Consider the following 56,400-nt stretch of genomic DNA (forward strand, 5'->3'; position numbering starts at 1 on the left):
CGACACGAGCAGCGGTCGACTGCCCCTCGGAGATGAGCGCGTCGCGCTTCTCCGCGCCCTCGCGGACGTGCTCCTCGTGGAGACGACGTGCCAGCTGGAGCAGGCTGTTGGTGCTCTCGGTCTCGTCGGCCGACGGGCCGGCGAAGGCCGGGACGGGCGTGACGGCGGCCGGGGCGGCGGAGACCGGAGCGACGGGCTCCGGGGCTGCCACGGGCTCGGCCTTCTCGAGGACGGGCTCGGGAGCGGACTCCGGCTCGGGCACCGACGCCGGGGCCGGGGCGCTGGCGACCGGGGCCGCGACGGCTGCGTCGCGCTGAACGTCGCCGGCGGCGGACTCCGCCGAGGCGAGGCGCTGGCGCAGCTCGTCGTTCTCCGCGCCCAGGCGCCGGAGCTCGGCGACGACCTCGTCCAGGAAGTCGTCGACCTCGTCCTGGTCGTAGCCCTCGCGGAACTTGGTCGGCTGGAACCGCTTGTTGACTACGTCTTCCGGCGTCAAAGCCATTGCCGTCACCTCGTGAATCTGTTGGATCGTGTGATCGTGGTCTGGGTCGTGCACTACACCGTAGCGAACGATCGCCCGTCGGGACGGGGAGGGGCACCGAGGCCCCGCAGAGAGCCTACCCTCTCGGGCGGTGCCGACGGGCGTCGCACGCGGCGCCGTGTCAGATGCGGGCGAAGACGCCCATCAGGACGACGACCGCGAGCATGATGAGGCTCCAGCCGAAGTCGAGCGCCACCGAGCCGAGCCGGACCGGCGGGAGGACCTTGCGGACGGCCTTGATCGGCGGATCGGTGACCGTGTAGGTCACCTCGGCCAGCACGAGCACTGCGCCCCGGGGCCGCCAACCCCGGCTGAACGACTGGGCGAGGTCGAAGACGAACCTCGACCACATGAGCAGGAAGAAGACCAGGAGCGCGTAGTACACGATCGAGGAGATCAGGGAGACGATCATGGGGGTGTCATCAGCTCGCACGAGTCGGCGCGGCGGAGGGCCGCGGGAGGGGGGCGGACGGCGGCTCGGCCGAGCCCGGTCAGGACTGCGAGAAGAACGACGCCTCGATGTCGGACTCTACCTCAGCCTGCTCACCGCTCACGGCGATGTGGGCGGGCGACAGCAGGAAGACCTTGTTGGTGACGCGCTCGATCTTGCCGAAGAGCCCCTGCGACAGGCCGCTGGCGAAGTCGACGAGGCGACGAGCGTCGGCCTCCGTCATCTGGGAGAGGTTGATGATCACGGGGATGCCGTCGCGGAAGCTCTCGGCGATCGCCTGGGCGTCCTTGTACTCGCGGGGGTGGACGGTGAGGATCTCGTTCATGTCGTGGGGCACCGTGTTCTTCGTGGTCGGGGTCGTGGCGCGGCGGAGCGGCGTCACGGGGGCGCGAGTGGGGGTCGGGGCGGAGGCGGCCGCCGGCACGGCGACGGGGGCGACGGGCGACGGCGCGGCGGCGGGCGCGGCCGAGCGTGCGGCAGGCTGGGCAGCGGCCTGCTGGGCGGGCTGCTCGTCGTACTCGAGCTCTTCGTCGGCGAGGCCCAGGTAGACCATCGTCTTGCGCAGGGGGTTGGCCATGGGGGTGTCCTCCGGATCGTGGATCGTCTAGACCGACATTAACCAGCGTCGGGCCGAGAACCCGTGATTGCCGTGCCGATGCGCAGGTGTGTCGCGCCCTCGGCGATCGCGTCGGCGAAGTCCTGCGACATGCCCGCCGAGATCTGGTCGGCGTCGGGGGCGACGGACCGGACCCGCTCGGAGACGAGCCGGAGGCGCTCGAAGGCCGGGCGCGCCGGCTCGTCGAGGGGCGCGACCGCCATCACGCCGCGGAGGCGGAGGCCGGGGGTGCTGAGGACCCGCTCGACGAGCGCGTCGACGTCCGCCTCGGCCACGCCGCCGCGGCCGGGGTCGTCCGTCAGGTTCACCTGCACGAAGCCGTCGACCGACGTGCCGTCGTCCGCCCCGAGCGCGTCGACGACGCTGGCACGGTCGAGGGAGTGGACGGCCGCGGCGTAGCGCCGAGCCTGCCGGGCCTTCTTCGACTGCAGCTGGCCGACGAAGTGCCAGCGGAGGCCCTCGAGGTCGGCCGTCTCCGCGGACTTGACCTGCGCCTCCTGGTGTCGGTTCTCTCCGACGTCACGGACGCCGAGGGCGTGCAGCTCACGCACGAGCGACGCGGGGTGGAACTTCGTCACGACGATCGTCGTGACCGACGCCGGGTCGCGCCCGGCCGCCCGAGCCGCGTCGGAGACGCCGGAGGCGACGCGGGCGAGTCGTTCGCCCGTGTCGCCTCCCTCGAGGGGGGAGCGCGTCACTACTTCAGGAAGTCGGGGACGTCGAGGTCGTCGTCGCCGTCGTCGAAGGCCGGGTCGGAGGCGCGGGTCGCCGCGGGCTCCTCCGGTCGACGCCACGAGTGCGAGTCGGAGCCGGCGCCGCTGTCGGCGATGGCGGACACGCCGGGCACCGCGGCCGACGAGGAGCCCTCGGACTCGACGAAGCTCGAGCGACGCTCCTTCGACTTGGCCTGCGGCTCACCGCCGTCGAAGCCCGCCGCGATGACCGTCACGCGGACCTCGTCGCCGAGGGTGTCGTCGATGACGGCGCCGAAGATGATGTTGGCCTCGGAGTGCACGGCCTCCTGGACCAGGCGGGCCGCGTCGTTGATCTCGAAGATGCCGAGGTTCGAGCCGCCCTGGATCGAGAGCAGCACGCCGTGCGCGCCGTCGATGCTGGCCTCGAGCAGCGGCGAGGCGACGGCCAGCTCGGCCGCCTTGATCGCGCGGTCGGCACCGCGCGACGAGCCGATGCCCATGAGGGCCGAGCCCGCGCCCTGCATGACCGACTTGACGTCGGCGAAGTCGAGGTTGATCAGGCCGGGGGTGGTGATCAGGTCGGTGATGCCCTGGACGCCGGCGAGGAGGACCTGGTCGGCGGTGCCGAAGGCCTCCACCATCGAGATGCCGCGCTCGGAGATCTCGAGGAGGCGGTCGTTCGGGACGACGATGAGGGTGTCGACCTCGTCCTTCAGCGCGGCGACGCCGGCCTCGGCCTGCGCCTGACGGCGCTTGCCCTCGAAGCCGAAGGGCTTCGTGACGACGCCGATGGTGAGCGCGCCGATCGACTTGGCGATCCGGGCGACGACGGGTGCGCCGCCGGTGCCCGTGCCGCCGCCCTCGCCGGCCGTGACGAAGACCATGTCGGCCCCGGCCAGGGCCTCCTCGATCTCCTCCGCGTGGTCCTCCGCCGCGCGGCGGCCGACCTCGGGGTCGGCGCCGGCGCCGAGGCCGCGGGTCAGCTCGCGTCCGACGTCGAGCTTGACGTCGGCGTCGCTGAGCAGGAGCGCCTGGGCGTCGGTGTTGATGGCGATGAACTCGACTCCGCGGAGCCCGAGCTCGATCATGCGGTTGACGGCGTTGACGCCACCGCCGCCGACACCGACGACCTTGATCACGGCTAGGTAGTTGTGGTTCGTTGTCACGTCCGGGCCTCCGCTGGAACCTTAACTCTGTGATTGAAGGTCAAGGTTGTACATTGTATTCGAGTGGGTCAGTCACAAGGTATGGGTCGCGCCTCACCGCCGACCACTCCGAGACGGGCGTGTCGCGAAGGCCGGTCTCAGCGAGTGCGGATGATGCCGTTGTCGGGCGCCGAGACGTCGTACTCGACCGAGGCCGACGGGTCGCGCTTCGCCTGGTCGGCGACGAGGCCGGCGAGCACCTGGGCCTTCTTCTCCGAGTGCTCGGCGCTGCCCCAGACGACCTGCTCCCCCGAGGTGAGGGCGAGCGTGACGTCGTCGGCCGTCGACGCCGTCACCGTGTCGACGGTCGTCCGGAGCGTCAGCGGCAGCGCGAGGAGGACCTCGGCGGCCGACCGGAACGCCGTGCCGTCGAGCGGCGCCCCGCCGACGTCGACCTGGGGCACGCCGTCCTGGCGACCGTCGAGCCGCTGCACGACGATCCCGGCGGGGTCGACCAGGTCGACGCCGTCGGCCGTCGCGACCGTGGCGATCGGCTGGCGCTCCGTCACGCGGATGACGAGGGTGTGCGGCGGCGCGGTCTCCGTCACGTAGCTGGCGATGAGCGGGAACTGCTCCAGCTCACCGGTGATGCGGTCGAAGTCGACGAGGGCCAGCGGCGTGCCGAGCTGATCGTCCACGGCGGCCGTCACGGCGCTCGCGTCGACGCGGCTCGTGCCCTCGACGCGGATCTCCTGCAGGGAGAGCAACGGCGAGAAGACCGCCACGGTCACCGACGCCACGAGGACGACCACCACCGCCCCGACCGCGGTCCAGGTGGCACGGCGGTGGCGCGACCGGCGCGTGAACCGACGCACCTCGGACTTCTCGACGCGGCGACGCTGACGCGACGCTCGCCGGGCCGCACGGCGCGCCTCCACGGCTCTCTCCCGCGCGGCGGCCGCCGTCGTGTCGGCCGGGCCGATGCGCGGGGGGTCGGCGGGCCTGGCGGCCTCGGGCCGAGGGGCCTCGGGGCGCGCCGGTGCCGCACCGGAGGCCGCGCGGGTGCCGGTGCTCGCCGAGCGGGAGCCACGCGGCGGTCCGGCGACGACGGGCACGGGGCCCGTGTCGACGTCGTCCGACGACCCGGGGGCCGCAGCGGGCACCTCCGCCCCGCGACGGCGCCGGGCCAGCCGGTCGGCGATCGACGGGCGACCGGGGCCGCTCGCGGGCGGCTCGGACGCGGGCTCCGGGGGCGGCTCGAAGCCCTCGGGGCGCTTCACGCTCCGGTCTCCTCCGCGGTCGACGGGTCGGGCGTCGTGGCGGCGTCGAGCGCGCCGAGCAGCTGGGGCACGATGCGGTAGACGTCGCCGCAGCCGAGGGTGATGACGAAGTCGCCCTCCCGCGCGACCTCCGCGGTGCGGACGGCGGCCGACTGCCAGTCCGGCACGAAGTCGACCCGCTCGGGGTCGCGGAAGGCCCCCGAGACGAGCGCGCCGGTGACGCCGGGCTCCGGGTCCTCGCGGGCGCCGTAGACGTCGAGGACGATCGTGTGGTCGGCGAGGCGCTCGTAGGTCTCGGCGAACTCGCCCGCCATCATCCGCGTGCGGCTGTACAGGTGGGGCTGGTGCACGGCGATCAGTCGCCCCTCCCCCACGACCGAGCGGGCGGCCTGGAGCGCCGCCGCGACCTCGGTCGGGTGGTGGGCGTAGTCGTCGTAGACGCTGACGCCCCGCACGGTGCCGTGCAGCTCGAAGCGCCGCTCGGTGCCGCCGAAGGCCTCGAGGCCGCGCACGGCCGCCTCGGCGTCGACCCCCAGGCCCACGAGCACCGCGAAGGCGCCGGCGGCGTTGACCGCGTTGTGGTGGCCCGGCACGCGCAGCTGGACGGGCAGGGTGCGGCCGTCGTGGTGGAGCGTGAACGACACCGGTCCGCTCGACGCGACGTCGGTGATCCGGACGTCGGCCGACGCGTCGAGCCCGAAGGTCACGACGCGCGGGTGGTCGAGCGCCTCCGCGACCCGCCGCGCGCCGGCGTCGTCGCTCGAGATGACGACGAGCTCGGAGGCGGCGCCCGCGAACTCGACGAAGGCCCGGTCGAACGCCTCGTGCGACCCGTAGTGGTCAAGGTGGTCGGCGTCGACGTTGGTGACCAGCGCGATCGCCGTGTCGTAGAGCAGGAACGAGCCGTCGGACTCGTCGGCCTCGACGACGACGAGTTCGTCCGAGCCGCCGGCGGCGCTGACGCCGAGCGACTGGATCACGCCGCCGTTGACGAAGCTCGGGTCGCGCCCGGCGGAGAGGAGCGCCGTGACGATCATCCCGGTCGAGGTCGTCTTGCCGTGCGCGCCCGCGACCGAGACGAGCCGCTGGCCGCCGATCAGGGAGGCGAGGGCCTGCGACCGGTGGAGCACGGGGACGCCGTCGGCGAGGGCCCGCTGGTACTCCGGGTTGTCCTGCCAGAGGGCGCCGGTGACGACGAGGGTGTCGGCGTCGCCGACGTTGACGGCGTCGTGGCCGATCGCGATCTCGGCACCGAGCTCGCGCAGGGCCGAGACCGCGGCCGACTCACGGATGTCGGAGCCGGTGACGCGGTGGCCCGCGGCGAGGAAGACGCGGGCGATGCCGCTCATGCCCGACCCGCCGATGCCGACGAAGTGGACGGCCCCGAGGTCGGAGGGGATCTGCTGCTGGAGGTCTGGCTTAATCATGCGTTCTCGGCGTCCGTCTCGGAGGGGCTGGTCGGGGTCGCCGTCGAGCGGCCGCGCGCGTGGGCGGCGGGACGGGACGACGAGGAGGCGCGGTCGACGGCGTCGAGGACGAGGTCGACCGTGCGGTCCGTCCCGTCCAGCACCCCGACCGTGGCCGCGCGGACGGCCATGTCGGCGATCGCGGCGCGGTCGAGCAGCAGGCGCACGAGCTCCCGGTCGACCCACTCGGGAGTGAAGTCGGCGTCGGCGACCAGCAATGCACCGCCGGCCTCGACGACGTCGGTGGCGTTGAAGCGCTGCTCGCCGTTGCCGACCGGGTAGGGCACCAGGACGGAGGGCAGGCCGAGCGCGGTCAGCTCGCTGACGGTCGCCGACCCCGACCGGGACACCACGAAGTCCGCGGCCGAGAGGGCGAGGTCCATGCGGTCGCAGTAGCGGAGGAGGTGGTGCCCGGCGAGCCCGGTCGACCGCAGGTCGGACTTCTCGCCGGTGATGTGGAGGACCTGCCAGCCGGCGCCGACGATGCTGGCGGCGGACCGCGCGACCGTCTCGTTCAGGCGACGGGCCCCGGTGGAGCCGCCGGTGACCAGCACCGTGGGCAGCGCGGGGTCGAGGCCGAACTCGGCCAGCGCCTCCTGACGTCGTGCCCGGCGGTCGAGGGTCTCGATCTCGTCGCGGAGCGGCATGCCGACGCGACGTGCCCCGCGGAGCTTCGTCGACCGGAAGACGACGCCGACGTGGGGGGTGAGGAAGGAGCCCAGCACGTTCGCCATGCCGGGCTTCGCGTTCGCCTCGTGGACGACGAGCGGGACGTGCTCCCGACGAGCGGCGACGTAGGCGGGCGCCGAGGCGTAGCCGCCGAAGCCGACCACGACGTCGACCGCGTGCTCGCGGAGCAGGCGACGGACGCCGTCGATCGCCCCCTTCAGCGCCCCGGGGAAGCCGAGCGCCGCCCGGGAGGGGCGACGGGGGAAGGGGAGCCTCGGCACGGTCAGCAGTTTGTAGCCCCGCTGCGGGACGAGCCGGGCCTCGAGCCCCTCGGCGGTGCCGAGGACGAGGATCGTCGCGGTGGGCTCGCGTCGCCGCAGACGGTCGGCCACGGCCAGGAGCGGGTTGACGTGCCCGGCGGTGCCGCCGCCGGCGAGGAGGTACGTGGTCATCGGAGAGACCCTACCCGCTGCCCGACGGGCGGCATGGGCACGGTCGGGTCCTCCGGGCGACGCGCGAACGACAGCACGACGCCGATGGCGGCGAGGGTGACGATGAGCGCCGAGCCCCCGGCGGAGATCAGCGGCAGGGGGACGCCGAGCACGGGCAGCAGCCCGAGGACGACGGCGATGTTGATGAGGGCCTGGCCGATGATCCACGCCGTGACGGCACCGGTCACGACCCGCACGAACGGGTCGTTCGTGCGGCGGATGATCTTGACGAAGCCCACGGCCAGCACGACGAAGAGCGCGAGGACGACGATCGCCCCGATGAGACCGAGCTCCTCGCCGACGATCGCGAAGATGAAGTCGTTGTCGGCCTCCGGCAGCCACGACCACTTCGACTTCGAGTTGCCGAGGCCGACGCCGAACAGGCCGCCCGAGGCGAGGGCCCAGGTGCCGTGCAGCGACTGCCAGCACGCGGCCTGGTAGTCGCTCGAGTCGGTGCAGCCCGACATCCACGCGGCGATCCGTTCGTTGCGGGAGTCGGAGCCCGAGGCGATGATCGGCACCACGGCGAGGAGGAAGAGCACGGGCACCGCGAGGAAGCGGAGGCGCACCCCGGCGAACCACACGGCCGCGAAGACCAGGAGGAGCATGACCATCGTCGTGCCGAGGTCGCCGCCGAGGATGACGAGGCCCACCGACACCCCGACGACGGGCACGAGCGGGATCGCCAGGTGCTTCCAGTCGTCGAGGAGGTCGCGCTTGACGCTGAGGATCATGCCGAGCCAGACGGCCAGGGCGAGCTTCACCGCCTCGGAGGGCTGCGCGCTGAAGGAGGTGCCGAGCTGGATCCAGTTGCGGTTGCCGCCGACCTCGTAGCCGAGGGGGGTGAAGACGAGGAGCTGCAGGACGACGGCCGCGAGCAGGATGTGCCAGGCCCAGCGCTTCCAGAACCAGATCGGCACGCGGGAGGCGATCAGCATGAGCGGCACGCCGATCGCGGCGTACATGCCCTGGCGGATGAAGGCGCCGAAGAAGGAGGTGTGCTTCGACGAGATGTACTGCTCGACGCTCGACGAGGAGAGGACCATGACGAGGCCCAGCACGACCATGAAGAGGGTCGTGCCGAGGATGAGGAAGAACGAGCCGGTCTCGGCGGCGAAGAGCTTCTTCACCGCGACGACGGCGGCGGCCTGCCGCACGTCGTGCGGGTGCGCGCCGTGCTCGCCCTCGCCGTGCCCCCGGCCCTCGCGCCCACCCGTGGGGCGGGCGGCAGGCGGGGCCGCTGCGGGGGCCGACGGGGCGGCGGTCCGGGTGCGCGGCGCCGCCGCGCGGGGACGCGACGCGTCAGTCGGTCGCCGGCGCGGGAGGCTGGACGGCAGGTCGGCCATCGGCGTCACCCCTCAGGTGCTCGTGGACGGCGGCGGCCCAGGCTCGGCCGCGTGCCGTGTAGTCGGTGAACTGGTCGAAGGACGCCGCGGCCGGTGCCAGCAGCACCGTGTCGCCCGGGAGCGAGGCCTCCGCCGCGAGGCGGACCGCCGTCGGCATCACCCGCTCAGTGTCGGCCTCGTCGACCTCGAACACGGGGACGTCCGGCGCGTGTCGCCGGAGAGCCTCGAGCACGACCTCGCGCTCGACGCCGATCACGACGACGGCGCGGAGGCGGTCGGCGACGTCGTCGACGAGCGGGGCCGGGTCGACGCCCTTGAAGGTGCCGCCGACGACCCACACGACCGAGGCCGCGGACGTCAGCGACGCCCGGGCCGCGTGCGGGTTGGTGGCCTTGGAGTCGTCGACGAAGCGGACTCCCCCGGCCTCGGCGACGAGCTCCGTGCGGTGGTGGTCGACGCGGAAGCCGAGCACGGCCTCGCGGACGGCCGCGGGGTCGACGTCGACGGCCCGCACGAGGGCGGCGGCGGCCAGGACGTCGGCGACGAGGTGGTCGGCGCCGAGGCCGGCCGCGTCGAGCTCGGTCGTGGTCGCGAGCTCCAGGGCCCGATGACGCCGGTCGTCGAGGAACGCCCGGTCGACGAGCACTCCGGCGTCGTCGTCGCCCGCGACGACCCCGAAGTCGCTCGGGCCCGGGGCGGAGAGGCCGAAGCCCACCGCGCGGCAGCCCTCCTCGACGTCGGCCTCCTCGACCATGCGGAGCGTCGCGTCGTCGGCCTTGTTGTAGACGCAGGCCACGACCGTGTTCTCGTAGACCTTGGCCTTGGCGTCGCGGTAGGCGCGGGCGCTGCCGTGCCACTCGAGGTGGTCGTCCTCGAGGTTGAGGCAGACGGAGGCGCGGGGCCGGAGGGCGCCCGGGCCGGCGGTCGGCAGCTGGTGCAGCTGGTGGCTCGACAGCTCGACGACGAGCACGTCGAAGCCGTCGGGGTCGCGGACGGCGTCGAGCACGGGCACGCCGATGTTGCCGCAGGCGGCGGCCCGGCGGCCGCCCTGGGTCGCCATCGCGGTGGCGAGCTGCGTCGTCGTCGTCTTGCCGTTCGTGCCGGTGACGAGCAGCCAGTCGGCCACGCGCTCCGTCTTGTCGCGCAGGCGCCAGGCGAGCTCGACGTCGCCCCAGACGGCCGCGCCGCTGGAGGCCGCCCAGCGGGCCAGGGGGTGGTGCGGGGCGAAGCCGGGCGAGATGACCACGAGCTCCGGGGCGAGCTCGACGACGGCGGCCGGCGGCTCCTCCATCGCGGGGTCGAGCACCAGCTCGGCGCCGATGAGCGACAGCAGCTCGGCCCGGTCGTCGTCGACGGTCGGGGCCAGGACGACGACGCGCGCGCCGAGCTCGGCGAGCGTGTCGGCCACGGAGAAGCCGGTCACGCCGAGGCCGAGGACGAGCACGCGGAGGCCCCGCCAGTCGGCGTGCCAGCTGCTCAGGCCGTCGAGGCGCGCGGCCAGGGCGGGGTCGAGGGTCGCGTCGCTCACGAGGTGCGCGAGATCCACTCGAGGTAGAACACGCCGACGCCGGCCGCGACGAACAGGCCCGCGATGATCCAGAACCGCACGACCACCGTGACCTCCGCCCACCCCTTGAGCTCGAAGTGGTGGTGCAAGGGGCTCATCAGGAAGATCCGTTTGCCCTTGGTGATCTTGAAGTAGGCGCGTTGCAGGATCACCGATCCCGTGACGACCAGGAAGAGGCCGCCGATCAGCACGAGGAGCAGCTCGGTGCGGCTGAGGATGGCGAGGGCGGCCAGCGCGCCGCCGAGGCCGAGCGAGCCGGTGTCGCCGAGGAAGATCTGCGCCGGCGAGGTGTTCCACCACAGGAACCCGATGAGACCGCCGCAGATCGCGGCCGCGACGACCGCGAGGTCGAGCGGGTTCGCCACCGTGTAGCAGGCAGAGCGGGTGGTCTCGTCGAGGCGCGTGCTGAAGCACGACTGGTTGAACTGCCAGAAGCCGATGAAGATGTACGACGCGATGGCGAGGATGGACGACCCCGTCGCGAGGCCGTCGAGGCCGTCGGCCACGTTGACGCCGTTCGAGGTGCTCACGGTGATGAGCACGACCCAGATGAGGAAGAGCCCTCCCCCGATCACGCTGCCGAACACCATGAAGTCGAGCCACGAGATGTCGCGGATGCCCGAGATCGCGGTGGAGGCGGGGGTCAGGCCGTTCGCGTTGGGGAACGACAGCGCGAGGACGGCGAAGACGGCCCCGACCACGACCTGGCCGGCGATCTTCGCCCAGCCGCCGAGCCCCAGGCTCCGCTGGTTGCGCACCTTGAGGAAGTCGTCGAGGAACCCGACCGTGCCGAGCCCCACCATCATGAAGAGCACCAGCAGCCCGCTGAGCGTGAGCTCGTCGCGCGCCACCAGGTGGCCCAGGAAGTAGCCGATGACGGTGCCGAGGATGAGGACGATGCCGCCCATGGTCGCCGTGCCGCGCTTGGTGTGGTGCGACTGCGGGCCGTCGTCGCGGATGAACTGGCCCCAGCCGAGGCGGTGGAAGAGCCGGATGAACAGCGGCGTCATGAGCAGCGTGAAGACCAGCGAGAACCCGCCGGCGATGAGCAGCGCGATCACTCGGTCACCCCCGCGAGGCGGTCGCCGAGGAAGCGGAGGCCCGCCGACTTCGACGACTTGACGAGCACGACGTCGCCGGGTCGCAGCTGCTCTCGGAGCAGCTCGTAGGCCGCGTCGACGTCGTCGACCAGGACGGACTCGCCGTCCCACGAGCCCTCGAGCCCGGCCGCGGTCGAGATGTGGCGCGCGGCGTGGCCGACCACCACGAGCTGGGAGACGTTGAGCCGCACGACGAGGCGACCGACACGGTCGTGCTCCTCGCGGGCGGCGTCGCCGAGCTCGGCCATCTCGCCGAGGACTGCGATCGAGCGGCCGCCCTCCGGCACGATCTGGACGAGTGTCTTGAGCGCTGCGGCCACGGAGTCGGGGCTCGCGTTGTAGGCGTCGTTGACGACGGTGACGCCGTCGCCGCCGTCGAGCACCTCCATGCGCCAGCGCTCGGCGCGGGCGACGCCCTCGAGCACCGTCGCGGCGCGGTCGAGGTCGAGGCCCCACTCCCCCGCGACCGCGAGGGCGGCGAGGGCGTTCATCACGTGGTGCTCGCCGAGGAGGCGCAGCGAGACCCGGCGGGTCAGGTCGCCGTGGGCGAAGGTGAAGGAGGTGCCCTCGGCCGTGACGTCCACGTCGGAGGCGCGGTAGTCGGCCGACGACGCGAGCCCGAAGGTGACCACGCGCGCGGCCGTGACCGCCGCCATGCCGGCGACGCGGTCGTCGTCGGCGTTGAGGATCGCCGTCCCGGTCTCGGGGAGGTCGGTCACCATCTCGGACTTCGCGGCCCGGGTGCCCTCGATGCCGCCGAAGCCGCCCGCGTGGGCGAGGCCGACCTTGAGCACGACGCCGGTGTCGGGGCGTGCGATCTCGACCAGACGGGCGATCTCGCCCGGCCCGGACGCGCCCATCTCGACGACGAGGTACTCGGTGTCGTCGTCGATGCGGAGCATCGAGATCGGGGCGCCGACGTGGTTGTTGAACGAGCCCTGCGGAGCGACCGTCGCGGCGACGTCGCCGAGGACGGCCCGGAGCATGTTCTTCGTGCTGGTCTTGCCGTTCGAGCCCGTGACGCCGACGACGCGCAGGGCGCCGCGGCGACGGACGCGCTCGACGACCGCGGCGGCCAGGCGGGAGAGGGCCGTGACGCCGTCGTCGACCACGACGACGGGCACGTCCACGTCGACGGCTGCCTCGGCCACGACCAGGGCGGCGCCGCGCTCGACGGCGGACTCGACGAACAGACGGCCGTCGGTGACCTCGCCGCGCAGCGCGACGAAGACGGAGCCGGGCTGGACCAGACGGGAGTCGGTCTCGACCGAGCCGGACACGACCTGCTCGACCCGCGACTCCTGCCCGGGGGCGAGGGAGCCGCCCGTGATCTCGACGATCTCGGCGACGGTGAGGGCGATCACTCGGCCCACCCGGCCTCTCGGAGCGCCGCTCGCGCCTCGTCGCGCGCCGAGTACGGCGTGCGCTCGCCGCGGATGTCGCGGTAGTCCTGGTGACCGGGCCCGGCCCAGAGGATCGAGTCGCCCTCGTCGGCCAGGCCGACGGCGGTGCGGATCGCGGCCTCGGGCGGGCTGACCTCGTGGATCTCGTGCTCGGGGAAGGCGGCCCGGGCGGCCTCGACGAGCGTCGTGCGGATCACTTGCGGATCCTCGAAGCGGGGGTGGTGGTCGGTGACGACGAGGACGTCGGAGCCGGCCGCGGCCACGCGGGCCATCTCGGCCCGCTTCGTCTTGTCGCGGTCGCCGTCGGCGCCGAAGAGCATGATCACCTTGCCGGGGGTGAACCGGCGCACCGCGGCCAGGGTGGTGAGGAAGGCGTCGGGGCTGTGCCCGAAGTCGACGTAGACGCTCGGGCCCCGGTCGCCGGAGACCCGCTCGGTGCGGCCGGGCAGGTAGGCCACGATGCCGCCGTCGGCCGCGAGTGCCTGCTCGATGGCGCCCAGCTCGAAGCCGGCCTCGACCAGCATGACGAGGGCGAGGGCCGCGTTCGCGACCATGTGCCAGCCGATCAGCGGCACCCGGGTCACGAGCTCGCGGGACTCGGGGCCGGTGAGGCGGAACTCCGTCCACGCGGCCTGCTCGTCGAGGATCTCGACGCGCCAGTCGGCCTCGACCTCGGGGAGGATCGTGATCGTCGTCAGCGGCACGCGGGCGCTGTCGACGACGCGCTGGCCCCACGGGGAGTCGAGCGAGATGACCGCGCGGCGCGAGCGGTCGGGCTGGAAGAGCGGCAGCTTCGCCTGGAAGTACTCCTCCATGTCGGCGTAGTCGTCGAGGTGGTCGTGGCTGAGGTTCGTAAACGCGGCCACGTCGAAGACGAGACCGTCGACCCGGTTGCGGCTGAGCGCCTGGGCGCTCACCTCGACGGCGACGGCGCGGACCTCGCTCTCGCGCATGCGGGCGAGCAGGGCGTGCATCTCGCTCGCCTCGGGCGTCGTGAGCCGGCTGACGACGGTGAGGTCGCCGATGTGGCGCTCGGCGGTGCTGCTCAGCCCCGTCACGAGGCCGAGCTGACGCAGCACGCCCTCGAGGAGGTAGGAGGTGCTGGTCTTGCCGTTGGTGCCGGTGACGGCGAACAGCAGGGGCGAGTCGGTGCCCTCGCCGGTGCGGTAGATCCAGGCGGACACGTCGCCGAGGGCGGCGCGCGGCGAGTCCACGAGCACGACCGGCAGCCCGACGTCGCGGGCGATCTCGAGGCCGCGGCGGTCGGTCATCAGGGCCACCGCGCCGCCGTCACGGGCCTGCGCAGCGAACTCGGCGCCGTGGCGGTGCTCGCCGGGCACGCCCACGTAGAGGTCGCCCGGGTGCAGGTCGCCGGTGCTCAGCGTCACGCCGGTCACCTCGACGCCGTCGAGGGAGCCGTCGTGCTCGAGTCCGAACTCGCTGACCAGCTGGCCGAGCGACCTCGCGGACGGATGTTCCGGTCGGAGGACCGGGGGGATCCGGGCGTTCAAAGAATCCTCTTCTCTCACCAGGTCTGGGGGATGACCGGTGCGGGCTCCGTCGACGGAGGGACGCGGTACATCTCGAGGACCTGGGACATGATCTTGTTGAAGGTCGGAGCCGCAGCCGCCGACGTCTTGATGGTACTGGGCTTGGTGAACGTCACGACGACGACGTACTGCGGGTCCTCCGCGGGCGCGAGGCCCGCGACGGAGACGATGCGGTCCGAGCCGTAGCCCGTGCCGTCCGACTTCGCGACCTCGGCCGTGCCGGTCTTGGCGCCGACGCGGTAGCCCGGGATGGTCAGGACGTCCTTGAGGTCGCCGTCGCTGACGACCTTCTCGATCATGTTCACGGTCGAGTCGGCCGCCGCGGGAGAGACCGCCTGGACGCCCTCGGTGCCGGGCGCCATGGTGACCGTGCCGTCGGGCGCGGTGCAGCTCTGCACGAGGGAGGTGGGGAGGCGCAGGCCGTGGTTGCCCAGGGTCTGGAAGATGCCCGCCACGTGCACGGCCGTCGTCTGGACGCCCTGGCCGAACATCGTGTTGATGCTCGTCTGCTGGTCCCAGTCGGAGGCGGGGCGGACGCCGGAGGTCGGCTCGCCGAGGAAGCCCACCGCCGTCGGCTCGTTCAGGCCGAACTTCACCATGTAGTCGCGGCGCTGCTCGGCCGAGAGGTTCTGCCCGAGCAGCGAGATGCCGACGTTCGAGGAGTCGCGGAGCACGCCCGTGAGGGTCAGCTGCTCGGTCGGGTGGAAGGTCGCGTCGTGGATCTCGCCGCCCCAGGGGAAGGTCCGCGAGTAGGGGACGGTCACCCTGCTGGTGGGCGTGGCCTTGCCCGAGTCGAGCAGCATGGACGCCGTCATCGCCTTGAAGGTCGAGCCGGGCTCGTAGGAGGAGGTGAACGCCTTGGACCCGAGGTCGGCGACGTCCTTCGTGAGGTTCACGTCGTTGGGGTCGACCGCGGGCCAGTCGGCCACGGCGAGGAGCTTGCCGGTCTTGACCTCCTGGACCACCGCCGTGGCCGACTCGGCCCCGATCGCCTGCGCCTGCTCGGCGACGGCCTGCTGCGCCATGTACTGGAGGTCGGAGTCGATCGTGAGCGCCAGGGTGCCGCCGGGCGCCGCCTCCTGGGTCGTCACCGTGCTGCCCGGCAGCTGCACGCCGTCGGCTCCGCGCTCGTAGGTCTGGAGCCCGTCGGTGCCCGCCAGGCACTGGTCGGCGCTGAGCTCGAGGCCCGCCTGCGGACCGTCCGTCCCGATGAAGCCGGTCAGGTTGCCGGCGACGGAGCCGTTCGGGTACGACCGTGCCGACTGGCGCTCGTAGTAGAGCCACGAGACGCCGCTGTTCTTGAGGTCGCGCACCGCGCGGAAGGCGTCGACGTCGACGCCCTTCACCAGGTAGGCGAAGTTCGCCTCGGGGTCGTCGGAGATGCTCTTCTCCATCGCGGCCTCGTCGCCGCCGGTGATGTCGGCGACGCGCGCCAGCACCTGCTCGACCGTGAGGGGCTGCTTCGACGTCGTGCCGTCGGCCGCGGTCTCGGTGACCGTGACGTCCTCCGCGAAGGCCGGCGCCGCCGTGATGTTGTACCGGGTGACGCTGCCGGCGAGGACGGTGCCGTCGGAGGAGACGATGTCGCCCCGGTCGCCGTAGGTCACCTGACGGATCTCGCGCTTGTTGAGCGACTGGGCGTTGAGCTCGGACGCCTGCACGATCTGGATGTCGGCCAGCCTGACCACGAAGACGCCGACCAGCGCGATGACCACCGCCATCGCCAGGGTCGCCCGCAGGCGTCGGCTGCGGAGCTCGCTGTGCGGTCGGCCTCGACGGCCGCCGGTGCGGGGAGCAGGGTTCACGAGAGGTTCCTCACCGCGGACGGGCCGTCGTGCACCCACCGCTGTCGTCGTCCGGCACGCCCTCGCGGGCGCGCCGCTAGCGGGTCTCGGGAGCCGCCAGCTGGTTCGGGGCCGAGGCTACCGAGGCATCGGCGTTCTGCGCGCCCGCCGCGCCCGGCGCGGCCGAGTCGGCGGCGGGGGCCGCCGCGGCCCCCGTGGCGGCGGCGGGGTCGACCGTGGACGAGCCTGCGACGGCGCCGTCGGCGGCCTCGGCGGAGGCACCCGCCGGCGGCTGCGTGACGAGCGGTACGCCGTCGAGCAGGGTGTTCGGGATCAGGTTGTCGGTGCCGTCCGCCGCGCCGTCGGCGGGGGCAGGGACGCCGTGCACCGCGCCCGTCGCCGGGTCGAGGTAGACCGGGTTCGAGTTGCGCACCATGCCGAGGCGCTCGGCGTTGTTGGCCACGTTCTGCGGCGACGACAGCACGTCGAGCTGCTCGGAGTACTTCTGCTGGTCGCGGGTGAGCTCGGCCTTCTCGGCCTGCAGGTCGGAGATCGTGTAGGCGCCGTCGCTGAGGGCGATGCTGATGGCGAGCTGCCCGAGCAGGAGGACGAAGAGCGCCGCCGTGGCCACGAGCGCGTAGGCGATGCGCGGGCGGGCCCGACGCTGGGCGCGGGTGGTGACGATCTCGACCGGAGCCCGGCGAGGGGCGCGGGCGGGCTGCGGGATCGGGCTGACGGCCGCGGTGCTCATGCTGCTCTCCGGATTCGTTCGGCGGCGCGCAGCCGCACGGGTCGTGCTCGGGGGTTCTCGTCGATCTCGGCGTCGGTGGCGAGCTCGGCGCCCCGGACGAGGAGCTTGAACTCGGGGCGGTGCTCGGGCAGCTCGACGGGGAGCCCCTGCGGGGCCGTCGACGTCGTGCGGGCCGCGAGCTCGCGCTTGACGAAGCGGTCCTCGAGGGACTGGTACGCGAGGACGACGATGCGCCCGGCCTCGGCCAGGCGGTCGAGGGCCGCGGGGACCGCCGCCTCCAGCGAGGCCAGCTCGCCGTTGACCTCGATGCGGAGCGCCTGGAAGACGCGCTTGGCCGGGTGACCGGCCCGCTGCAGCGCCATGGGCGTCGCCGCGATGAGGAGGTCGACGAGCTCGCCGCTGCGGACGAGCGGGCGCTCGACGCGCTGCTCGACGATGCGGCGGGCGTAGCGCGGGGCCAGCTTCTCTTCTCCGTACTGGTAGAAGATGCGTCGCAGCTCGGACTCCGGGTACTCCGCGAGGATCCGCTCGGCCGTGACCGGGGCGGTCGGGTCCATGCGCATGTCGAGCGGGGCGTCCTTCGAGTACGAGAAGCCGCGTTCGACCCGGTCGAGCTGGAGGGACGAGACGCCCAGGTCGAACAGGACGGCGTCGACGGTGTCGTAGCCGAGCCCGTCGAGGGCCTCCGCCACCCCGTCGTAGCGGGTGTGGACGAGGCGCGCCCGCTCGCCGAAGCCGGCGAGGCGCTCCCCCGCGATGGCCAGGGCCTCGGTGTCGCGGTCGAGGCCGACGACGGTCAGCTCGGGGAACCTCTGCAGCATCGCCTCGCTGTGCCCGCCCATGCCGAGGGTCGCGTCGACGACGACGGCGCCGGGGCGCGACAGGGCGGGAGCGAGGAGCTCCAGGGTGCGCTCGAGGAGCACGGGGGTGTGGATCTGTTCTGCCATGGCGACGACGGTCTCGGGCTCCCGGGGCCTGATCCCCATCCCTCACGACCTGGCACCGGGGAAGGTGCGCCAGGGCGGACGGCTGGGAGTCAGGCTCGAGGAACTAGAAGAGGCCGGGGATCACCTCCTCCGTGGTGTTGGCGAACGCGGCCTCCTGGGCCTCGTAGTAGGCGTCCCACGCGGCGGTGGCCCAGATCTCGGCGCGGTTGCCCGCGCCGATCACGGTGAGCTCACGGCCGAGGCCGGCGTAGTCGCGCAGCTGCGCGGGGACGGTGACGCGGCCCTGCTTGTCGGGGACCTCGTCGCTGGCGCCGGAGAGGAAGAGGCGCATGTAGTCGCGGCCCTCCTTGCTCGTGATCGGTGCCTGTCGGATGCGGTCGTGCATGCTCTCGAACTCGGCCTGGCTGAAGACGTAGACGCAGCGCTCCTGCCCACGGGTCATGACGAGGCCGGAGGCCAGCTCGTCACGGAACTTCGCGGGGAGGATGATGCGGCCCTTCTCGTCGAGCTTGGGCGAATAGGTGCCGAGGAACATGCCCTCTCCCCCTTCGCCCCCGCACCCGGTGGCACGTGCCTCCACTTTACTCCACAACGCACCACTCAGCAATGAGAAACGGGCGTCGAGAACCGATCGACCCCCTCCGATCCGCTCCAGTTCGGGGGTCACGGGAGTGGAGGACGTCGGTGGACACCAGGGTGTCGCGACGGGACGACGGCGCTCGGGAGGCCGGTGACCCGCTCGTGCGAGGAGCCGGTGGAGCGGAGTGGAGGCGCGGGAGCCGGGCGGGGCGGGACGGCGACGTGCCCCCGGACACGACGAAGGGGCCGGCCCGGAGGCCGACCCCTGAGGTCGTGGTGCCGCGTCGGCGGCGTCGTGTCGTTACCGGCGGTCGCCGTCCTGGCGGCGGTCCCAGCGGTCGGAGAAGCGGTCCATCATGCTGCCGCCGCCGCGCGGGGGGCGTGCCGCCGACGGGCGGGCCGACGTCGTGGGGGCGGAGACGGGAGCGCCCCTGCGGCGCGGGGGCGCGATCGCGAACAACGCCCCGGCGACGAGGATGACGAAGCCGAGCACCCCGACGAGGGGCCCGACGGGCGGCGTGCGGAGGATGACGCCGGTGACGATGACGGCGATGCCGACCAGAGCTGCGAGGACGCCCACGACGACCATCGTGTAGTTGGGACGGCCGCGGCCGCCGACGGTCGCCACGAAGTCGGAGTCGTTGCTGTAGAGGCTCCGCTCCATCTCTTCGAGGAGGCGCTGCTCCTGCTCGGAAAGCGGCATGGTGTTGTTCCCTTCGAACACGGGCCCCTCGGCCTCGGGATCGGCGCGATCGGTAGGTGCGAGTGTATGCCTGGGCCCTGTGGCTAGGCTAGGCGCGTGGCTGAGAGTACGCGGTTAGTGGACGTCGTCCAAGAGCGCATCGACGCGTTCCTCGAGGAGCAGCGTCCTGCGCTCCGGAGCATCGCTCCGGACCTCGACCCGTTCGCCCTCTTCTCGAGCGATCTGCTGCGGGGCGGCAAGCGCTTCCGGGCGCTGTTCTGCTACTGGGGGTGGCAGTCGGTCGCCGGCCTCGACGTGGGCTTCGACCCGCTGGCGCGCAGCGTCGACGAGCGCTCCCTCGACGCCGTGATGGCCGCCTCCGTCGGCCTGGAGTTCTTCCACGCCGCGGCGCTCGTCCACGACGACATCATGGACAACTCCGACACCCGGCGTGGCCTGCCCGCGGCCCACCGTCGCTTCGAGGCCCTGCACCGAGACGGCGCGTGGCTCGGGTCGCCCGGGGCGTTCGGCACGTCCGGCGCCCTGCTGATGGGCGACCTGCTGCTCGCCTGGAGCGACGAGCAGGTCAGCGCCGCCCTCGACTCCCTCGCCTCCCGCGACGCGGCCCGGTCGGCGCGGCGGGAGTTCAACCGCATGCGGACGGAGGTGACGGTGGGCCAGTACCTCGACATCCTCGAGGAAGGCGCCTGGCGGAGCGTGCCCGACGCGGAGCTCCTGCCGCGCGCCCAGCGCGTCATCGTCTACAAGTCCGCGAAGTACAGCGTGGAGGCGCCCCTCACCATCGGCGCCGCCATGGCCGGCGGGAGCGACGAGGCCCTGGCGGCCCTCCGCGCCTTCGGCCTGCCGCTCGGCATCGCGTACCAGCTGCGAGACGACATGCTCGGCGTGTTCGGCGACCCCGCCGTCACCGGGAAGCCCGCAGGGGACGACCTGCGGGAGGGCAAGCGCACCGTCCTCGTGGCGACCGCACGTCGCGAGCTGCCGTCGTCGGCGGTGCGGCTGCTCGACGAGCTGCTCGGGGACCCCGACCTCGACGACGACCAGATCGGCGTGCTGCAGGCCACCCTCCGCGAGAGCGGGGCGGTCGACGCCGTGGAGCGATCGATCTCCGACCAGGTGGAGCGCGCCGTGCAGGCCCTCGACCGCGCCGACCTCGCGCCCTCCGCCCGGTCGCAGCTGGCCCGGCTCGCGGAGACGGTCACCCGCCGCGACTACTGAGCGCCCGGCGCGGGGCGAGGGCGCCCCGCGGGCCGGGGCGGAGCCGCGCTAGAGCAGGCCCTGGGCGACGCGGCGGACCTCGGCCTTGCGGCCGGCGCGCAGCGCCGCGATCGGGCTCGTGCCGAGCGACTCCTCGTCGGAGAGCATCCAGTCGATCGCCTCGTCGTCGGTGAAGCCGTTGTCGGCGAGGACGGTGGCGGTGCCGCGCAGCTCGTGCATCGGCTCGCCGTCGACGACGAAGACCGCGGGCACCTTCGTGACGCCGCCGACCTTCGTGGCGAGCAGCACGTGCTCCTCGACCAGGCGGTGCACACGGCTGACGCTGACGCCGAGCATCTCGACGAGGTCGGGGACGGTCAGCCACTCGGCGTCGGCGAACCAGGGCTTCTGGGAGAGATCGGTCACGCCACAACCTTGCCACGACTGGGCCTCGACGGGGGAACGCCGTGCTGGCCGAGTCACATCCGTCACTCCCGCCACACTGATTGACTTGGTCCTCCTTCTGTGTCAGCTTGGTGCGATCGAGACATGTCGCCGAGGGCCAGGCCACGGCCGTGTCGGACTCCCCGAGCCGAGGACCACCTCATGAACGACAGCACCCCGACCGGCACGCCCGCCGCCGCCACGACCACGGCGGGCACGGCCTTCGCGCGGCCCGCGCTCGTGCCCGACGACGGCCGGGCCATGAGCCGGGTCGCCCGCTCGATGCTCAACACGGTCCCGATCGTGCTCGCCGGCTCCATGGCCCTCGGCCTGACCGGCCCCGTCGCCTCGGTCGACCACGCGCCGCGCCCGGTGAAGGAGCCGCACGCGACCCCCCGCCCCACGCTGCCGACGACTCCCCCGGTGGCCGAGGCCCCGCAGGAGGCGGTGGTCCAGACCGCGGCCGCGACCGCGCCGTCCAGCTACACCGTGAAGTCCGGCGACACCGTCGCGAGCATCGCGGGCTCGTTCGGCCTCAGCACGGCCAGCGTCCTCGCGCTCAACGGCCTGAGCTGGAAGTCCACCATCTTCCCCGGGCAGACCCTGAGCCTCGTGGCCGGCGCCGCGGCCGCCCCCAGCGTCCCCGTCAGCAGCAGCCGCGCCTCCTCGTCGCCGACCCGCTACACGATCGCCCGCGGCGACACGCTGAGCTCCATCGCCGGCGCCCACGGCGTCAGCACGAGCGCGCTGCTGCAGGCCAACGGTCTCTCCTGGTCGAGCATCATCTACCCCGGGCAGCAGCTCGCCCTGCCCGGTGCCGCCGCACCCGCGGCCAAGACGTCGGCCCCGACCGTCTCGGCGCCGCCTGCCGCGTCGACGGGCTCCTCGTCGTACATCATCCGGTCGGGCGACACCGTGGCGTCGATCGCCGCCCGCACGGGCGTCAGCACGAAGGCGCTCCTGGCCGCCAACGGCCTGAGCTTCACGAGCACGATCTACGCGGGGACGACGCTGACGATCCCCTCGACGAGCGGCACGGCCAACGGCACGACGTCGGCCCCCGCGACGACCGTCGTCGCCACGTCGGCCACGCCCCTCGCGGTCGGCACTGCCCTCACCGCCGAGCAGCAGGGCAACGCCCGCACGATCATCCGCGTCGGCCGGGAGCTGGGCGTCGGAGACCGCGCGATCATCGTCGCCCTGGCGGCGGCGGCGCAGGAGTCGAGCCTCCGGAACATCGACTGGGGCGACCGCGACTCGGTGGGCCTCTACCAGCAGCGCCCCAGCACGGGGTGGGGCACGGTCGCCCAGCTGACCGACCCCGTCCACGCGACCAAGCTCTTCTTCGGCGGCCGCACCAACCCCAACGTCGGCAAGACCCGGGGGCTCCTCGACGTGAAGGGCTGGTCGGGCATGTCGCTCACGGCGGCGGCCCAGGCCGTCCAGCTCTCGGCGCACCCGACCGCCTACGCCAAGTGGGAGGGGCCCGCCGCCTCCTGGCTCGCGACCCTCGGCTGAGCCCCGCCGGCGCGGGCGTTCTTGCGGCCCCGCCGGTGAGTCCGCGCTGCCGGGGCGGGGCGAGTCCGTAGGATCTGCGGGGTGAGCGTGAACCAGACTGACCCGATGATCGGCCGTCTCATCGACGATCGCTACCAGGTCCGCTCACGCATCGCCCGGGGCGGCATGGCCACCGTGTACCTCGCCACCGATCTGCGGCTCGAACGGCGCGTCGCGATCAAGATCATGCACGGTCACCTCGCTGACGACGCCTCCTTCAAGGAGCGCTTCATCCAGGAGGCACGGTCGGCGGCCCGCCTCGCCCACCCGAACGTGGTCAACGTCTTCGACCAGGGGCAGGACGACGACAGCGCGTACCTCGTGATGGAGTACCTGCCCGGCATCACGCTGCGCGAGCTCCTGCAGGACCACTCCGTCCTCACGAGCGAACAGGCGATGGACATCCTCGAGGCGGTCCTGGCCGGCCTCGCCGCGGCCCACCGTGCCGGCATCGTGCACCGCGACCTCAAGCCCGAGAACGTGCTGCTGGCCGACGACGGCCGCATCAAGATCGGCGACTTCGGACTCGCCCGCGCCGCCACCGCCAACACCGCCACCGGCGCGGCCCTCCTCGGGACGATCGCGTACCTCTCGCCCGAGCTGGTCACGCGCGGCATCGCCGACACCCGCAGCGACATCTACGCCCTCGGCATCATGCTCTACGAGATGCTCACCGGTGAGCAGCCGTACAAGGGCGAGCAGCCGATGCAGATCGCCTACCAGCACGCCAACGACACGGTCCCCGCGCCGAGCCTCGTCGCACCGGGCGTGCCGGTGGAGCTCGACGAGCTCGTGCTCTGGGCCACGGCCCGCGACCCCGAGCACCGCCCCCGCGACGCCCGCGCGCTGCTCGAGCAGCTCGTCGACGTGCAGCGGGCGCTGGCAGACCCGGCGGGCGCGCGACCTCCGCAGCGCACGATGGTGCTGCCCCCGGCCCCCGCGTCGTCGCCGACCTCGGCCACGACCGTCCTCCCCCGCGGCGCGACGGGCGAGACGCAGACCCTCCCGCGGGCGCGCCACCGGACCGGCCCCGTCCCGCCGCCGCAGGCGCCCAACGTCGAGAAGCTGGCCGCCGTGGCGGCGCGACGCCGTCGCCGGGGTGCCGTGTGGCTCGCCCTGGTGCTCGTGCTCGCCCTGCTCGGCGGCGGCGCCGGCTGGTGGTTCAGCGCGGGCCCCGGTGCGCAGATCGCCGTCCCGGACGTGGCCGGCCAGGACCCCGCCACGGCGACGAGCGCGCTCCAGGCCGCCGGGCTCACCGTCGCCCCCGAGCAGAGGACCGACTTCTCCCCCACCGTCCCGGCCGGGCAGGTCACCGGCACCGACCCCTCGGCGAGCTCCCGGGTGGCGCGCGACCGTCCGGTCACGCTGGTGGTGTCGCAGGGCCCGCAGCAGCTCGACCTCCCCACCGTCGTCGGTCTCTCGGAGGAGGACGCCCGGGCAGCCCTCGGCGACTTCACCGTGGAGGACTCCAGCACGCAGTTCGACCCCGCCGTCGCCGCGGGCGACGTCATCGCCGTCAGCGGCGTCGACGACTCCGGCTCACCCGTCGACCTCGGCTCGGCTGCCCAGTACGGCGAGCAGCGCCCCGTCACGCTCACCGTCTCGGCCGGGCCGGTGCCCGACGTCAGTGGCCGGTCGCTGGCGGAGGCCCAGGCGGCGCTGGCCGCGGTCTCCCTCTCCGGCCAGGAGGCGGGCACCGAGTTCAGCGACTCCGTCGCCTCGGGCTCGGTCATCCGCAGCGAGGCCCAGACCGACGGCGTGCTCGTGCCCGGAGCGACCCTCGACCTGATCGTCTCGAAGGGCCCGGCGCCGGTGACCGTCCCGGACGTCACGGGAAAGACCATCGACGACGCCGTCGCGGAGCTCCGCGCCCTCGGCCTCCGTGTGACGTACGACAAGTGCACGAACTTCACGTGCGCCTTCTACGACTGGGAGGCGCGCCTCCCCGTGACCGCCACGGACCCCGCCGCCGGGGGCACGGCGGCCCGGGGATCGACGATCGCGCTGAGCTACCGCGTCGAGTAGCTCCCGGGACGACCGACGCCCCGCCCTCTCGAGGAGGGCGGGGCGTCGGTCCGCGCGGCGGTGCGGGAGGCGCGGTTCAGACGGCTGCCAGCTCCTCCGCGACGAGGAAGGCGAGCTCGAGCGACTGCATGTGGTTGAGGCGCGGGTCGCAGAGCGATTCGTACCGCGTCGCCAGGGTGGCCTCGTCGATGTGCTCCGACCCGCCGAGGCACTCGGTGACGTCGTCGCCGGTGAGCTCGATGTGGATGCCGCCGGGGTGGGTGCCCGCGGCACGGTGCGACTCGAAGAAGCCCTTGACCTCGTCCATGATCTCCTCGAAGCGACGGGTCTTGTAGCCCGTCGGCGTCGTGAGGCCGTTGCCGTGCATCGGGTCGCTGACCCAGAGCGGCGTGGCGTCGGCCGCCGTGATGGCCTCGAGGAGGGGCGGCAGGGCGTCGCGGATCTTGCCCGCGCCCATGCGGGTGATGAAGGTCAGGCGGCCGGGCTCCCGGTCGGGGTCGAGCACGTCGATCAACCGCAGCATGTCGTCGGGGGTCGTGCTCGGGCCGAGCTTGACGCCGATCGGGTTGCGCACCCGGGAGAGGAAGTCGACGTGGGCACCATCGAGGTCGCGCGTGCGCTCTCCGATCCAGACGAAGTGCGACGAGAGCACGTAGGGCGTCCCGGTGCGGCTGTCGATGCGCGTCATGGGGCGCTCGTAGTCCATCAGCAGGCCCTCGTGGCTGGTGTAGAACTCGACGCGCTTGAGCTCGTCGAAGTCGGCCCCGGCGGCCTCCATGAAGCGGATGGCCTTGTCGATCTCGCGGGCGAGGTTCTCGTACTGGGCGTTGGCGGGGTTCCGGGCGAAGCCCTTGTTCCAGCTGTGCACCTGACGGAGGTCGGCGAAGCCGCCCTGGGTGAAGGCCCGGATCAGGTTGATGGTCGACGCGGAGGTGTGGTAACCCTTCACGAGGCGTGCCGGGTCGGCGCGGCGGGACTCGGGCGTGAAGTCGTAGCCGTTGACGATGTCTCCGCGGTACGCGGGCAGGGTCACGCCGTCGCGGGTCTCGTCGTCGCTCGAGCGCGGCTTCGCGAACTGGCCGGCCATGCGGCCCATCTTGATGACGGGCATCGAGGCGCCGTAGGTCAGCACGACCGCCATCTGGAGGATGGTCTTGACCCGGTCGCGGATCTGGTCGGCCGTGGCCCCGGCGAAGGTCTCGGCGCAGTCGCCGCCCTGGAGCAGGAACGCCCGCCCCTGGGCCGCGGCCGCGAGCCGCTCGCGGAGGGTGTCGACCTCGCCCGCGAAGACGAGGGGCGGCAACGTGGCCAGCTCGGCCGAGGCGGCCTCGACGGCCGCGCCGTCGGGCCAGCTGGGCTGCTGCTTGATCGGCAGCGTGCGCCACCGGTCGAGGCCCTCGAGCACGTCGGCGTCGGCGATGGCTGCGAACGGTTCAGGGGGCTGGACCACGGTCGTCCTTGCGTCTCGGAGGGGCGGAGCCGGTCGGTTCCGACGAGCGAGCTTATCGCGAAAGGGCGGCGCGCTTCTCCTTGACGGAGGAGGCGTAGACGTCGGCGTACTCCTGGCCGCTCAGGGCCGCCAGCTCGTACATGATCTCGTCCGTGATCGACCGGAGGATGAACCGGTCGCCCTCCATGCCCTCGAACCGGCTGAAGTCGAGCGGCTCGCCGAAGACGACCCCGACGCGGCGGATCTTCGGGATCTTGGTGCCCGTCTGCATGACCTTCTCGGTGTCGATCATGGCGACCGGCACGACCGGCACGTGCCCCTCGAGGATCATGCGCGCCACGCCCGTGCGACCCCGGTACAGGCGGCCGTCGGGGCTCCGCGTGCCCTCGGGGTAGATGCCCAGCTGCTCGCCCCGTGCCAGGACCGCCAGGCCCGTCGCGAGCGACGCCTCCGACGCCTTGCCCCCCGAGCGGTCGATGGAGAGCTGGCCGGTCGCGGTGAAGAAGAGCCGCATGGCCCAGCCCTTGACGCCGCGCCCCGTGAAGTAGTCGCTCTTGGCGAGGAAGGAGATGCGGCGCTCGAGGGCCAGGGGAAGGAAGATCGAGTCGACGAACGACAGGTGGTTGCTCGCGAAGATGACGGCACCGGTCGCGGGCACGTTCTCGAGGCCGCGCACCCACGGGCGGAAGACGGTCAGGACGAGCGGGCTCGCCACGAACGTCTTGAGGAACCAGTACAGCATCGGGCGGAGCCTCTCTTCTCTGAGCGGTCGGAGCTTAGCGGCTCGCGGCGTGCACCCGTGCGAGGTCGGCGGCCCCGACGACGCCCGCGTCGTTGACGAGCTCGGCGATGACGAACTCGGGCTCGGGGTGGTAGCCGCGCGCCGGGAGGTGCTCGAGGTACGCCGCCCGGACGGGGGCGAGCAGCAGCTCGCCGGCCTGGGCGACGCCGCCCCCGAAGACGAAGACCTGGGGGTCGAGGATGGCGCTCAGCGACGCCGCGGCCTGGCCCAGCCAGGTGCCGAGCTGGCGGAGGGCCTCGAGGGCGCCCGGGTCCCCCGCCGTGAGCAGGTCGCTCACGTCGTGGCCGGTGAGCTCGCCCTTGCGCGTGCGGACCTCGGCGAGGGCGGTGCCGACCCCGACCTGGTCGGCGACCTCGCCGGCCATGCGGAGGAGGGCCCGGCCCGAGCCGTACTGCTCGATGCAGCCGCGGGCCCCGCAGCCGCAGGGCAGCCCGTCGGGGACGATGCGCATGTGGCCGAGCTCGCCGCCCGTGCCGAAGCCGCCGCGCATGAGGCGGTCCTGGGCGACGACGGCCCCGCCGACGCCGGTGCCGATCGTGAGCATGGTCATGTCGCTGGCGAGGCGCCCGGCGCCGAACCGGAACTCGGCCCAGCCCGCGGCGTTGGCGTCGTTGTCGATCGTGATCGGGAGGTCGATGCGCTCGGCCAGGCGGGCGCGCAGGGGCTCGTTCCGCCACGCGATGTTCGGCGTGTAGTAGACGGTGGACTGCGAGGCGTCGATGAATCCGGGGGCGGCGACGCCCGCCGCGACGACGTCGGGGTGGGCCGAGCGGAGGGCGGTGATCATCTCGACCACGGCGTCCACGATGGCGGCGGAGTCGCCGGCCGGGGTCGGCACGCGACGCTCCTCGACGATCTCCCCGAGTTCGGTGACGACGCCACCCGCGATCTTCGTACCACCGATGTCGATTCCGATTGCCTGCACGAACAGGGAGTCTAGCCTCGCCCCGCCCCGGGGCTCGCCACCGGACGGGCCGGTCCGGCTAGGGTGGGCAGACCGTCGTTCGGTACCGAAGGAGCTGCCGTGAACGAGCACACCACCCCCCTGGCCGTCGAGCCGGACCCCGCCGCCAACGCCACCGACCTCCTGGTCGAGCGGGCGGCCCTCACCCCGGACGCCGCGCTGTTCGCCGTCCCCGACGGAGTCGGGGGCTGGCAGGACGTCACCGCGGCCGAGTTCCTGGCCCAGGTGCGGGCCCTCGCCAAGGGCCTGGTCGCCGCCGGCGTCGAGCCCGGCGAGAAGATCGGGCTGATGTGCCGCACGCGGTACGAGTGGACGCTGGTCGACTTCGCCACGTGGTTCGCCGGCGCGATGCTGGTGCCGGTCTACGAGACGAGCGCGCCGAGCCAGGTCCACTGGAACCTCAGCGACTCCGGGGCCACCGCGGTCATCGTCGAGACCGCCGACCACTTCGCCAAGTTCGACGAGGTCCACCCCGAGCTGCCCGACGTGCGGCACGTCTGGCAGATCGACCTCGGCGACCTCGAGAAGCTCGCGGCGGCGGGCACGGGCGTGCCCGACGCCGAGATCGACCGGCGGCGACGCCTGGCCACGGCGGCCGACGTCGCGACGATCATCTACACCTCGGGGACGACGGGCCGGCCCCGGGGGTGCGTGCTGACCCACGGCAACTTCGTCGAGACCAGCCGCAACGCGGCGGTGGCCATGGGCGACGTCGTCGCCCCCGGGTCGTCGACCCTGCTGTTCGTCACGACCGCGCACGTGTTCGCCCGCTTCATCGCCGTCCTCTCGGTGCACGCGGGCGTCAAGGTCGGCCACCAGGCCGACACGAAGCAGCTCCTCCCCTCGCTCGCGTCGTTCCGCCCGACCTTCCTCCTCGCCGTGCCGCGGGTCTTCGAGAAGGTCTACAACTCGGCGGAGCAGAAGGCGGAGGCGGGCGGCAAGGGCGGCGTCTTCCGGCGGGCCGCGGCCGTCGCGGTGGCCCACAGCAAGGCCCTCGACGCCGGCGAGGTGCCGCTCGGCCTGAAGCTCCGGTTCGCGCTCTTCGACCGGCTCGTCTACGGGAAGCTCAAGAAGGCCATGGGCGGCCGGATCCGCTACGCGGTCTCCGGCTCCGCCCCGCTCGGCACGCGCCTCGGCCACTTCTTCCGCAGCCTCGACATCCGGGTCCTCGAGGGCTACGGCCTCACCGAGACGACGGCCCCGGCGACGGTCAACCTCGTCTCGCACTTCAAGATCGGCACGGTGGGCCCGGCGCTGCCGGGCGTCTCCGTCCGCATCGACGACGACGGGGAAGTGCTCGTGCGCGGCGAGAACGTCTTCGCCGGCTACTGGCGCGACGAGGCGGGGACGGCCGAGGTGCTGCGTGACGGCTGGTTCCGCACCGGCGACCTCGGCAGCCTGGACGACGAGGGGTACCTCACCATCACGGGCCGGAAGAAGGAGATCATCGTCACCGCGGGCGGGAAGAACGTCGCGCCGGCGGCCCTCGAGGACCCCATCCGCGCGAACCCGCTCGTCGGCCAGGTCGTCGTCGTGGGCGACCAGAAGCCGTTCGTCAGCGCCCTGGTGACCCTCGACCCCGAGATGCTGCCGGTCTGGCTCAACAACGCGGGCGAGGCAGCGGACATGCCGCTGGCCGAGGCCGCTCGGCACCCGAAGGTGCTCGCCGAGGTGCAGCGAGCCGTCGACGTGGCCAACGACGCCGTCTCGCGGGCCGAGTCGATCCGCAAGTTCGTGGTGCTGCCGGTCGAGCTGACGGAGGCCGCGGGGCACCTGACGCCCAAGATGAGCGTCAAGCGCGCCGTTGTCGTGCGCGACTTCGCCCAGGAGATCACCGACCTCTACACGGTCTTCCCGACGACGGAGTCCGTGCGCACCGTCCCGGACGCCCCGACGGGGCGCCGGGCGCGCTGACCGCCCGGGCCGGCGACGCGGCGAGCTACACGCGCCACCAGTCGCTGGCCCGGATCTGGCGCATCGCGTCGCGCTTGGTCTCGGGCTCCAGGGTCATCACGTAGAGGGTCCCGGCCAGGTGGTCGGTCTCGTGCTGCAGCGCCTGGGCCATCAGGCCCGTGCCCTCCAGCACCACGCGCTCGCCGGCGAGGTCGACGCCCTCGACGCGGGCGTACGACCAGCGCGGGGTGGGGAACCAGAAGCCGGGCACGGACAGGCACCCCTCGTCGACGAGCTCCCGCTCGCCGGAGGCCTCGACCACGACGGGGTTGAGCACGTAGCCGACCTCGCCGTCGACGTTGTAGCTGAAGGCGCGGAGGTCGACCCCGATCTGGGGCGCCGCGACGCCCGCGCGCCCCGGCTCCCGCACGGTGTCGAGGAGGTCGGCGACGAGGGAGTCGAGCCGGGGGTCGCCGACGACGACGGGGTCGGCCGGGGAACGGAGGACGGGGTCGCCGAAGAGGCGGATGGTTCTGACGGTCACCCCCCTACTCCACCATGCCCGGAGCCGTCCGCGCGCCCACCCGCCGCGTGCCGCGCGGACGACGTGCAGGCGTCTCGACGCCGGGGACGGTATCGTCGTGGTCGTGCATGTACTCAGCGTCAGTTCTCTCAAGGGCGGCGTCGGCAAGACGACCGTGACGCTCGGGCTCACGTCGGCGGCCTTCGCCAAGGGCCTCCGGACCCTGGTGGTCGACCTCGACCCGCAGTCCGACGTCTCGACGGGCCTCGACATCACCGTCGCGGGCCACCTCAACGTGGCCGACGTCCTCGCCTCCCCCAAGGAGAAGACCGTCCGGGCCGCCATCGCGCCGAGCGGCTGGACGAAGGGTCGCCAGGGCAAGATCGACGTGATGATCGGCAGCCCGTCGGCGATCAACTTCGACGGCCCGCACCCGTCGATCCGCGACATCTGGAAGCTCGAGGAGGCCCTCGCGAACGTCGAGGCCGACTACGACCTCGTCCTGATCGACTGCGCTCCGTCGCTCAACGCGCTCACCCGTACGGCCTGGGCCGCGTCCGACCGGGTCACCGTCGTCACCGAGCCGGGCCTGTTCAGCGTCGCCGCGGCGGATCGCGCACTCCGGGCCATCGAGGAGATCCGCCGGGGCCTGTCACCGCGCCTCCAGCCCCTCGGCATCATCGTGAACCGCGCCCGGGTGCAGTCCATCGAGCACCAGTTCCGCATCAAGGAGCTCCGCGACATGTTCGGCCCGCTCGTGCTCAGCCCGCAGCTGCCGGAGCGCACCTCCCTGCAGCAGGCCCAGGGCGCCGCGAAGCCCCTGCACGCCTGGCCCGGCGAGAGCGCCCAGGAGATGGCCCGCAACTTCGACCAGCTGCTCGAGCGCATCATGCGCACGGCGAAGATCGGCGACTACGCGGAGCCCGCAGCCCGCTGACCGTCGTGGCCCCACCACAACGACGGCCCCCTCCCGCCTCACGGCGACGAGGGGGCCGTCTCGACGGGGAGGCCGGCGGGCCGGTCAGCTGGCGCGGCTGCCGCGACGAGCCGCGAGCTCGTCGGAGGGGTCGGCGGCGGGAGTGCTGTCGAGCTCGACGAGGCTGGTCTCCACCTCACGGAGGACCTTGCCCACGGCGATCCCGAAGACGCCCTGGCCGCGGCTGACGAGGTCGATGACCTCGTCGTCGGAGGTGCAGAGGTAGACGCTCGCACCGTCGCTCATCAGCGTGGTCTGCGCGAGGTCGCTGACCCCGGACTCGCGCAGCTGGTTCACGGCCGTCCGGATCTGCTGGAGCGAGATGCCGGTGTCGAGGAGGCGCTTCACGAGCTTGAGCACGAGGATGTCGCGGAAGCCGTAGAGGCGCTGCGAGCCGGAGCCGGCGGCGCCGCGGATGGTCGGCTCGACGAGGCCCGTGCGGGCCCAGTAGTCGAGCTGGCGGTAGCTGATGCCCGCGGCACGGGCGGCGACGGTGCCGCGGTAGCCGCTGTCGGTGTCGAGCTCGGGCAGGCCGTCCGTGAACAGGAGTCCCAGCTCGTAGCGGGAATCCTCGGGGGACCCTGACTCACTCATGCAGCTGCCTTCCACTGTTCTTCGTCCAGACCCGTAACGTTCAACATCGGGTTGATGGTTTGACCAAGACCCAAGGTACCCACACGAGGCGTCGGACGAGGCGACATCCGCCCGGAGCAGTCGGCGTGTCGAGGATATTCCTCCGCCGCCCCGGCGTCTACGTGTCGAGGCGCTCGAGGGCGGTGCGGAGCAGGGCGCCGCGGACGACGTCGAGCTGCTCGGTGATCTCCCGCGAGAGCTCGGCGACACGGGCACGGCCGGCGGCGTCACGGCGACGCGCGACGGACGAGAGGGCGTTCTCGACGAGCCCCAGGTCGCGCTCGACGGAGGAGCGGACGCCGCGGAGGTGCCGCGGCTCGATGCCCGACCGAGAGAGCTCGACGAGGGCCGCGAGCATGGTCACGGCGTCGTCGCCGTACACGTCGGACGGAGCCACCAGGGAGGCGCTGATCGCGTCGTCGAGGAGGCCCGCCGAGGCACCGGTGCGGTCGAGCAGCTCGTCACGCGTGACGCGGCGGGGGTGCGACACGATCGACACGGGGGCCGAGCCGGTCGGCAGCGAGGTGGGACGGCCCGCGTCGAGGTCGTCGAGGTGCTGACGGATGACCTTGAGGGGCAGGTAGTGGTCGCGCTGGAGGCCGAGGATGAAGCGGAGGCGCTCGACGTCGGCCGGGGAGAACTTGCGGTAGCCGGAGGGGGTGCGGACCGGCGTGACGAGCTGGCGCTCCTCCAGGAAGCGCAGCTTGCTGTTGCTGAGGTCGGGGAACTCCGACTTGAGCCGCGCGAGCACCTGGCCGATGGTGAGCAGGTCGACGGGACCCGACTCGGCGGAGCGAGCGGCGGAGGAGCGGGGCACTACCCGATCGCCAGCTTGGCGAGGTCGACGCGCGAGGCGTAGAAGGTGAGCCGGAACTTGCCGACCTGCACCTCGGCGCCGTCGCTGAGCAGGGCCTCGTCGATCCGGGTGCCGTCGAAGTACGTGCCGTTCAGCGAGCCGAGGTCACGGACGGTGAAGGTCGTGCCCGAGCGGCGGAACTCCGCGTGCTTGCGGCTGACCGTCACGTCGTCGAGGAAGATGCCCGCGTCGGGGTGGCGGCCGGCCACGGTGACGTCGGAGTCGAGGAGGAAGCGGGCGCCGATGTTGGGGCCGCGGCGGACCACGAGGAGGGCCGAGCCGGAGGGGAGGGCCGTGACGGCCTCGCGCTCGTCGGTGGAGACGCCGCCCTCGAGGGCGGCGAGCTGCGCCTGGAACTCCTCGTTGAAGCTGAGGGTCGTGTCGACCCCCGACGGTGCCGGGTCGGACGCGTGGCCCTGGTGAGCACGGGTGTGAACGTCGTCACCGTCGTGCGTGCCGGGGACGTTGTTGTCGGGCTCTGCCATCGTGGACCTCCTTCGGCGTCCCAGCGTATAGGAACTCGGACCGCCGACGGGAACCGGATCCGGGCCCGGACGCGGTCGGGCCGCGACGAGCAGCCCGACGCGGCCGCCGTTCACGGCTCCTCCTCATGCGACTCCCGCCGCGTTCATGGACTCGTCATCGGGAACGGACAGGGGGCCGACGTCTGATGGGGGCACGTCACCACGACAGCCACAGGAGGCACCCCATGGACCACCCCGAGCGCGACGAGAACGCCCGCACCGACGCCGGCACGGACGACGTCCGCCAGCCCGCCCCGACGGCGCAGCCCGCCCCGAGGCCGTCCGCCGCCGACGAGGGCTCACCGGTCGCTCACGCCCTCCCCCACGTCACCGGCACGTCGGACGCCCGGTACGTCTCCGCCGCCCGGCCCGTGGCCGACGACGGCCACCAGTCGTACGACGCGGCCCCCGGCCGGGCCGTGCCCCCGACCTTCGCCGGGCCGGCCACGACGCCCGCCGCCGCGTCGAGCCGTCGCCGCTCGCGGCGCTGGCTCGCGCTGACCGGGGCCGCCGCCGCGGTCGTGCTCGTGGCCGGCGGAGCCGGTGCGGGCGCCTGGGCGGTCGGCCGCACGGCCGGCGAGGCCGCCGCGGCCTCCGCGGCGGCCCAGCGACAGGCGCTCGAGCTCGCCCCCCAGCTGCTCGGCCCCCGCTCGGGCAGCACCGGCGGGTCGGGCAGCGCCCAGGGCGGCACCGGGAGCGCCCTGCCGGGCGACGGGACGCAGGGCGGCACGGGCACGACCGAGTCGTCGGCCGTGCCCGCGACGGACGCGGAGACCGCGGGCGTCGTCACCATCGTCTCGACGCTGAACTACGACGAGTCGTACAAGTCGGCCGGCACGGGCATGGTGCTCACGGCGGGCGGCCTCGTGCTGACCAACAACCACGTCGTGCAGGGCGCGACGAGCATCCTGGTGACCGACGAGGCCTCGGGCCGGACGTACACGGCCGACGTCGTCGGCACCGACGCGACGAACGACGTCGCCGTGCTCCAGCTGCGCGACGCGAGCGGGCTCACCCCCGTGACGTTCGACGACTCGAGCGACGTCGCGGTGGGCGACGCCGTGCACTCGACGGGCAACGCGGGCGGCACCGGAGACCTCGTGACGGCGACCGGCACCGTCCTGTCCACCGACGAGTCGATCCAGGTGCAGAGCGAGTCGGGCACGGGCACGGAGTCGTTGACCGGGCTGATCGAGCTCCGGTCGGACGTCGTCTCGGGCGACTCCGGCGGGCCCCTGCGCGACGCCTCCGGCGACGTCGTCGGAATCGTGACCGCCGCCTCCTCGGGCACCACCCCGATCACGGGCTACGCGATCCCGATCGACGACGCGCTCGACATCGCGCGCCAGATCGAGTCGGGCACGTCGAGCTCGACCGTCCAGATCGGGCTGCCCGCCTTCCTCGGGGCGGAGATCGCCAGCACCGCCACGGGCGGCGTCGCCGGCGTCCCGATCGCCGGCACGGTCGACGGGAGCGCGGCCGAGTCGGCCGGCCTCGTCGCCGGAGACGTGGTGACGGCCCTCGACGGCACGCCGGTGACCACGGCCGAGGCCCTGACCGCCGCGGTGAAGGCACACTCCTCGGGAGACCGCGTCACGGTCACCTGGACCGACGCGACGGGCACCTCGCAGACCGCCACGGTCACCCTCGGCGACGGCCCCGCCGCCTGAGCCGCGCGGCACCGCCGACCCGACGCCGTGGTCGCCCACCGGGGCGACCACGGCGTCGTCGTGCGCGGCCCGCGCGGCAGGGTGAGGCGCTGCCGGCGCTGACAGCGCCTAGCTCGCGGGGAGCGCGTCGAGGGCCGCGAGCAGGCGCCCCGGGCCGACGACGCCGGCCCCGAGGGCCCGCACGCGGTCGCCGAGCTCACGGTCGGCCGTCACGACGACGACCTCCCCGCCGGCGGCCCGCAGGCCGTCGACGACCTCGACGATCACCGAGTCGCCGTCGGCGGGCGCCCGGACGACCTCGACGGGGTGCGCCGCGGTGCCCGAGGCGCGCGCCCCGGGGCCGCCGGCGGTCTCGTCCGCGCCCCGCGCCTCCCCCTCGAGGACGACGGTGACGTGCGGCCACCACGAGGTCGCGGCGCCCGCCCCGGTCGCGGGCTCCGCCGTCACGAGGTCGGCCGGCAGTCCCGTGCGGGCCGCGGCCGAGAGCGCCCCGAGGAGTCGCGTGGCGGCTCCGGCACGGTCGCGCCACCAGCCGTCGGGTCGCGACCCGACGACGTTGGCCGCGTCGACGACGAGGTGCGGCGCGAGGTCGAGCTGGGCGTCGAGGCCGGGCCAGGACGCCGCGAAGCCGGGGTGCAGCGGCAGGGCCGCCACGTCGGCGCGGGGCACCCAGGCGAGCTCGATGCTCTCCGCGTCGGAGATGACGGCCTCGAACGGCCGCTCGACCCGGGCCACGACGGTCGTGTACGACCACGGCGCCACCTCGAGCACGGACTCGAACACGAGCCTGAGGGCGTCGCCCGGCACGGCCGCCTCCTCGCCGCTCTCGCGGAGGGCGCCCTCGACGGCGGTCTCGTCGAACTGGCGGGCGCCGCCCGGCAGGCCCCAGGTGCCGCCGTGGTGGCTCCACTCGACGCGGTGCTGGAGGAGGACGCGGTCGTCGGCGTCGACGACGAGCAGGCCGGCGGCGCCGGCCCGGCCCCAGAAGCGTCGGCCGTCGGGGGTCTCGACCCAGCCGTCGGCGGGTCCGTGGATGGTCACCCCGCGAGCTTGCCACACGCCGCCGGGAGCGGACCCGGCGAGGCGGCGGGCCCGACCCATCCGATCGGGCGGACGCTCCGAACGAGACCCCGGGGGCTGGTCCGGAACCCGATGTCGGACCATCCCCCACCCTCCCGCCCGGGGCGCCGACGACGAGGTCGTCGCCCGGGCCGGGCTCGGGCACGGTCGACGGGTCGAGCGCCGCCGGGGGTCGACCGCCCGCCGCCCGGACCGTCAGCCACCCGGACCGCCCGCCGCCCGGACCGCCCGGCGCCTAGACGAAGCGGATGGCCTGCTGCAGGCGCTCGCGCACCTCGAAGACGTCGCTGATCGAGGTCCGGTCGCCGAGCTCGGGCCCGTAGGTGAGGACGTGCGCCAGCAGCGAGCGGCGCAGCACCCAGGTGGAGCCCCGTCGACCGCGGCCGACCTGCTCGAGGGCGGGCGGGAAGTCGTCGTCGGGCACCACGATCAGCTGGTGGGTGAACGAGACGCGCGTCGCGCGGCGCACCGCGCGGGCCTGGCGGGTGAGGTCACGGACGGGCTGCTCGTGCTCGGGCACGCCGGTGCCGACGAGCTCGCCCCGCGAGACGACGAGCTCGCTCCCCCAGTCGGACGACTGGACGGCGAGCAGGCCGGACGGGCCGAGCACGACGTGGTCGAGCTTGCCCTCGTCGCCGGCGTCGACGTCGCTCCAGATCGTGTAGCCGATGCCGAGCCCGGTGACCACGGCCACGGTCGCCTCCTCGGCGAGCGCGTCGGCCAGGACGTGGCGGATCTCGGGCGGTGCGGTGCGGACGAGCTGTTCGTCGTAGGGGTCGTCGAGGGGCACGCCGCGGCCGACCCACTCGCGCATGAGGTCGAGGTACCGCTCCCGGTTGGCGCCTCCCGGGTGGCCGTGCACGCGGGCCCGGGGCTGGGAGCCCGTACGGGGAGCGTCGCGGGCCGGAGGGGCCCAGCTGAACGGGCCGGCGCCGGGCCCCGGGGTGCGGGACCCTGACGTGGCGGGGCCGCGGCGGCGGTCGTAGGCGGCCCGCGCCTCCGGAGTCCCGACCTGTTCCCAGGCGAGCTGGAGGGAGCGGAACGCGGCCGCGCTGCCGCCGAGGTCGGGGTGCGTCTCGCGCGCGAGGCGGCGGTAGGCACGACGGAGCTCGTCGTCGCTCACGCCGGCGGGCACGCCGAGGACCTCGTACGGGGTCGCGGAGGCGGGGCTGGGCGTCACCTGACGGACTTTACCGGGAGCGGCCTGGGCCACGGGTCCCGGCCCGCCGGGAGGCGGCTGGACGTGGCCAGGGGCCGCCCAGAGCCGCCGCGTAGCGTCGACCGCGACCCCGTCGAGAGAGGAAGACACGATGACCACACCGGTCCGCACCGTCATGAGCCCCGCCCGCTACGTCCAGGGGAAGGACGCGATCACCCGCCTCGGCGAGTTCGTCGCCGCGATCGGCTCGTCGCCCCTGATCGTCTCCGACGACGTCGTCTGGGCCCTCGTCGGCGACGCCGTCGAGACGAGCTTCGGCGGCTCGGAGCTGCGCGTCGAGAGGGTCGGCTTCGGCCGGTTCGCGACCCCCGCGGCCATCGACGAGCTCGCCGAGCAGATCCGGTCGACCGAGTCCGACGTCGTCGTCGGCATCGGGGGCGGCAGCGCCATCGACGCGGCGAAGGCGGCGGGCCACCTGGCCGGCGTCCGGTGGGTGAGCGTGCCCACCGTCGCCTCCACCGACGCCCCGACCTCCGCCCTCGCCGTCGTCTACACGGAGGAGGGCGAGTTCCTGGAGTACCGCTTCTTCCCGCGGAACCCCGACCTCGTGCTCGTCGACACCCAGCTCGTCGCGAACGCCCCGGAGAAGTTCCTGGTCGCCGGCATCGGCGACGCCCTGGCCACCTGGCTGGAGGCGCGGGCCTCGTCGCGGGCCCACGCCACGACCATGGCGGGCGGCCTGGCGACGAAGACGGGCGTGGCGCTGGCCCGGCTGTCGTGGGAGATCATCCACGAGAACGCGTTCTCGGCCCTCGAGGCGGTGCGCGACCACGTCGTCACCCCGGCCCTGGAGGACCTCGTGGAGGCGAACACGCTGCTCTCGGGCCTGGGCTTCGAGTCGGGGGGCCTCGCCGCCGCCCACGCGATCCACAACGGGCTGACCGCGGCTCCCCAGACGCACGGCCTCACCCACGGGCAGAAGGTCAACGTCGGCTCGATGACCCAGCTCGTGCTGGAGGGCGCGCCCCGTCAGGAGATCGAGGACTTCGTGGTCTTCACCACCCGCGTGGGCCTGCCCAACACCCTCACCGAGATCGGCCTCTCCGTCGACGACCACGACGAGCTGCGCGCCGTCGCGGAGGCCGCCACGGTCGAGTCGGAGACGATCCACTCGATGCCGTTCCCGGTGACGGCCGACGACGTCGTCGCGGCGCTCACGGCGATCGAGAGGCTCTCGCGCAGCATCCGCGCCGAGGCCGGCCTGCCCGAGCCCGTCGCGTACGTCGCCCCGCACTAGGCAGCACAGACGACGAGAGGAGCCCCCTGCCTGGGCGGGGGGCTCCTCTCGCCTGTCTGCCGGACGGCCGGTCGAGGCGGCGGCGCGGGGCCGCGGGGCTCAGGCGGCCCGGGCCGAGCGGGCGGCGCGCCAGGCCCGCCAGCGGAGGTGCAGGCCACGGCCGACCCGCCGCACGGCCTGCGTGACCCGGTGGGCCGCGGGGAACTCCGTGCCGAGCACGGCCACGCCGACGAAGACGATGAGCCACCCGGGCCCGGGCAGCGGCACGAGGACGAGCCCGAGGGCCACGACGAGCAGGCCGACGAGGGCGACCAGCACCTTGTACGCGACGCGGAGGCGCGGCCAGGCGTCGAGGCGGGCCCTGGCCGAGGCGTAGCGGGCGCGGGCCCGGGCACGTCGGGTGCCGGAGGCGGTGGTGCTGCGGGACGACATGCCCCGACGGTAGGGGGTCGGCCTGACAGGGCCCGCCGTGCCGCCTGCCAAGCGCCTGGGCACGCCGCGGATCGAGGGGCCGGCGGGCAGTCCCCCGCGGCGGCCCCGGTGGCGGCCCCGCACCAGCTGTGAGCGGTCACCGGTCGGAGGGCGTAGCCAGGAGCCATGGACTACACACATCTGGGACGCACGGGGCTGTCCGTCTCGAGGGCGGTGCTCGGCACGATGAACTTCGGGCCGCAGACCTCCGAGGCCGACTCCCACGCGATCATGGACCGCGCCCACGACCTGGGCGTCAACTTCTTCGACACGGCGAACGTCTACGGCTGGCAGAAGGGCGAGGGCGTCACCGAGCAGATCATCGGCCGCTGGTTCGCCGGCGGCGGCGGCCGCCGCGAGAAGACGGTGCTCGCCACCAAGCTCTACGGCGACATGAGCGACTGGCCGAACGGCGGCAAGCTCAGCGCGCTGAACATCCGACGTGCCCTCGACGAGAGCCTCACGCGGCTGCAGACCGACCACATCGACCTGTACCAGTTCCACCACGTGGACCGGGAGACGCCGTGGGAGGAGATCTGGCAGGCGATGGAGGTGGCCGTCCAGCAGGGCAAGGTGCTCTACGCCGGCAGCAGCAACTTCGCCGGCTGGCACATCGCCCAGGCGCAGGAGGCGGCGAGGGCCCGGCACTTCACCGGCCTCGTCAGCGAGCAGTCGATCTACAACCTCATCGTCCGTGACGTCGAGCGCGAGACGCTGCCGGCGGCCCGCGCCTACGGCCTGGGCATGATCCCGTGGTCGCCCCTGAACGGCGGCCTGCTGGGCGGCGTCGTCCGGAAGGCCGACCAGGGTGTCCGACGCCTCGAGGGCCGTGCGGCCGAGTACGTGGCCGAGCACCGTGAGCAGCTCGAGCGCTACGAGGCCCTGGCCGACGACCTCGGCCACGCCCCGGGCGAGCTCGCCCTGGCGTGGCTGCTGCACCAGCCGGGCGTGACCGGGCCCATCACGGGCCCGCGCACGATGGAGCAGCTCGAGTCGGCCGTCGCGGCCGTCGACATCCGACTCGACGACGACGCCCTCGGGCGTCTCGACGAGATCTTCCCCGGGCACCGCACGGCGCCCGAGGACTACGCGTGGTGAACAGGAGAACAGCATGAGGACACGGACCATCGGAGACGTCACCGTCAGCGCGATCGGCCTCGGGGCGATGCCCCTGTCGATCGAGGGCCGGCCGGAGGAGAAGCAGGCGGTGGCGACGATCCACGCCGCCCTCGAGCAGGGCATCACCCTGATCGACACGGCCGACGCCTACCACCAGCCCGGCGCGCACGAGGTCGGGCACAACGAGTCGCTCGTCGCCCGGGCCCTCGCGAGCTACCACGGCGACACGTCGGACGTGCTCGTCGCGACCAAGGGCGGCCACCTCCGCCCCGGCGCCGGCGACTGGTCACAGAACGGCGACCCGGCCTACCTGAAGGAGGCGGCACGCGCGTCCGCGCAGCGCCTCGGCGTCGAGACCATCGGCCTGTACCAGTTCCACCGCCCGGACCCGGCCGTGCCGTACGCGGACTCGATCGGGGCCCTGGCGGAGCTGCTCGACGAGGGCGTGATCCGCATGGCGGGCATCTCGAACGCCGACGTCGACCAGATCCGCCTCGCGAACGAGGTGCTCGACGGCCGTCTCGTGTCGGTGCAGAACCAGTACTCGCCGGCCTTCCGGTCGAGCGAGGTCGAGCTGGCCCTGTGCGACGAGATGGGCATCGCCTTCCTGCCGTGGAGCCCCCTCGGCGGCATCACCGACGCGGCCGAGCTCGGCTCGAAGCACGCCGTCTTCGCGGAGATCGCGAACGCGCGGCGCCTCAGCCCCCAGGTGCTCACCCTCGCCTGGGAGCTCTCGAAGAGCGAGCTCGTCGTGCCCATCCCCGGCTCGCGACGCCCGCAGACCATCATGGACTCGGCGACGGCGGCCACGGTCAAGCTGTCGGCCGACGAGATCCAGCGGCTCGACGCCGCGGCAGGAGGAGACGAATGAGCGACCCGCGCACGAACCCCTACGACAGCATCTCCGAGGTGCCGTCGTTCACCCTGACGAGCACCGACCTGGTCGACGGCGGGGTGCTGTCGATGCCCCAGGTGAGCGGCATCTTCGGCGCGGGCGGCGAGGACGTCAGCCCGCAGCTCTCGTGGTCGGGCGCCCCCGAGTGCACCAAGGGCTACGCGGTGACCGTGTACGACCCCGACGCCCCGACGGCGGCCGGTTTCTGGCACTGGGCGGTGGCCGACCTGCCGGCGACGACGACCTCGCTGCCCTCCGGGGCCGGTGACGACGACGGCTCGGGGCTGCCCGAGGGCGCCTACCAGCTGCCGAACGACGCGGGCCTCCGCCGCTTCCTCGGCGCGGCACCGCCGCAGGGCCACGGGCCGCACCGCTACTTCGTCGCCGTGCACGCGCTCGACGTCGAGACGACGGGCGTCGACGCCGGCGCCACGCCCACCCTGCTGGCCTTCACGATCCGCGACCACACGCTGGCGCGCGCAGTGGTGCACGCCACCTGGGAAGCGGCTTAGCCGCACACGGGCCCCGGCGGCCCGCTCGAGGAGGCGCGACCCGGCACCCAGCCGGGCCGCGCCTCCTCGCGTCCGCGGCCGGGCACCGGCGCGGCGGGGCCGCCGGTCAGTGGTGGGGGTTCCGCATCATCACCGGCCGCCGGTCGGGCAGCGGGCTGGCCGGGCCGTCGGGCAGCACGTGCTCGGCCAGCTCGCCGCTGAGCGGGCGCGCCGGGCGGAACCCCGACGGCGACCGGTGCACCTGGCCGTGGAGGCGCAGACCGCCCGAGGCCAGCCGGTCGGAGACCCCGCGGGCCCACGTCGAGACGGCGAGGTCGTCGAGCTCGGACTCGAGCGCCCGCTGCCAGACCAGCACCAGGCCGCGGGCGCGACAGGCCGACGCCTGGTCGCGGAGCAGCCGCTCGAGCACGTCGACGTCGCGGCCGTACGGGAGGCGGGGCTGGCCGCGGAGGCGCAGGACGCTCTGGCAGGGCTCGCGCGCCACGTCGACGAGGACGACGTAGAGCAGGTCCTCGTCGCAGGGCTCGTCGCAGACGACGGCCGCCCACTCCTCCAGGGTGGTGGCGGAGTCGCGGTCGGGCAGGCGGGGGACGGTTCTCTCGGTGGGGGTCATGCCGACCACCGTGGCGGCCCGGAGCCGCGGGGCGAGACGGCCCCCGCACGACCTGGGGACCCGGCGCGCGGCGTCCGTGTGTGGAGGGACGCCCCTCAGCCGCCCTGTGCAGAGACGGTGGGCCCCGCCTACGCCCGCCCGGCTCCGCGCCGCCGGTGCTCGGCGTCCACGGCGTCCGCCCGCAGCTCGGCGAGGCGCGCGCGACGGGCCACGCGCTGCAGCACCGCCGCCGCTACGGCGGCGAGGACGACGAAGGCCCCGTACGCGCTCAGCACGGCGGCGAGCCCGTCGACGGGGACGAAGACGCCGGCGAGCACGCTCGGCACGCCGAAGGCCAGGTAGCTCGCGACGTAGACGCTCGACAGCACGCCGGCCCTCGCGTCGACGGGCGCCTCCGCGAGCACGAGCCGCAGCGCCGCCTGGAACCCCGCGCCGAACCCGACGCCGCCGACCACGGCCGCCGCGACGAAGAGCGGCACGGAGGCCGTCCAGAGCGCGGCGACGATGCCGATCGGCCCGACGACGAGCGCCACGACCCCGACGCGCAGGGCCTTCGCGGCGTCGACGCGCTGGATGGCGAGCCCCGTCAGCGCCCCCGACCCGGTGAACAGGGCGATCGCGGCCCCGGTCAGCGCCGGGCTCGACACGTCGAAGGTCGTCCGCAGGACGGTGCCCGCGAAGGCGAGGAACATGCCGCCGAGGCCCCAGCTCGCGATCATGCAGCCGACGACGGCGACGAAGACGCGCCGCGCCTCCCCCGGCACCGTCACGGTGGGCACGAGCGACCGCAGGGCCCCGGAGGCGCGGGGCACGCGCTCGGGGACGAACGCCACCGCGACCCCGCAGGCGACCATCGCGGCCGCGAGCACGAGGAAGACGAGGCGCTCGGGCAGCGGCCCGAACTCGACGAGGAGCCCGCTGGTCAGCGCCCCGACGGTGAGCGCGACCGGCGGGGTCACGCCGTTGAGGAAGGCCGCGAGGGCGGGCCGGGAGGCCGGCTGGTGGTCGATCATGCCGGCGCCGAGGGCCCCGGTCGCGAGGCCGATGGCGAGGCCCTGGAGCACGCGCGCGACGACGAGCGCCAGGTCGCCCGTCGCGACGGAGAAGACGAGCATCGCCGACACGGAGACCGCGAGGCCGGCCAGCACGAGGGGCCGCCGCCCGACGTGGTCGGACAGCCGCCCCGCGGTGAGCAGGGTCGCCAGCAGGCCCGCGACGTAGACCGCGAAGACCACGGTCAACGCGAGCGGCGAGAGCGACCACTCCTCCTGGTAGATCGGGTAGAGGGGCGACGGGGCCGAGCCGCTCGCGACGAGCACGAGCAGCGTGAGGGCGTAGACGACCAGCCCCGCCGACCCTCCGCCGCCGCGGCCGCCGGGCCGCCGGGAGGCGCGGGGGCGGGGGACGCTGCCGGTGGCGGGCTGGGCTCGTTCTGTCGTCTGCACGGGGAGGGCCAACCGCCCGGCCCGCCCCCGTGTTCCCGGCGCAGACTGGTCGGGTGACCACGACCGCCCCGCCCACCGTGACCTTCCCCGACGGCCGCACCGCCCCCGCCCTCGGCCAGGGCACCTGGTACCTCGGCGACGACCCGCGCCGCCGCGCCGCCGAGCTGGAGGCCCTCCGCACCGGGCTCGACCTCGGCCTCACGCTCGTCGACACCGCCGAGATGTACGGCGACGGGGCCGCGGAGGCCCTCGTAGGCGAGGCGATCGCCGGCCGCCGCGACGAGGTCTTCCTGGTCAGCAAGGTGCTGCCGGGCAACGCCAGCCGCCGAGGCACCGTCGACGCCTGCCACGCCAGCCTCCGGCGCCTCGGCACCGACCGTCTCGACCTCTACCTGCTGCACTGGCGGGGCGGCCACCCCCTCTCCGACACGGTGGAGGCGATGGAGGCGCTGGTCGAGGAGGGCGCGATCGGCGCCTGGGGCGTCAGCAACTTCGACGTCGACGACCTGGACGACCTGGCCGTGGCGACCGGCGCCGGCGGCCCGGCCCGCGCCTCCGGCCCCCACACCGACCAGGTGCTCTACAACCTCGCCCGCCGCGGCCCCGAGTTCGACCTGCTGCCCCGGCTGCGCGCGGACGGCGTGCCGCTGATGGCGTACTCCCCCGTCGACCACGGCGAGCTGCTCGACCACCCGGTCGTCGTGTCGGTCGCCCACGACCTCGGCGTGACGCCGGCCCAGCTCGCGCTCGCCTGGGTGCTGCGCCTCGCCCCCGACGTCTGCGTCGCCGTGAAGGCCGGCAGCGCCGCCCACACGCGCGAGAACGCGGCGGCGCTCGGCGTCGACATCGACGACCAGGCGTTCGTGCAGCTCGAGCGGGCCTTCCCCGCCCCGACCGCGGCCGTGCCGCTCGAGGTGCTCTGACCCGCGGCCGGCCCCCGAGCGACCCGCGCAGCCCCGGCGACGCCCGGTACGCTCGCCCCATGTCGGTCGTGCGCGAGTTCGGGTCGGGCGCGGCCCTCCTCGGCCGCGGGCTCCGCCTCTGGGGCACGTCGCCGCGCCTCATGCTGCTCGGCGCCGTCCCCGCCGTGATCGTCGGCCTGGTCTTCGTCGGGCTGCTGGTGCTCGTCAACGGCTACGCCGACGACGTCGCGGTGGCGCTCACCCCTTTCGCCGACGGGTGGCCCGAGTGGGAGGCGCAGGTCGTGCGCCTCGTCATCGGCCTCGCCGTCGCGGCCCTCGCCGTGCTGCTCGCCGTGTTCACCTTCACCGCCGTGACCCTGCTGGTGGGCGACCCGTTCTACGAACGCATCTGGCGGCACGTCGAACGGCGCGAGGGCGACGCCCCGGCCGACCTCGGCACCGGGTTCTGGCGCGGTCTCGCGAAGAGCGTCGGCGACTCGCTGCGGCTGCTGCTCGCGACGGCCTCGATCGGTCTCCTCCTCTTCGTCGGGGGCTTCGTGCCCGTCGTCGGGCAGACGGTCGTGCCGGTGCTGGCCGCGGTGACCGGCGGGTGGTTCCTCACCGTCGAGCTCACCGGGTTCGCGTTCGACGCCCGGGGCCGGACCCTCCGCGAGCGGAGGCGCGCGCTCGGCCTCCGACGGGCGCACACGCTGGGCTTCGGCACCGTCACCTGGCTCTCGTTCCTCGTTCCGTTCGGGGCCGTGCTCGTGATGCCGGCCGCGGTGGCGGGGGCGACCCTGCTCGCGCGGGAGGCCGACGCCGCCGCCCGCGGTGCGACGCCCGGGGTGTCCGCGTCGCCCGCGCCGCCCTCTCCGCCCGTGCCGCCCGTGCCGCAGAAGGGCCGAGCGGGCTGACGCCCGGCCGGGCGGCCTGACAGACTCGGTGGCACCACGCCCGCCGACGAAGGAGTCGCCCCGCATGAAGATCGACAAGGCCGAGGTGATCGTCACCAGCCCCGACCGCAACTTCGTGACCCTCAAGCTCACGACCGACGACGGGGTCACCGGCCTCGGCGACGCCACCCTCAACGGCCGCGAGCTCGCGGTCGTCGCGTACCTCTCCGAGCACGTCGTGCCGCTCCTCCTCGGCCGGGACGCCGCCCGCATCGAGGACACCTGGCAGTTCCTGTACCGGAGCGCCTACTGGCGGCGCGGCCCCGTCACGATGGCCGCCATCGCCGCAGTCGACGTCGCCCTCTGGGACATCAAGGCGAAGGTCGCCGGCATGCCGCTCTACCAGCTGCTCGGGGGCGCCTCCCGCACCGGCCTGCTCGCGTACGGCCACGCCTCCGGCAAGGACCTCCCCGAGCTCTTCGACAGCGTGCGCGAGCACCAGGAGCAGGGCTACCGCGCGATCCGCGTGCAGACCGGCGTGCCCGGCCTGAGGTCGATCTACGGCATCGCCTCGAACGCGACCTTCGACGCCAACGCCGGGGTGCGCTACGACCACGAGCCGGCCCAGCGCGGCGCCCTGCCGAACGAGGAGGACTGGGACACCCGCTCGTACCTGCGGCACGTGCCCACCGTCTTCGAGGCCGTGCGCGCCGAGTTCGGGCCGGAGATCCCCCTCCTGCACGACGGGCACCACCGCATGACGCCGATCCAGGCCGCGTCGCTCGGCAAGAGCCTCGAGCCCTACGACCTCTTCTGGCTCGAGGACGTCACGCCCGCCGAGAACCCCGAGGCCCTCCGCCTCGTGCGGCAGCACACCACGACGCCGCTCGCGATCGGCGAGATCTTCAACACCGTCTGGGACTACCAGCAGATCATCCGCGAGCAGCTGATCGACTACGTGCGGAGCGCCGTCACCCACACCGGCGGCATCACGCACCTGAAGCGGGTGCTCGAGTACGCCGCGCAGTACCAGATCAGGTCGGGCATGCACGGTCCGACCGACATCTCGCCGGTGGGCATGGCGGCGGCGATGCACCTCGGGCTGTCGATCCACAACTTCGGGATCCAGGAGTACATGCAGCACGGCTCGCGGACGGACAGCGTCTTCCGGCAGTCGTTCACGTTCGAGGGCGGCATGCTGCACCCGGGCGAGCAGCCGGGGCTCGGCGTCGAGCTCGACGTCGACGAGGCCGGGAAGTACCCCTACGAGAAGGCGTACCTGCCCTACAACCGCCTCGCCGACGGCACCGTCCACGACTGGTAACGGATCGACCCCCGGGAGGCGCGGGTCGGGTCAGGTGCCCGCGTAGGCGGCCCGCAGGTCGTCGACCACGAGGCGGCCCATGCCCATCATCGCGGTCATGGCCCGGGCAGCCCCCTCCCTGTCCGGGCCGCCGAGGGTCTCGCCGAGCGCGCTCGGGACGATCTGCCAGGAGAAGCCCCAGCGGTCGGTGAGCCAGCCGCAGCGGCCCTCCTCGCCGCCGTCGGCGACGAGGGCGTCCCAGAGGCGGTCGAGCTCGGGCTGGTCGGAGACCGGCACCGAGAACGACACGGCGTCGGAGGGGGCGTGCCCCGGCCCGCCGTTCAGGCCCTGGAAGCCCTGGCCGTCGAGCTCGAACTCGACCACGAGCGCCTGGCCGGCGAGGGCCGGGTCGGGGAAGTCGTCCGGGTACCGGGAGACGTCGGTGACGCGCGACCCGGGGAACAGCGAGACGTAGAACGTCGCGGCGGCCTCGGCCTCGCCGTCGAACCAGAGCACGGGGGTGATGCGGGGCACGGTGCGCCTCCTCGGTCAGGGGCGGCCGCGTCGTCGCCGCCGCGTGCCGCCCACCGTACCGCCGACCCGCTCAGCCGACCAGGGCCTCGATCGGGCCGCGCACGAAGTAGACGAGGAAGCCCAGCGACACGATCCAGAGCAGCGGGCTGATCTCGCGGGCCTTGCCGGAGGCTGCCCGGACGATCACCCAGCTGATGAAGCCGACGCCGATGCCGTTGGCGATCGAGTAGGTCAGCGGCATCGTGATGATGGTGAGGAAGACCGGCAGGGCGACCGAGAAGTCGGTCCAGTCGACGTCCTTGATCTGCGAGACCATCAGCGCGCCCACGATGACGAGGGCGGAGGCCGCCACCTCGAGCGGCACGACCTGCGTGAGCGGCGTGAAGAACATGGCGAGCACGAAGAGCAGGCCGGTGACGACCGAGGCCGCGCCGGTGCGGGCGCCCTCGCCGATGCCCGAGGCCGACTCGACGAAGACCGTGTTCGACGACGAGCTGGTGGCCCCGCCGGCGATCGCGCCGACGCCCTCGATGACGAGCGCGCTCTTCAGGCGCGGGAAGGTGCCGTCGGGGCGGGCGACGTCGGAGGCCTTGGCCAGCCCGGTCATCGTGCCCATCGCGTCGAAGAAGTTCGTGAAGACGAGCGTGAACACCAGCATGACGGCCGAGAGGACGCCGATGCGGGCGAAGGCGCCGAAGCTGATGTCGCCGACGAGCGACAGGTCGGGCAGGGCCACGATCTGGGTCGGCATGACGGGGGCGTTGAGGTTCCAGTCGTCGAGGTTCTGGCCGTTCGACGTCGGCACCTGGAAGATCGCCTGCAGCACGATCGCGATGACCGTGGTCGCCACGATGCCGATGAAGATCGCCCCGCGCACGCGGCGGGCCATGAGCACGCCGATCACGACGAGCCCGATGACGAAGGTGATGGTCGGCAGCGTCGCGACCGAGCCGGCGGAGCCGAGCTGCAGGGGCGGCGACGCGGAGCCGCTGGTGCGGACGAAGCCGGAGTCGACGAGCCCGATGAACGCGATGAAGAGGCCGATCCCGACCGTGATCGCCGTCTTGAGCGCCGCGGGGACGGCGTTGAAGATCAGGCCGCGGAGGCCGGTGACGGCGAGGATCGTGATCACGAGGCCGTTGATGACGACGAGGCCCATCGCCTCGGGCCAGGTGACGTCCTGCACGACGGTGACCGCCAGGAACGAGTTGATGCCGAGGCCGGCCGCGAAGGCGAACGGGAGGCGCGCGACCGCCCCGAAGAGGATGGTCATGACGCCGGCGGTGAGGGCGGTGACCGCACCCACCTGGGCGTTCTGCAGCCAGCCGCCCGCGACGTCCTGCGCGGCCTGGTCGGCGCTGAAGCCGCCGAGGATGAGCGGGTTGAGGATGACGATGTACGCCATCGTCACGAAGGTGACGACGCCGCCGCGGATCTCGCGAGCCCAGCTGGAGCCGCGGGCCGTGACCTCGAACCAGGTGTCGAGGCGTCCGGCGACGCCGGAGCGGGGTGCCGGCGCGCCCGTGGGCGCGGACGACGACGAGACGGGAGAGGACATGGCGGCGGCTCCGGTGGTGCAGGGGGACGGTGCGGGCACGCGCTCGGCTCTGGGCGCTCTCCCAGCTTACGGGGCCGTGACGTGTCCCCCGTCGTCGGTGCGGTCGACGGGGTCGTCCTCGCCGACGACGGCGGCGACCATCGCGGCCACGACCTCGACGTCGCCCAGCTCGGCGGGCAGCACGACGGGGACGCGGCGGCCCGCCACCTCGACCCAGGTGCGCAGGACGACGGGCGTGGCCCGCGCCTCCGGCGTCCGGACCGCGAGGCCGTCGAGCCAGGGGCACTCGGTCTCGATCCAGCGGGTGTGCACGGTCGGGGCCTCGTCGCCGGGCGGGGCGAAGGCGGGGTCGTCGAGGAGGCGGCGGTGGAAGGGCGCGGAGGTCGCCGGGCCGTCGACCACGAGGTCGTCGAGGGCGCGCCGGGAACGGCGCAGCGCCTCGTCGCGGTCGCGGCCCCAGACCGAGAGGGTCATCAGCAGCGAGTCGCGGCCGGGCGGCACCTCGTCGCCGGGGGCCACGCCGGAGTCGACGCGCACGCCGGGCCCGCCGGGGAACTCTAGTCGGGCGACCGGCGCCGGGGCCGGCAGGAAGCCGCGGCCCGCGTCCTCGGCCGTGACGCGGAACGAGAGCGCGTGCCCGAGCACCGGCGGGGCGCCGGCGACCTCGAGGGGGCGCCCGTCGGCGAGCAGGAGCTGCTGCCGCACGAGGTCGACCCCGGTCGTCAGCTCGGTGACGGCGTGCTCGACGGAGAGCGCCGTGCCGACCTCGAGGAACGACACCTGCCCCGCCTGCGAGACGAGGAACTCGACGGTGCCGGCGCCGCGGTACGAGACGGCGCCGCAGACGGCCGTGCTGACGTCGACGACGACGGCCAGCTGCTCGTCGGTGAGGAAGGGCGCCGGGGCCTCGGCGAGGAGCTTCTGGTGGCGGCGCTGCACCGAGCACTCGCGCGTGCCGACGACGACGACCCCGCCCTCGCCGTCGCCGAGCACCTGGGCCTCGACGTGCCGCGGCCGGTCGAGGTACTGCTCGACGAAGCACTCGCCGCGGCCGAAGACGGCGACGGCCTCGCGCACCGCGCTGTCGTGCAGGTCGGCCACCTCGTCGAGGCGACGCGCGACGCGCAGCCCCAGCCCGCCTCCCCCGTTCGCCGCCTTGAGGGCGATCGGCAGCCCGTGGCGCTGCGCGAACGCGACGGCCTGGTCGGGCCGCCGCACCGGCCCGGAGGTGCCCACGACGAGCGGGGCGCCGACCGAGTCGGCGAGGGCGCGCGCGGCGATCTTGTCGCCGAGCACCTCCATCGTCGCGGGGTCGGGACCGACCCAGGTGAGCCCGGCCGCGACGACGCGGCGGGCGAACTCGGCGCTCTCGGAGAGCGGGCCGGCGCCCGGGTGCACCGCGTCGGCGCCGCTGCGCACGGCGGCGTCGAGCATGGCCTGCATGTCGCGGTAGGCGTCGGGGCGGCCGACCGGGGGCGTGCTGACGGCGGTGCCCCCGCCGGGCGAACCGGGGCCGGGCGAAGCGGTGCCGGGCGAAGCGGTGCCGGGCGAGCCGGGGCCGCGCGAGCCGGGGCCGAAGGCCGCATCGGCGCCGGGCGCGTCGACGGGCTCGAGCGCCCAGGCCTCGTCGGCCGCGCGCACGTGCAGGGCGGCCGCGTCGTCGGCCGTGTAGACCGCCACCGAGGGCAGCTGCAGGTCGGCGCAGGCGCGGGCGATGCGCACGGCGACCTCGCCGCGCTCGGCGATGAGGAGCTTGATCACGACTCCGTCCCCCGCTCGGCCGCGAGGCGTTCGTCGAGGTGGTCGTCCTGCCGGTCGCCGCGGCGGCCCCGCCCGAGGTCGGGCCCTGGCACCACCCGGAACCGCACGCGGGCGCCGATCGGCACCTGGGCGGCCCGGTCGAGCTGGTCGCCCACGACGCACGCGACGACCGGGTAGCCGCCCGTCACCGGGTGGTCGGCCATGAAGAGCACGGGGTGGCCGGAGGGCGGCACCTGCAGGGCCCCCGACACGGTCGCCTCGCTCGGCAGCTCGGCGGGCAGCCCGTCGGCGACGAGGCGCTCGAGGGGCCGCTCGCCCTCGAGCCGGAGGCCGATGCGGTTCGACTGCGCGGTGACGGTGAAGCGCTGCTCGGTCAGCAGCTCGACGGCCTCGGGCGTGAACCAGTCGTCCCGCGGCCCGAGCACGACGTCGAGGAAGGTCACCTCGTCGGGCGCCGAGACCGTGCGCTGCACGTCGGGCGCCGCGGCGGCGACGCTCTCGGCCCAGGCGCGGCCCACCGCGAGCTCGTCGCCGGCGCGCACCCGCTGCGGGCCGAGCCCGGCGAGCACATCACCGGAGACGCTGTCGAGAACGGGCTCGGCCTCCCAGCCCCCACGGACGGCGAGGTACGAGTAGACGCCCCGGGGAGGCGCCCCCACGGTGAGCACGTCGCCGTCGTCGAGCGCGAACGCGGCGCCCACCACGGCAGGGCGCGGGCCGGCGGGCCCGGTGACCGTGATCGGCACGGGAGCGCCCGCCACGGCGAGCACGAGGTCACCGCGCGCCGTCGCCTCGAAGCCGCCGTAGGCCAGCTCGAGCGCGGCCGAGCCGGTGGCGGCGCCGACGAGGCGGTTCGCCTCGCGGAGCGCCCGGTGGTCCATCGCCCCGGAGCGGGAGACCCCGAGGCCGGATCGGCCGGGGCGGCCGAGGTCCTCGAGGATCGTGTGCGGGCCGGGGCGGTCGACGAGCAGGGCCCGGTCGGGACGGGGCGGCGGCGCGACCGGCGACGACGCGGCCCGGACCGACGCGGAGCGCACCACGGCCCCGTCGGCCGGCGCCACGGCCGCGTCGGGGCGGTCGCCGGTGCCCGCCGTGACGTCGACGAAGCGCACCCGCATGCCCGGCTGCAGCAGCGCGGGCACCCGTTCGGCGAGGTCCCAGAGGGCGACCTCGGTGCGGCCGACGATCTGCCAGCCGCCCGGGCTCTCGCGGGGGTAGACGCCGCAGAACTCGCCCGCGAGGGCCACCGCGCCGGCCGGCACGTGGGTGCGGGGCACGGCCCGGCGCGGCACGGCGAGGGCGGGGTCGCCGCCGGAGAGGTAGGCGAAGCCCGGCGCGAAGCCGGTGAAGGCGACGGTGTGCACGGCACCGGTGTGCCGGCGGACGACCTCCTCGACCGTCAGGCCGCTCAGCTCGGCGACCTCGGCGAGGTCGTCGCCGTCGTAGTGGACGGGGATCTCGACGAGGCGCCCCTCGGTGGCGGCGTCGCGGGAGCTCGGCAGCGACCGGATCACCGAGAGGAGGGAGGTCACCGGCAGCAGCGCGGGCAGGAAGCGCACGGCGACGGTGCGCGGCGCCGGGACGACGTCGAGGATGCCCGCGACGGGCTGCGCGAGCAACGCGCCGAAGAGGGCCAGCGACTCGTCGAGGTCGGCGGTCTCGATCAGGACGCCGTCGGTGCCGAGGGGCAGGATGCGCGGCTCCCGCGGGAGGCCGCCGTGCCGGTCGGCGGAGCCGGAGCGGTCGTCGCCGCCGCTCACGCCGACGTCTCCGGGACGGTGACGAAGGAGCCCAGGGCGACCCCCGCCTCCTCGAGGCCGGTGCGGACGGCCCGCGCGACGGCGACCGCGTCGGGCGAGTCGCCGTGCACGCAGACCGTGCGCGCGTCGACCTCGACTTCGCGGCCGTCGACGGAGGTGACCCGCCCCGTCTCGACGAGCGAGAGGACGCGGTCGCGGATCTCTTCTGGGTCGTGCAGCACCGCCCCGGACTCGCGACGGGGCACGAGCTCGCCCGACGCCGTGTAGGCGCGGTCGGCGAAGGCCTCGGGCACGGTGACGAGTCCCGCGGCGGAGGCGCGGCGGAGGAAGGCCGACCCGGCCAGCCCCACGACGGCGAGCGCCGGGTCGACCCGCAGCACGGCCTCGACGACCGCGTCGGCGTGGGCGGCTCCGCGGTCGTCGTCACGGGCGATGGTCGTGTAGAGCGCCCCGTGCGGCTTGACGTACCGCACGGCCGTGCCGGCGGCCCGGGCGAGGCCGTCGAGGGCACCCACCTGGTAGGCGACGTCGCCCACGAGCTCGGCGGGCGAGGCGTCGAGGTACCGGCGCCCGAAGCCGGCGAGGTCGCGGTACGACACGTGCGCGCCGACGACGACGCCGCGACGGTGCGCCTGCCCCACCACCCGCAGGAGCGACTCGGGGTCGCCGGCGTGGAAGCCGCAGGCGACGTTCGCGCTCGTGACGACGTCGAGCAGGGCCTCGTCGTCGCCCAGGGTCCACCGGCCGAAGCCCTCGCCGAGGTCGGCGTTGAGGTCGATGGTCGTCATGGTGGGGCCTTCCGTGCGGCGGGGCCGTCGGTGGGGGGCGGGGTGGGCGGCGTGCGGTGCCGAGCGCCGGGAGGCCGGGCGGTGGTCAGCCCGGTCGGTCGGCGTCCACCGTACCGGCAGGCACGGCCGCGCCCGGTGGGAGCGCGTTCAGCCGGCTCTCCGCACGAGCAGGGCCCGCGTCACGAGCGGCACCTGGAGGGGCAGGCGCACGAGGGTCACGACGCGGCGCACGCGGGAGGCGCGGGCGCTGTGCAGGGACCGCGTCGCCATCGACACGTTGGCCGGGAAGACGGCGACGAACAGGGCCGCGGCGAGCGCGCCCCCCACGCGCCGGGTGGGGCGGGAGGCCAGCGCCGCCGCGACGACGAGCTCGGCGACGCCGGAGGAGACGGTCCAGAAGCGGGCGGGGCCGGGCATGCTGCGCGGCACGACGGCGTCGTAGGCGGCGGGTGCGACGAGGTGGAGGACGCCGCTGCCGCCGAGGGCCGCGGCGAGGAGGCGGGCCGTGCGGGCGGCGGCGGCGCGCTCGGTGCGGGCGGCGGCGGTGCGGGCGGGGCGGCCGGGGCGGGGGCGTCGGGGGCTCATGCGGTCCATCTTCCTCGCCCGCGACTCCTCGGTGCCTGCCGGGTGCGCGGCGGCGGCGCGCCTCAGACGGCGGGGGCGCGACCCGAGCCGCCGAAGCGGATCGAGACGTCGAGGCGCCACGCCTTCGGCTCGCCCGTGACGTGGGTCGTGCCGACGAAGCGCAGCCGGTCGCCCGCGCCGAGGCTCAGCACGCCGTGGACGTCCTCCCGGCCCTCGAGCCAGAAGGCGATGTCGTGCTCGTCGAGCAGGTCGTCGTCGACGGTCGCGCCGAAGGTGGCTCCGTCGAACTTGAGAGGCACGTCACGGAAGTGCAGGCGCGGCGGGGCGTCCGACCAGTCGACGTCGGCCGGCAGGCGCTCGGCGACCACGGTGGCGTCGACCACCCCGTCGCTCCCGAGCGTCACGGACGAGGCGCGCAGGTCGATGCCGAGGTCGTCGCCGTCGACACGGAATCGGTTCTCCACCCCTCCCACGCTAGCGGCGCGGCCCCCTCTCGTCACCTGCAGCTGCCGGAGGAATGGGAGCGAGTCCTGTGGGGTTGGCGGTGAGCATGGAGAAGAGCATCGGGTTCCTGTCGTTCGGGCACTACCAGGACGTGCCGGGGTCACGGACCCCGACCGCCCGGGAGGCGCTGGTCCAGTCGATCGAGCTGGCGGTCGCCGCCGAGGAGATCGGCATCGACCAGGCGTCGGTGCGCGTGCACCACTTCGCGAAGCAGCTGGCGAGCCCCTTCCCGCTGCTGGCCGCGATGGCCGCGCGGACGAGCCGCATCGAGCTCGGCACCGGGATCATCGACATGCGCTACGAGAACCCGCTCTCGATGGCCGAGCAGGCCGCCGCCGCGGACCTCATCAGCGCGGGTCGCCTCCAGCTCGGCGTGAGCCGGGGGTCGCCCGAGACCTCGCTGCGCGGCTACGAGGCGTTCGGCCACGTGCCCGCCGACGACGAGACCGACGCGGACATGGCGCGCCGCCACACCGCGCTGTTCCGCTCCGCGATCGCGGGCGACGCCGTCGCGACGAGCGACCCGCGCATGACGGGCTGGTCGAGCCCGCTCGCGATCGAGCCGCTCTCCCCCGGCCTCGGCGACCGCATCTGGTGGGGCTCCGGCACCCGCGCGACGGCGACGTGGACGGCCGAGCAGGGCATGAACCTGATGAGCAGCACCCTCCTGACGGAGGACACGGGCGTGCCGTTCGACGAGCTGCAGGCGGAGCAGATCGCGCTCTACCGCGAGGCGTGGGCCGCGGCCGGGCACGCCCGCGAGCCCCGCGTCTCCGTGAGCCGCAGCGTCATCCCGATCACCACCGACGAGGACGTCCGGTACTTCGGCGTCCGCGCCCAGCAGGACTCCCGCGACCAGGTCGGCCTGCTCGACGGGGTGCAGTCGCGGTTCGGCAAGAGCTACGTCGGCGAGCCCGACGTGATCGCCGCGCAACTGGCCGACGACGCGGCGGTGCGGGCCGCCGACACCGTGCTGCTCACCGTGCCGAACCAGCTCGGCGTCGACTACAACGCGCGGCTGCTGCGCACGATCGCCGAGCACGTCGCACCCGCGTTCGGCTGGGTGCCGGCGCACGCGGCGACGCGCCCGCGCTGACGGTCGGCGATCGCGGCTCGCGCCGTCGGGTCGAGCGACACGACGACGAGATGCCCCGCCCTGGGGCCCCCGGGGGTCGGAGGCCACAGGACGGGGCACCTCGGTGCACCAGCGTCAGCGCGTCAGCCGGCGATCGGGGTCGGGTCGACCGGGTTCGGCGGCACCGGCAGCGAGCCGCGGATCTGGTTCTGCGCCTGGCACTGGCTGGTGCAGTTCGTGGCCCCGGCGCTCAGCTCGATCGCGTCCTCGCCGAGCACGCCGCCGAGGCGACCGCCGGGCTGCACGAGCCACTTCGTGACGGTGCCGCTCTGGAACGTCTTCGTCGCCACCTGAGGGCTGTCCTTGCCGAGCAGCATCTGGTGGGCGCCGGCCCCCGACGTGACCGCGTCGACCCCGTCGCCGAAGTTGACCTTGCCCGTGTACTGGTTGACGAAGTAGAAGACGCCGGGCGCGAGGGTGTGCACGTACTCGACGGGGGCGGCGAACTCGGCCTCCATCTGGAAGATGCCGCCCTGCGCGCCGTCCTTCGCCTGGATCTTGAACTTCCCGGCCGACGTGCTGAACAGCAGCGTCAGGGTGTCGTCCTTGACCTCGAGGGACTTGATGGTCGCTCCCGCCCGCTGGGCCGGTGTCAGCGTCGGCACCTTGGAGGCGAAGACCACGGTGGGCCGCGTCACCATGCGCTGCGTGTCGGGGGCACCGGTGAGCGTGTAGTCGTAGACGCCGAGGGTCGCGACGTCGACGTCGAAGCCGTTGTTCACGCCCCGCACCGCGATGCGGTCCGAAGGCGCGAGGTCGGCGAGCTTGAGGCTGCGGCCCGGCGCGGGGTCGTAGGTGGTGCCGCCGATCGTGACGGCGTAGTCCCCGCCGGCGCTGGTCTTGCCGGAGGCGCTGGCCGGGGCGGCCGAGAGGGCGAGCGACCCGGCGACGACGGCGACGACGAGCACCGCGGCGCGGGCGGAGCGGAGGAGTGACGAGGGCATGGTGGGGGCCTTCCGAGGACGATGTGCGGCCGGCTCCGGCCGCACTCCGAGTCTCGGCGGGCGCCCGCCGCCGCACCATCGGACCTTGGTACTAGTACCCGTGGTCACGGGCCCAGAGCGCCGCGCTCGTGCGGTCGCCCACGCCCACGCGGCGGAAGATGCTGCCCACGTGGGCCTTGACCGTCCGCTCGGCGATGCCGAGCTCGTGACCGATCTGGCGGTTGGAGAGCCCCCGCCCCAGCAGGCGCAGCACGTCGGCCTCCCGACCGACGACGACCCGCGCCTCCGGCGGGCTCCCCTCGACCCGGTCGCCCGGGGGCTCCGAGGCGGCCCCCGGACGGGCAGGAGTCGCGGTGCGGGCCGGCAGGAGCGCCCGCGCCGCCCTCGGGTCGAGCGGTGCGTCGCCCCGAGCCGCCGCTCGGACGCCCGCCAGCACGGTCGCCGGGTCGGCGTCCTTGAGCAGGTAGCCCGTCGCGCCGGCGGCGAGGGCGTCGTGGACGGTGGCCGCGTCGGGGAAGGACGTCAGGACCACGACCCGCGCCGA

Annotated in this window: 54 protein-coding genes (2 of these 54 running past the window's edge); 14 read left to right on the forward strand and 40 right to left on the reverse strand. The window is 74.0% G+C overall.

Features of this window, described 5'->3' with window-relative positions:
• The 18 genes from JOE43_RS11730 to JOE43_RS11815 form a co-directional block, all read right to left on the reverse strand.
• Window positions 1–502 carry the 5' portion of a DivIVA domain-containing protein gene (locus JOE43_RS11730; protein ID WP_209517920.1) on the reverse strand. The gene continues 311 nt to the left of window position 1, outside the view, so 502 of the gene's 813 nt are visible here — the first part of the coding sequence; its start codon is at window positions 500–502; the stop codon falls past the left edge of the window.
• A gap of 160 nt (window positions 503–662) precedes the next feature.
• Window positions 663–953 (reverse strand): YggT family protein, encoded by a 291-nt coding sequence (locus JOE43_RS11735; protein ID WP_056055064.1) that lies wholly within the window; start codon window positions 951–953, stop codon window positions 663–665.
• Window positions 954–1,032: 79 nt separating this feature from the next.
• Complete coding sequence (locus JOE43_RS11740; RefSeq protein WP_056055069.1) at window positions 1,033–1,569, reverse strand: cell division protein SepF; 537 nt, start codon at window positions 1,567–1,569, stop codon at window positions 1,033–1,035.
• Between the two features lie 38 nt (window positions 1,570–1,607).
• Window positions 1,608–2,306, reverse strand: a complete 699-nt coding sequence (locus tag JOE43_RS11745; protein WP_209517922.1) for a YggS family pyridoxal phosphate-dependent enzyme — start codon at window positions 2,304–2,306, stop codon at window positions 1,608–1,610.
• Entirely contained in the window at window positions 2,306–3,469 is a 1,164-nt protein-coding gene (gene ftsZ, locus JOE43_RS11750; protein ID WP_056055076.1) for a cell division protein FtsZ, read from the reverse strand. Before ftsZ ends, JOE43_RS11745 begins: the two co-directional genes overlap by 1 nt.
• Before the next feature lie 137 nt (window positions 3,470–3,606).
• Window positions 3,607–4,728: an FtsQ-type POTRA domain-containing protein gene (locus JOE43_RS16215; protein WP_209517923.1), complete on the reverse strand. Its 1,122-nt coding sequence runs from the start codon at window positions 4,726–4,728 to the stop codon at window positions 3,607–3,609.
• A complete protein-coding gene (murC, locus tag JOE43_RS11760; RefSeq protein WP_209517925.1) occupies window positions 4,725–6,155 on the reverse strand; it encodes a UDP-N-acetylmuramate--L-alanine ligase in 1,431 nt (476 codons plus the stop codon). Before murC ends, JOE43_RS16215 begins: the two co-directional genes overlap by 4 nt.
• Window positions 6,152–7,315: a glycosyltransferase gene (locus JOE43_RS11765; protein WP_209517927.1), complete on the reverse strand. Its 1,164-nt coding sequence runs from the start codon at window positions 7,313–7,315 to the stop codon at window positions 6,152–6,154. The genes murC and JOE43_RS11765 overlap by 4 nt, the downstream gene beginning before the upstream one ends.
• A complete protein-coding gene (gene ftsW, locus JOE43_RS11770; protein ID WP_307803349.1) occupies window positions 7,312–8,511 on the reverse strand; it encodes a putative lipid II flippase FtsW in 1,200 nt (399 codons plus the stop codon). The genes JOE43_RS11765 and ftsW overlap by 4 nt, the downstream gene beginning before the upstream one ends.
• A 145-nt stretch (window positions 8,512–8,656) precedes the next feature.
• The gene (gene murD, locus JOE43_RS11775; RefSeq protein WP_209517930.1) at window positions 8,657–10,228 is read right to left on the reverse strand and encodes a UDP-N-acetylmuramoyl-L-alanine--D-glutamate ligase; all 1,572 of its coding nucleotides are present in this window, start codon (window positions 10,226–10,228) and stop codon (window positions 8,657–8,659) included.
• Entirely contained in the window at window positions 10,225–11,328 is a 1,104-nt protein-coding gene (gene mraY / locus JOE43_RS11780) for a phospho-N-acetylmuramoyl-pentapeptide-transferase (protein WP_056055088.1), read from the reverse strand. Before mraY ends, murD begins: the two co-directional genes overlap by 4 nt.
• The gene (gene murF, locus JOE43_RS11785) at window positions 11,325–12,731 is read right to left on the reverse strand and encodes a UDP-N-acetylmuramoyl-tripeptide--D-alanyl-D-alanine ligase (RefSeq protein WP_209517932.1); all 1,407 of its coding nucleotides are present in this window, start codon (window positions 12,729–12,731) and stop codon (window positions 11,325–11,327) included. The genes mraY and murF overlap by 4 nt, the downstream gene beginning before the upstream one ends.
• Window positions 12,728–14,281 carry a Mur ligase family protein gene (locus JOE43_RS11790; RefSeq protein WP_209517934.1) on the reverse strand — a complete coding sequence of 518 codons (1,554 nt, stop codon included), beginning with the start codon at window positions 14,279–14,281 and terminating at the stop codon, window positions 12,728–12,730. The genes murF and JOE43_RS11790 overlap by 4 nt, the downstream gene beginning before the upstream one ends.
• A gap of 14 nt (window positions 14,282–14,295) precedes the next feature.
• The gene (locus tag JOE43_RS11795) at window positions 14,296–16,125 is read right to left on the reverse strand and encodes a penicillin-binding protein 2 (RefSeq protein ID WP_307803350.1); all 1,830 of its coding nucleotides are present in this window, start codon (window positions 16,123–16,125) and stop codon (window positions 14,296–14,298) included.
• 76 nt (window positions 16,126–16,201) lie between these two features.
• Complete coding sequence (locus tag JOE43_RS11800) at window positions 16,202–16,855, reverse strand: hypothetical protein (RefSeq protein ID WP_209517936.1); 654 nt, start codon at window positions 16,853–16,855, stop codon at window positions 16,202–16,204.
• On the reverse strand, window positions 16,852–17,802 hold the full coding sequence (gene rsmH / locus JOE43_RS11805; protein WP_209517938.1) for a 16S rRNA (cytosine(1402)-N(4))-methyltransferase RsmH: 951 nt from the start codon (window positions 17,800–17,802) through the stop codon (window positions 16,852–16,854). Before rsmH ends, JOE43_RS11800 begins: the two co-directional genes overlap by 4 nt.
• Before the next feature lie 103 nt (window positions 17,803–17,905).
• Complete coding sequence (gene mraZ, locus JOE43_RS11810) at window positions 17,906–18,337, reverse strand: division/cell wall cluster transcriptional repressor MraZ (protein ID WP_209517940.1); 432 nt, start codon at window positions 18,335–18,337, stop codon at window positions 17,906–17,908.
• 345 nt (window positions 18,338–18,682) lie between these two features.
• Window positions 18,683–19,084: a DUF3040 domain-containing protein gene (locus JOE43_RS11815; RefSeq protein ID WP_209517941.1), complete on the reverse strand. Its 402-nt coding sequence runs from the start codon at window positions 19,082–19,084 to the stop codon at window positions 18,683–18,685.
• A 96-nt stretch (window positions 19,085–19,180) separates the two neighbouring features.
• Between JOE43_RS11815 and JOE43_RS11820 the strand changes: the two genes are divergently transcribed.
• Window positions 19,181–20,302 carry a polyprenyl synthetase family protein gene (locus JOE43_RS11820; RefSeq protein ID WP_209517942.1) on the forward strand — a complete coding sequence of 374 codons (1,122 nt, stop codon included), beginning with the start codon at window positions 19,181–19,183 and terminating at the stop codon, window positions 20,300–20,302.
• 48 nt (window positions 20,303–20,350) lie between these two features.
• Here the strand turns inward: JOE43_RS11820 and JOE43_RS11825 are convergent, their stop codons facing one another.
• The gene (locus JOE43_RS11825; RefSeq protein ID WP_354554857.1) at window positions 20,351–20,707 is read right to left on the reverse strand and encodes an Rv2175c family DNA-binding protein; all 357 of its coding nucleotides are present in this window, start codon (window positions 20,705–20,707) and stop codon (window positions 20,351–20,353) included.
• A gap of 180 nt (window positions 20,708–20,887) precedes the next feature.
• Between JOE43_RS11825 and JOE43_RS11830 the strand changes: the two genes are divergently transcribed.
• Complete coding sequence (locus tag JOE43_RS11830; protein WP_209517944.1) at window positions 20,888–22,243, forward strand: LysM peptidoglycan-binding domain-containing protein; 1,356 nt, start codon at window positions 20,888–20,890, stop codon at window positions 22,241–22,243.
• Window positions 22,244–22,348: 105 nt separating this feature from the next.
• The gene (pknB, locus tag JOE43_RS11835) at window positions 22,349–24,307 is read left to right on the forward strand and encodes a Stk1 family PASTA domain-containing Ser/Thr kinase (RefSeq protein ID WP_245187631.1); all 1,959 of its coding nucleotides are present in this window, start codon (window positions 22,349–22,351) and stop codon (window positions 24,305–24,307) included.
• 76 nt (window positions 24,308–24,383) lie between these two features.
• Here the strand turns inward: pknB and JOE43_RS11840 are convergent, their stop codons facing one another.
• From JOE43_RS11840 to JOE43_RS11850, 3 genes are read right to left on the reverse strand one after another with little or no spacing between them, the layout of a single operon-like run.
• Window positions 24,384–25,757 carry a class II 3-deoxy-7-phosphoheptulonate synthase gene (locus JOE43_RS11840; RefSeq protein ID WP_374073062.1) on the reverse strand — a complete coding sequence of 458 codons (1,374 nt, stop codon included), beginning with the start codon at window positions 25,755–25,757 and terminating at the stop codon, window positions 24,384–24,386.
• A gap of 52 nt (window positions 25,758–25,809) precedes the next feature.
• A complete protein-coding gene (locus tag JOE43_RS11845; RefSeq protein ID WP_056055110.1) occupies window positions 25,810–26,499 on the reverse strand; it encodes a 1-acyl-sn-glycerol-3-phosphate acyltransferase in 690 nt (229 codons plus the stop codon).
• 34 nt (window positions 26,500–26,533) lie between these two features.
• A complete protein-coding gene (locus JOE43_RS11850; protein ID WP_209517948.1) occupies window positions 26,534–27,484 on the reverse strand; it encodes an ROK family glucokinase in 951 nt (316 codons plus the stop codon).
• 99 nt (window positions 27,485–27,583) lie between these two features.
• On the opposite strand from JOE43_RS11850, the gene JOE43_RS11855 reads away from it, so the two are divergent.
• Complete coding sequence (locus JOE43_RS11855) at window positions 27,584–29,437, forward strand: long-chain fatty acid--CoA ligase (RefSeq protein ID WP_209517950.1); 1,854 nt, start codon at window positions 27,584–27,586, stop codon at window positions 29,435–29,437.
• A gap of 25 nt (window positions 29,438–29,462) precedes the next feature.
• On the opposite strand, the gene JOE43_RS11860 is transcribed toward JOE43_RS11855, so the two are convergent.
• Window positions 29,463–29,960, reverse strand: coding sequence for a peptide deformylase (locus tag JOE43_RS11860; protein ID WP_209517952.1), 498 nt, complete (start codon window positions 29,958–29,960; stop codon window positions 29,463–29,465).
• Between the two features lie 103 nt (window positions 29,961–30,063).
• Here JOE43_RS11860 and JOE43_RS11865 point away from each other — a divergent pair, with 103 nt between their 5' ends.
• Window positions 30,064–30,876, forward strand: a complete 813-nt coding sequence (locus JOE43_RS11865; RefSeq protein ID WP_056055961.1) for a ParA family protein — start codon at window positions 30,064–30,066, stop codon at window positions 30,874–30,876.
• Between the two features lie 84 nt (window positions 30,877–30,960).
• Here the strand turns inward: JOE43_RS11865 and JOE43_RS11870 are convergent, their stop codons facing one another.
• The 3 genes from JOE43_RS11870 to JOE43_RS11880 form a co-directional block, all read right to left on the reverse strand.
• Window positions 30,961–31,509, reverse strand: a complete 549-nt coding sequence (locus tag JOE43_RS11870; RefSeq protein WP_167259270.1) for a MerR family transcriptional regulator — start codon at window positions 31,507–31,509, stop codon at window positions 30,961–30,963.
• 157 nt (window positions 31,510–31,666) lie between these two features.
• Window positions 31,667–32,365, reverse strand: a complete 699-nt coding sequence (locus JOE43_RS11875; RefSeq protein ID WP_209517954.1) for a MerR family transcriptional regulator — start codon at window positions 32,363–32,365, stop codon at window positions 31,667–31,669.
• Window positions 32,365–32,889, reverse strand: coding sequence for an FHA domain-containing protein (locus JOE43_RS11880; protein ID WP_056055126.1), 525 nt, complete (start codon window positions 32,887–32,889; stop codon window positions 32,365–32,367). The genes JOE43_RS11875 and JOE43_RS11880 overlap by 1 nt, the downstream gene beginning before the upstream one ends.
• 224 nt (window positions 32,890–33,113) lie before the next feature.
• Between JOE43_RS11880 and JOE43_RS11885 the strand changes: the two genes are divergently transcribed.
• The gene (locus JOE43_RS11885) at window positions 33,114–34,598 is read left to right on the forward strand and encodes a S1C family serine protease (RefSeq protein ID WP_245187146.1); all 1,485 of its coding nucleotides are present in this window, start codon (window positions 33,114–33,116) and stop codon (window positions 34,596–34,598) included.
• Window positions 34,599–34,706: 108 nt separating this feature from the next.
• Here the strand turns inward: JOE43_RS11885 and JOE43_RS11890 are convergent, their stop codons facing one another.
• Both JOE43_RS11890 and JOE43_RS15970 read right to left on the reverse strand, forming a co-directional pair.
• Complete coding sequence (locus tag JOE43_RS11890) at window positions 34,707–35,639, reverse strand: NUDIX hydrolase (RefSeq protein ID WP_307803352.1); 933 nt, start codon at window positions 35,637–35,639, stop codon at window positions 34,707–34,709.
• Window positions 35,640–35,913: 274 nt separating this feature from the next.
• A complete protein-coding gene (locus JOE43_RS15970; protein WP_209517959.1) occupies window positions 35,914–36,858 on the reverse strand; it encodes a nuclease-related domain-containing protein in 945 nt (314 codons plus the stop codon).
• Window positions 36,859–36,988: 130 nt separating this feature from the next.
• Between JOE43_RS15970 and JOE43_RS11900 the strand changes: the two genes are divergently transcribed.
• Entirely contained in the window at window positions 36,989–38,134 is a 1,146-nt protein-coding gene (locus tag JOE43_RS11900; protein WP_209517961.1) for a glycerol dehydrogenase, read from the forward strand.
• Window positions 38,135–38,233: 99 nt separating this feature from the next.
• Here the strand turns inward: JOE43_RS11900 and JOE43_RS15975 are convergent, their stop codons facing one another.
• Entirely contained in the window at window positions 38,234–38,566 is a 333-nt protein-coding gene (locus tag JOE43_RS15975) for a PGPGW domain-containing protein (RefSeq protein WP_209517964.1), read from the reverse strand.
• Window positions 38,567–38,731: 165 nt separating this feature from the next.
• On the opposite strand from JOE43_RS15975, the gene JOE43_RS11910 reads away from it, so the two are divergent.
• From JOE43_RS11910 to JOE43_RS11920, 3 genes are read left to right on the forward strand one after another with little or no spacing between them, the layout of a single operon-like run.
• Entirely contained in the window at window positions 38,732–39,703 is a 972-nt protein-coding gene (locus JOE43_RS11910; RefSeq protein WP_209517966.1) for an aldo/keto reductase, read from the forward strand.
• A 13-nt stretch (window positions 39,704–39,716) separates the two neighbouring features.
• Window positions 39,717–40,595: an aldo/keto reductase gene (locus JOE43_RS11915; RefSeq protein WP_056055142.1), complete on the forward strand. Its 879-nt coding sequence runs from the start codon at window positions 39,717–39,719 to the stop codon at window positions 40,593–40,595.
• Window positions 40,592–41,131 (forward strand): YbhB/YbcL family Raf kinase inhibitor-like protein, encoded by a 540-nt coding sequence (locus JOE43_RS11920; RefSeq protein WP_209517968.1) that lies wholly within the window; start codon window positions 40,592–40,594, stop codon window positions 41,129–41,131. Before JOE43_RS11915 ends, JOE43_RS11920 begins: the two co-directional genes overlap by 4 nt.
• Before the next feature lie 106 nt (window positions 41,132–41,237).
• On the opposite strand, the gene JOE43_RS11925 is transcribed toward JOE43_RS11920, so the two are convergent.
• Both JOE43_RS11925 and JOE43_RS11930 read right to left on the reverse strand, forming a co-directional pair.
• Window positions 41,238–41,744, reverse strand: a complete 507-nt coding sequence (locus JOE43_RS11925; RefSeq protein ID WP_209517970.1) for a hypothetical protein — start codon at window positions 41,742–41,744, stop codon at window positions 41,238–41,240.
• A 128-nt stretch (window positions 41,745–41,872) separates the two neighbouring features.
• Window positions 41,873–43,189 carry an MFS transporter gene (locus tag JOE43_RS11930; RefSeq protein ID WP_209517972.1) on the reverse strand — a complete coding sequence of 439 codons (1,317 nt, stop codon included), beginning with the start codon at window positions 43,187–43,189 and terminating at the stop codon, window positions 41,873–41,875.
• A 53-nt stretch (window positions 43,190–43,242) separates the two neighbouring features.
• Between JOE43_RS11930 and JOE43_RS11935 the strand changes: the two genes are divergently transcribed.
• The 3 genes from JOE43_RS11935 (at window position 43,243) to manD (ending at window position 46,308) form a co-directional block, all read left to right on the forward strand.
• A complete protein-coding gene (locus tag JOE43_RS11935) occupies window positions 43,243–44,112 on the forward strand; it encodes an aldo/keto reductase (protein ID WP_307803353.1) in 870 nt (289 codons plus the stop codon).
• 59 nt (window positions 44,113–44,171) lie between these two features.
• A complete protein-coding gene (locus tag JOE43_RS11940) occupies window positions 44,172–45,005 on the forward strand; it encodes an EI24 domain-containing protein (RefSeq protein ID WP_209517975.1) in 834 nt (277 codons plus the stop codon).
• A 64-nt stretch (window positions 45,006–45,069) separates the two neighbouring features.
• Window positions 45,070–46,308, forward strand: a complete 1,239-nt coding sequence (gene manD / locus JOE43_RS11945) for a D-mannonate dehydratase ManD (RefSeq protein ID WP_209517977.1) — start codon at window positions 45,070–45,072, stop codon at window positions 46,306–46,308.
• A 30-nt stretch (window positions 46,309–46,338) separates the two neighbouring features.
• Here the strand turns inward: manD and JOE43_RS11950 are convergent, their stop codons facing one another.
• The 7 genes from JOE43_RS11950 to JOE43_RS11980 all read right to left on the reverse strand — a co-directional run bounded on the left by JOE43_RS11950 (window position 46,339) and on the right by JOE43_RS11980 (window position 53,737).
• On the reverse strand, window positions 46,339–46,821 hold the full coding sequence (locus tag JOE43_RS11950) for a VOC family protein (protein ID WP_209517978.1): 483 nt from the start codon (window positions 46,819–46,821) through the stop codon (window positions 46,339–46,341).
• A gap of 70 nt (window positions 46,822–46,891) precedes the next feature.
• Window positions 46,892–48,379 (reverse strand): NCS2 family permease, encoded by a 1,488-nt coding sequence (locus JOE43_RS11955; protein WP_209517980.1) that lies wholly within the window; start codon window positions 48,377–48,379, stop codon window positions 46,892–46,894.
• Between the two features lie 66 nt (window positions 48,380–48,445).
• Entirely contained in the window at window positions 48,446–50,140 is a 1,695-nt protein-coding gene (locus JOE43_RS11960; protein ID WP_209517983.1) for a biotin carboxylase N-terminal domain-containing protein, read from the reverse strand.
• Window positions 50,137–51,900: a carboxyltransferase domain-containing protein gene (locus JOE43_RS11965; RefSeq protein ID WP_307803354.1), complete on the reverse strand. Its 1,764-nt coding sequence runs from the start codon at window positions 51,898–51,900 to the stop codon at window positions 50,137–50,139. The genes JOE43_RS11960 and JOE43_RS11965 overlap by 4 nt, the downstream gene beginning before the upstream one ends.
• On the reverse strand, window positions 51,897–52,688 hold the full coding sequence (locus JOE43_RS11970; RefSeq protein ID WP_209517985.1) for a LamB/YcsF family protein: 792 nt from the start codon (window positions 52,686–52,688) through the stop codon (window positions 51,897–51,899). The genes JOE43_RS11965 and JOE43_RS11970 overlap by 4 nt, the downstream gene beginning before the upstream one ends.
• A gap of 147 nt (window positions 52,689–52,835) precedes the next feature.
• On the reverse strand, window positions 52,836–53,273 hold the full coding sequence (locus JOE43_RS11975; RefSeq protein WP_209517986.1) for a hypothetical protein: 438 nt from the start codon (window positions 53,271–53,273) through the stop codon (window positions 52,836–52,838).
• 62 nt (window positions 53,274–53,335) lie between these two features.
• On the reverse strand, window positions 53,336–53,737 hold the full coding sequence (locus JOE43_RS11980; RefSeq protein ID WP_209517988.1) for a hypothetical protein: 402 nt from the start codon (window positions 53,735–53,737) through the stop codon (window positions 53,336–53,338).
• 86 nt (window positions 53,738–53,823) lie between these two features.
• Here JOE43_RS11980 and JOE43_RS11985 point away from each other — a divergent pair, with 86 nt between their 5' ends.
• Complete coding sequence (locus JOE43_RS11985) at window positions 53,824–54,873, forward strand: LLM class flavin-dependent oxidoreductase (RefSeq protein ID WP_209517990.1); 1,050 nt, start codon at window positions 53,824–53,826, stop codon at window positions 54,871–54,873.
• A gap of 122 nt (window positions 54,874–54,995) precedes the next feature.
• Here JOE43_RS11985 and JOE43_RS11990 read toward each other — a convergent pair whose 3' ends face one another.
• Both JOE43_RS11990 and JOE43_RS11995 read right to left on the reverse strand, forming a co-directional pair.
• Window positions 54,996–55,856 carry a hypothetical protein gene (locus JOE43_RS11990; protein ID WP_209517992.1) on the reverse strand — a complete coding sequence of 287 codons (861 nt, stop codon included), beginning with the start codon at window positions 55,854–55,856 and terminating at the stop codon, window positions 54,996–54,998.
• A gap of 91 nt (window positions 55,857–55,947) precedes the next feature.
• Window positions 55,948–56,400: the 3' portion of a response regulator transcription factor gene (locus JOE43_RS11995; RefSeq protein WP_209517995.1), read on the reverse strand. Its footprint extends 234 nt past the window's final position; the window shows 453 of its 687 coding nt (coding positions 235–687); its start codon lies off the right edge, out of view — the gene reads right to left on this strand; the stop codon is at window positions 55,948–55,950.

The organism is Frigoribacterium sp. PvP121 (assembly GCF_017833115.1).
GTDB lineage: Bacteria > Actinomycetota > Actinomycetes > Actinomycetales > Microbacteriaceae > Frigoribacterium > Frigoribacterium endophyticum.

Bases quoted from the DNA above. Each gene is read 5' to 3' on its own strand.
- JOE43_RS11800 (WP_209517936.1), bottom strand. From the start codon at position 16,855: ATGAGCACCGCGGCCGTCAGCCCGATCCCGCAGCCCGCCCGCGCCCCT.
- JOE43_RS11845 (WP_056055110.1), bottom strand. From the start codon at position 26,499: ATGCTGTACTGGTTCCTCAAGACGTTCGTGGCGAGCCCGCTCGTCCTG.
- JOE43_RS11970 (WP_209517985.1), bottom strand. From the start codon at position 52,688: ATGACGACCATCGACCTCAACGCCGACCTCGGCGAGGGCTTCGGCCGG.
- mraZ (WP_209517940.1), bottom strand. From the start codon at position 18,337: ATGTTCCTCGGCACCTATTCGCCCAAGCTCGACGAGAAGGGCCGCATC.
- JOE43_RS15975 (WP_209517964.1), bottom strand. From the start codon at position 38,566: ATGTCGTCCCGCAGCACCACCGCCTCCGGCACCCGACGTGCCCGGGCC.
- pknB (WP_245187631.1), top strand. From the start codon at position 22,349: ATGATCGGCCGTCTCATCGACGATCGCTACCAGGTCCGCTCACGCATC.
- JOE43_RS11880 (WP_056055126.1), bottom strand. From the start codon at position 32,889: ATGGCAGAGCCCGACAACAACGTCCCCGGCACGCACGACGGTGACGAC.
- murC (WP_209517925.1), bottom strand. From the start codon at position 6,155: ATGATTAAGCCAGACCTCCAGCAGCAGATCCCCTCCGACCTCGGGGCC.
- JOE43_RS11815 (WP_209517941.1), bottom strand. From the start codon at position 19,084: ATGCCGCTTTCCGAGCAGGAGCAGCGCCTCCTCGAAGAGATGGAGCGG.
- JOE43_RS11885 (WP_245187146.1), top strand. From the start codon at position 33,114: ATGGACCACCCCGAGCGCGACGAGAACGCCCGCACCGACGCCGGCACG.
- JOE43_RS11910 (WP_209517966.1), top strand. From the start codon at position 38,732: ATGGACTACACACATCTGGGACGCACGGGGCTGTCCGTCTCGAGGGCG.
- JOE43_RS11925 (WP_209517970.1), bottom strand. From the start codon at position 41,744: ATGACCCCCACCGAGAGAACCGTCCCCCGCCTGCCCGACCGCGACTCC.
- rsmH (WP_209517938.1), bottom strand. From the start codon at position 17,802: ATGGCAGAACAGATCCACACCCCCGTGCTCCTCGAGCGCACCCTGGAG.
- JOE43_RS11765 (WP_209517927.1), bottom strand. From the start codon at position 7,315: ATGACCACGTACCTCCTCGCCGGCGGCGGCACCGCCGGGCACGTCAAC.
- JOE43_RS11740 (WP_056055069.1), bottom strand. From the start codon at position 1,569: ATGGCCAACCCCCTGCGCAAGACGATGGTCTACCTGGGCCTCGCCGAC.
- JOE43_RS11975 (WP_209517986.1), bottom strand. From the start codon at position 53,273: ATGAGCCCCCGACGCCCCCGCCCCGGCCGCCCCGCCCGCACCGCCGCC.
- JOE43_RS11955 (WP_209517980.1), bottom strand. From the start codon at position 48,379: ATGTCCTCTCCCGTCTCGTCGTCGTCCGCGCCCACGGGCGCGCCGGCA.
- JOE43_RS11900 (WP_209517961.1), top strand. From the start codon at position 36,989: ATGACCACACCGGTCCGCACCGTCATGAGCCCCGCCCGCTACGTCCAG.
- JOE43_RS11830 (WP_209517944.1), top strand. From the start codon at position 20,888: ATGAACGACAGCACCCCGACCGGCACGCCCGCCGCCGCCACGACCACG.
- JOE43_RS11735 (WP_056055064.1), bottom strand. From the start codon at position 953: ATGATCGTCTCCCTGATCTCCTCGATCGTGTACTACGCGCTCCTGGTC.
- JOE43_RS11985 (WP_209517990.1), top strand. From the start codon at position 53,824: ATGGAGAAGAGCATCGGGTTCCTGTCGTTCGGGCACTACCAGGACGTG.
- JOE43_RS11870 (WP_167259270.1), bottom strand. From the start codon at position 31,509: ATGAGTGAGTCAGGGTCCCCCGAGGATTCCCGCTACGAGCTGGGACTC.
- JOE43_RS11920 (WP_209517968.1), top strand. From the start codon at position 40,592: ATGAGCGACCCGCGCACGAACCCCTACGACAGCATCTCCGAGGTGCCG.
- JOE43_RS11990 (WP_209517992.1), bottom strand. From the start codon at position 55,856: ATGCCCTCGTCACTCCTCCGCTCCGCCCGCGCCGCGGTGCTCGTCGTC.
- manD (WP_209517977.1), top strand. From the start codon at position 45,070: ATGAAGATCGACAAGGCCGAGGTGATCGTCACCAGCCCCGACCGCAAC.
- JOE43_RS11940 (WP_209517975.1), top strand. From the start codon at position 44,172: ATGTCGGTCGTGCGCGAGTTCGGGTCGGGCGCGGCCCTCCTCGGCCGC.
- JOE43_RS11915 (WP_056055142.1), top strand. From the start codon at position 39,717: ATGAGGACACGGACCATCGGAGACGTCACCGTCAGCGCGATCGGCCTC.